We start from the raw sequence: 51,915 nt of genomic DNA, 5'->3' as shown, positions 1-51,915 counted from the left end.
AACCGAACGGTCGAAGAAGCTCCAAGAAGCCCAGGTCCACGCCACCCTCGCGCTCGTCGCCGCCACCCTCCAAGGCGGGCAGGTCAGCGACAAGGAACTCCACCAATGGAAGCTTTACGGGCGAATCAACCTCTAGCCCGCGCAGGTCTTCACCAGATATTGCTCGCAGGGTTGATGTAGGTCACCGTGGCGCGGTGCTCCCAGTGGCCAGGACCGTCCGCAGTCTCACCGGTCGGCCGGTCACAGCCGCACACCCATGAGGGCACGTCATCGCCTTCGAGCGGAGGCCAGAACCGGAACACGATCTCCGCAGTCCGAGGCGCCTCCTGGTCCGGATGCCACTGCTCGATCTGGAACTCGACCTCACGGCCCGGGACGACAACCATGCCGAGCCCCAACTCACTCCGCGACTGCCCCATCAGAGCCACAGCCCTAACCCGATAGCCACGAGGCACCACGATCTTCCCGAACAGGCTCCCGTGACCGCCGCCCAACCGCTCATTCGGACGGAACTCGGCATTGATGTTCCCTGGCAGGTCCGGCGCCAGGTCTTCGTGGCGCTGCTCTCGCTCCTGACGCCGGCGGTCCTCATCTATCGCCCTGCTCTTGGCGGCCTCCTCAGCTGACCGCTCGGCGCTCTTCGCCGATCTGTGTGAGGAGACGGCTGCCTGTACCGCCACGGCAAGCCCTGCCACAGCGACGACCAGCGCAGCGAGCGCGATCCAGTCCGACGCACCCATGCCGTTCCCCCTTGTCTACAGGAGCCGGGCGCACCCCCATGCAAGCCCCTGTAGGAGGACATCTAACCCTTGCCGGAACCCTTCCGCTAAGGGTTCCGGGAACCCTGCTCGTAACCCTGATCTGGGCTACTGCGGTGATGTCATCGCGGGCTGAGAGCGGTTCGGAGTCGGCGGCCCCGCGCCGAGACGATGAGTGAGACCACGAGCGACCGGGCAGCGGCCACGGCCGGGCCTGGCGCGTGTCCCAAACATGCAGGTCAGAACCTCGTCTAACCCTTCCCGGAACCCTTAACGCAACCCCACTCGAAACCCTGATCCGCTCCGGCGTCTGCCACCTGAGGCAGGGTCGGTGCTTCCCGCAGGTCACTGGCCCGCCCGCGTTCCATGGCACTGGCCCCACGTTCGCCTGGCGTCCAGGACCCGGCCGCGCGTCTCAGCAGGTCACAGCACAGATACTCCCTGCCGCCTAACCCTTCCGCTAAGGGTTAGCGGAACCCTTCGCCTAACCCTTCACAGGGGAAAGGGGAACGTTAAGATAGTTGTTAACGGTTCCCCTTACCCCTGTTCCCCTTAGCCCCAAGTCCCCTTCCGCGCGCTTCGCGCGCGGGGCGAGATCCCGCGTCAGCGAAACACCGCCCCCGCCAGAAGACGCCAACACATTCCAGACGGCCACAGAATCAACGACAACGGCCGGAAACCCGTTCTCCCGAGGGCGAGCCAAGCCCGGCGGAAGATCGGCGCTCAGCGGGCCACTCAGCGCCGCACCCTCAATGTGCGGTCCACGGGGCCGCGCACACGAAACGGCCCGCCCCTCGGAGGGACGGGCCGCTCGCTCCGGACGCGCGTCAGCTCGCAAGCGCCTGGGACGCCGCCACGATCAGCTCGCGTGCCTCATCGCCCGTGACGGCCTCCTCCCACAGCATCTCCAGCACCCGCTCATAGTGCGCGGCAGTCTCGCCGCGGGCGAAGTCCTCGCCGACGAACGTCTCCAGCGCCACGACCGGCTGGTCAGCGACATAGATCTGGAAGCTGTTCTGCGGAGTCGTCGCCAACTCCACCCCCATCGGGAGGATCCCGAACCGGACCCGGTCGAGACCGATCACGGTCTGAAGACGGTCGAGCTGGCTGCGCATAACCGCCGGCGGACAGATCAGCCACCGCAGCACCGGCTCGGCGAGGAGGAACTCGAAACTCTTCGACGAGTCGTACAGGAGCTGCTGTCTCTGAAGCCGTGCCGCGACAGCGGCATCAACATCGTCTATCTCCAGGCTATGCAGCGAGATCATCTCACGGAACACGCGCCGGGAATATTCTGGGACCTGCAAAAGCCCAGGCACATAGACGGTCTCGAAGTGGCAGATCAGAGTCGAGTCCGCGACCAGCTTGTTGTAGTCCTCCTGCACATTCTTCTGCCCTTGACGCATCCTGCTTCGAAAGGTGACGTGCATCGCCTGCGCTTCGTCGCGCAGGCGATGCAATTCGTCCATGACCGCCCAGCCGTCGCAGGCATCGGCCCAGGCGGAGAGGTCTTCATCGGACGGCATTTGCTTGCCGTTCTCGATGCGTGACACCTTGGACTGCTGCCAGCCCTGCGCGTCCGCGAGGTCCTTACCGGTGAGACCCGCCTGAGCGCGCATGGCACGCAGGCGGGTCGCCAGACCTTCAGGCCGGGTCAGCCAGGCTTGTAGTGGATCCACGGGTGATGTTCCTTCGTGCTAGGCGGCCACGTCCTGGCTGTTGAGCAGGACGCTGTGGTGGACTGCCAGGTCCCGCCACATGCACGCCTGAATCACGACCTCCGGGTCGGTGATGAGTTCGTTCTGGATTCGGTGCCCTTCGTCGTCGAATCGCATGGCGATCAACCGGGCCGAGTCCAGCAGCCACCAGTCGGTGTTGCCCGCGGCCGGGAGTAGTCCGATCTCGTGGGCTCGGTCTCGGGTCAGGTACCGCATCGTCTCGCCGGCCTGCCGGTTCCAGTGGTCCAGCCAGCGTTCGAAACGCTGATAGTCGGTGGGCGGGTCCTGCTGCACGCGGACCCGTTCGATGCGTTTGCCTTCCTTCACGTGCTCGTTGATCCGCCGGTACCACTCCTGCAGTTCCGGGACGGTGGTGGGCGGGTCGGGGTCTCCGCGCAGGAACGCCGCGAACAGGTCGGCCTCCTCCGCCTCGAGGTAGCTGTCCTGGAGTTCGAGGCGGAACGCGGTGTGGTCGAAGTCGTGGAGCATCTCACCGAACTCGGCCGGCGTGATGACACGGCTGTTGGTCATGCCTGGTCCTTGAGTCGGTCGAGGACGTTCGCGGGGACGAAGACGGCGTCCTCGTCGTCGGCGAGCTGACGGAGCAGGGCGCGGGTTCCCTCGCTGATCTTCTTGCCCTGCACGATGTAGCCCTCAGGGACTTGCCGGACGGAGTAGAGGGCGGGGCAGCCGCCGCCGCCTGAGCCGGTGTCCTTCCACATGAACTCGGGTTGCAGGTCGTCCACGGGGTTCCTCCTTCGGTTGCGTCACCGCTTCAATGCTCGCAACTTGCGGCATGTGACGCAATGAGCCCCGTCCGGGTTGATGTGGTGGACGGGGCTCACCTGCGGTGACGCGGAACCTGGCAAGCCCAAGCCTACAAGCTGCCGCGCATATCTGGCGCAATTGCTTGACTTATGCGCCAGACTCGCAGAGCATGGGGAGCATGCAGAGCAGATCGGAGCACGCCGAGCAGAGCCCCCCACAGGGCCGCGACCTGGACGACCGACAGTTGCTCCCGGTCCACGCCGACCGAAAGCACCTGCTCCCCGTCGCCGACGTCTCCGCCCGAACCGGCCTGTCCCGCTGGACGATCTACCGCCGCATCCGTAGCGGCGAGTGGCCCAGCGTCCGCTCCGGCCGCAAGCACCTGATCCCCCGCCCGTTCGTCGAGGGTCTCCTCGCAGCCAGCGAAGGCAGCTGCCAGGTCATCGCCAAGGGGGCGGCATGAGCGCCGAGCAGACGCCCAAGCAGCAGGACGCCGACACCGCCGCCCCACGCCCCTCCATCGAGGAGCGGGTGGAGCGGACCGCTACCTACTGGGGCCGCGCCCTGGGCGCTGCGTGGCGCACCGTCCTCCCGCCGAAGAAGGACCGCTGATGACCAACCAGCCCACCACCAAGACGCGCCAGATCGTCCGGGCGCTGCCGTCACCGACCCTGCTCGCGCTGATCGGCGGCATCGTCGCGGTGATCGTCTACCGCTCGAACCCTCTGGCGCTCTCGCTGGTGATGGCGTTCGCGATCTACAACGTCGTGTTCAACGAGGTCACCGCCGTGTTCGACCCGGACTGTGACGAACACCAGCACAACGACTGCCCCGTGTGTGGGGACCTTCCTCCGCTGGTGCAGGTCCGGTCGGCCTTCCAGCGGATCACCCGGAAGGCGACGTCCCGATGAGCACCTCCGCCGCCCCGGGCCCCGCAGTGACCGCTGTAGGGGCGGCGGAGGCCACCACCCCGAACAGCACAAAGCCCCGCCCGGTGCAGCAACACCGGAACGGGGCCGATCGGAACCGCTCAACCCTCCAAGGAAGGAACCGCTCCTATGTCGAACCGTACCAGCCGCGGCGGCGAGGCCACCGCACCCACGTCCAGCATGTGGGGCAAGAAGGGCAAGGGCCTGCCCGAGCTCGGCAAGGGCGGGAAGAAGTGACCGCCCCCGCCGAGACTGTGGACCTCGCGCAGGTCGAGCGGGACATCGCCGCCGTCCTCGTCGCGCACGGCCTCACCACCCACGACACCGTCCAGGTCGCCGCCTACCCCATCGAGCAGGCTGGCACCACCGCCGGTGTCACCGTCACCGCGTACGCCTACACCCCGCCCGCCGGCGTCCCCGCCCCGCGGCCCGCCGACGAACCGCACCCGTTCACCGCGATCATCGAGCAGCTGACGGAGGCCGCGTCGTGAACGAGTTCACCAAGTTCCGGCTGGGGAGTGCCGCCGTTTTCCTGATCCTCGCCGTCCTCGTCGTCATCCCGGCGGTGCTGTCGTGAACACCACCCGCACCCCGCACGCTCGGCCCACCGCACGCTGCCCCCGCCACGGCGTGGTCCTCGACGAGGGCCCGGTCCAGTACCGGTGCCCTCGCGGGCACCGCGTCCAGGCCGCCGACATCAGCAAGGAGGTGACGCGGTGAACGCCATCACCCCGCGCCGCCTCTGGCACCGTGTGCGTCGCACCCACCCGTTCCGGTTCGTGCCCGGCTACGAGCAGCACGGCACCGTCACCCCGTCCCTGCTGGTCTGCGACACCTGCGAAGTCGCGATCGTGGTCCAGCTCCCGGCCGGGCACCCCGAGTCCCTCACCGCTGAACTCACCGCGGAGCAGGAGTCGCTGCTCGCGCGGATCGAGGCCGCCGAGTGGCCGGAGACCGCCGACATCGACCACTGCCGCGACGTGCTCGAGCGGGTGTTCCCGCTCGACTACCTGCGGCCTGGGGAGGCGTGATGTCCCGCCAGACCCAGCAGAAGCCGCGCCCGCCGCGGCGCCCGACCCCGCCTGAGGATCGCCGGACCCCGTCCGGTCACACCCTCCCCTACTGAGGAGTAACCCGCCATGCCTGCGCCACGCCACCGCCGCATCCACGGCCACAGCCCCTGGGACAACTCGGGCCGTGTCGACCTGCGCCTTGAGGTCCCCGATTGGACCAAGGACGCGCTCTGCGCCGAGATCGGCGTCGAGGTGTTCTTCAGCAACAACGCCGGCGACCACGCCACCCGGCAGGCGAAGCAGGCATGCGCACGCTGCCCCGTCCGCATTAGGTGCCTGGAGATGGCGCTGGACTTCGACGAGTGGAACGACCAGTACGGCGTGTTCGGCGGCACCGGCCCCAAGGAACGCCGCGCCCTGCGCCGAGAGCGCGCCCAGCAGGAGGTGGCGGCGTGAAGCTCATGTGGAAGCACACCACCCAGCCCGTGGTCGAGTCCGTCCAGGACCAGACCACCAAAGCCGAGCACCTCGCCCGCATCCCCGGGCAGGACCGGCTCACCGACCCGCGCACCAACCCGGCAGTTCGTCCCCACGCCGACCGGCTCCGCGACGTCCAGCACAAGCTGCTCCTCGACGCCGAACACGGCCGCATCCGCCGCCGCTACCGCGTGGAAGACCGCCGCGCCAGCCACGCCGAGAAGGCCCTCGACGCGCTCCACGAGGCCCGCGAGGCCGCATCCCCAGCCAAGTCGGTGCGGACCTTGTACGCCCGCCGGACCCGGTACATGCACATCTCCCTCGCGACGTCGATCGTCCTAGCGTTCGGATCCGCCCGCGGCCTCGAACACCTCGCCAGTGAGTACAAGAACATCCCCGCCGGCTCCGGCTACATCGCCGAGGTCGGTCTCACCGGCCTCGCCACCATCGTGATCCTCGCCAAGTCCGACCTCGTTCAGCACGGCGGCCGGGTCAAGGGCTGGCAGAACGCCGCCCTGTGGTCCCTGATGGTCACGCCTCTGGTTGCGTCGATGGTCGCGAACATCCACGGCGGCAACGCGATCGGCGCGATCTGCGCCGCCGGCGCCGCAGCGTTCGCCTTCTTCTCCTACATCGTGGCCGACGCGTTCGCGACGTCGGCACGGGACCAAGCCGAGAAGGTCACGGGCGACGACGAGACCGACCTCCGGAAGATCGCGATCGGAGACGACCTGTTCGCTCTCTCCTCCGAACCGCGAACCGCAGAAGAGGTTCCGGAACCGGAGTTCGCGAACCGGCAGGTTCAGGTTCACGCAGAGGTTCAGGAACCGGCCGTCTCTGAGGTTCACGAACCGCGGCAGGTTCCGAACCACGCTCCCGAACTCACGAACCCCGAACCGCGAACCGCTCTCCCTGAACCAGAGGAGAACCACGAACCGGTGAACCCCGAACCGCAGGTTCACGAACCTGCCCCGGCCGACCCCGCGAACTCCGAGGTTCCGAACCACGCGCCCACCACGCCGCACAAGCCCAAGACCAAGCCCGCCACGAACCTCAACGACCGCGCCCAGCGGAAGGCCGCCGAGGTTCAGCAAGTCGTGGACCTGATCCGTGAGCGCGGCGAGGACGCCGTGACGCTGAACGTGGTTCGCGAGGAACTCAAGTTCGCGAAGACGACCGCGTACCACCGCCTCGTCGCCGCCCGCGAACTGGTGAACCAGGCGGTGGCGTCATGAACCTGAACCACACGAACCCGAACCGTGAACCTCGGAACCAGAGCACCGTCAGGTTCGTCGTCGTCTGGCTCATGGCTGGCGCGCTGCCTGTCATCACGGTGGCTGGGGCATACAAGGCGGGCTGGGTTGCGAGGGGCCGTGCCGAGCGCCTGGTCGGCCGGACCGTGCGGAGGGCTGGGTGATGCCCCGCACCGCTCAGCCCCGCAAGGTCAGCCGCGGCGTGTACTGGCGCCGCAAGCTCGACACCGCCCCGACGCTCAGCGCGCGCCTCGGTGAGGCGTGCGACTACCTGCGGGCCGAAGCGTCCCGCCACCCGGATAAGGCGACCGCCGACGCGGTCCTGGAGAACGAGATCGCGCGGCTCGTCGCGCGGGCCCGGCAACTCGCGGACCGCACGGAACAGGTGAGGAGGAAGACCCGATGAGAGTCACGCTCGGTAAGGACGGAGCGGAAGCGGCAACCGGCAATGCGGCAACCGGCCACGGGGACGATGAACACCCCGATCTTGCGCGCGCGCGCGATGGCCATCGTACCCCAGAACCGGGGGTCTTCGACGACACGTTGCCGGTTACGGAGCGTGGCCACGGCGCAGGTGTCGACGGCATCGGTGACCGGTTCTCCGACGCCTGGCAGCGGATCTGGTCGGGCGAAATCTGGGACATTCAGCCGCCCTCCCCACGAGAGCTCGCGGACCGGGCCCAAGACGGCGACTGGTGGGTGCACGAAGCGTTCGCGCTGCGGATGCTCGCCCGCGTCGGTGCCGCAGCCTGCGTGCTGTGGTCGGTCCCGCTGTACACCCTCGCGGTCCTCGGGCAACGCCCCGGCCGCGCCATCACGGCCCTGCTGGTCGCAGGGCTGATCTGGTATCTGACCTGAAAGGAAAACCGATCATGCTGACTGGACTGATCGGCACTGGTGGCGCTGTCCTCGTCGCCGGTATCGCGCTGATCATCTCGAAGTTCCGCGGGCATCTGCCCGGCCGCAACTCCGACCAGATCGTCCTCACCATCGCAGTCGTGCTGATGGTGCTCGGGGGGACGCTGGCGACCTACATCGGTATCGGACAGTGGGTCGTGAGCGTGCTGCGGAGCATCACCGGACTCTTCGGGCCCGCCGGCCCGGTGATTCTCGTGCTGCTGGGCTTCGCCGTGCTGCTCACCGTCGCGGTCGCGGTGTTCCGCACCGCCACCGACCGGGCCCTGTGGGTGGCGTTCGCGCTGCCGCTGGTCTGCGCCGCGATCAACAAGGGGATCTTCTACGACATCAACGCCCATCTGCATCCCGCCGCGAACCAGGTGGAGCTGATGCTGCGGACGAAGCTGGGGGCGTGACCCCATGGACCCGCTACTCCTGTCGATCCTGATCACGCTTGCGCTCAGGCATGCGATCGAGAACGGGAAGACCGAGTACGCCCACATCCGGGACCAGCGGGCCGCGGAGATCGCCCGCACCTACCCGCATTGGAGCCCCAGCCGGGTGAAGCGGGTCGCACGCCGTGCCGCACGCCAGTACTGGTGGGGGCAGATCCGTGGTGGGTTCCCGGAGGTCCGTGCCGCGTACGCGGAGAACAAGGAGCTCGCGGAGGCCGCCCGGATCGAGGCCGAGACCGCGGGGTTGCAGCGGCGCGCGGAGATCCGGGAACGGGTCCGCGTGGCGCTGGAGGAAGCGGAGAAGATCCGCAGCGGCGGCCGCCGCGGTGAGGGGACCAAGGAAGGCTCCGCGGAGGGCACCAGTCCCCGTCAGCCTGTGCCGGCGCCGGACGAGCCCGCTCAGGACGACGCGGCTGAGCCCGCTCCCGACCACTCCGGTGACCCTGCTGGCCCTGCTGGCCCCGCTGATGATGCGGAGCGCCCCGCCCCGGCGGCACCCGCCGAAGCGCCGTCCAGGTCCAGCGAGACCGACCAGACGCCGCAGCCGGACGGCCCCGACACGGACCCAGCCACCGAGGATCCCCCGGCCGCGCCGGCCCGCTGCGACTTCTGCGACGACGCCCCCGCCCAGCCGTACCCGACCGGCGGACACCGCTGCGCCGTCTGCTGGCAGCCGCGCACCGCCCCGCAACCCGTCCCCGTCCCCGACCTCGACGACGGCGTGAACGCCACCGTCATCCCGTTGAAACCGCCGCCGGCTCCCGCCGCGGCACCGTCCACCGAAGGAGACCCAATGACCACCGTCCCGACCGGTGAGTACACCGGCTACGAAGCGGCCGTTGCGAACTGGAACGCGATCCAGCGGCTCAGCCAGCAGCTGCTCTCGCACTACGAGGCGCTGATGGCCTCCTACCGAGGCATGAACGTCGACGACCCGACCATCGGCCGCGCCGCCGCCTGCCACGAAGCGGAGGAGCAGCACCTCATCGCGGTGCAGGCCGCCAGTGGCGACTTCCTGTCCCGGCACGGCGCCGTCAAGGAGACCAAGGAAGCGACCGCGACGACCGGCGACCAGGCCGTCTACAACTCCTGACCGCCTCGCCCCGCCGGGCCCCAAGGTCCGGCGGGGCATCCCGCCAACCGGCCACCTACCATCCCGTGGGGGAGACGTGAACGCCATCGACCTCAACGACGCTCCCGCCGTCGACACGGCTCCCACCGCAGCGCCGTACATCGCCCCGCCGCCCGCGCAGCCCGCGGCACGGCGCCCGCTCCGCAAGACCATCGACGTGCTCGCCGCACGCGCATCCGACACCAACCGTCTCGCGCGCCTCGCGCCGCTCACCGCCGCCACCACGACCGTGACCATCGGTACCTACTTCGCTGCGCAGCCCACCACTGCCGCAGGTACCGCAGCCGCCGCGGTCGGTGGCCTCGCCGCCCTGAACTGGCGGCACATCCGCTCACGGCTCGCCGCCACCTACAGCGCCGCCATCACCGTGTACGCGTCCGCCTGGGCCGCTGTGATCGCCGCGCACGGCCTGTCGTGGTCCGGGCCGGGCGACGCCGCGTTCGTCGCCGGCGCAGCCGCGCTCGCCGCGCCCTACGCCTACCGGAACCGGTGGCGGTGCCGCCCCGACATCACCGTGCTCGACCCGCTCCCCGAACCCGAGCCGGTCAGCGATCTCCGCCGCACCTGGGACCTGTACCAGCCCGCACCCGCCGAACTGACCAACGAGCGGAAGATCCCCAACGGCCACCAGGCCCACCTCGTCGCCGAACGCGGCACCCGATCCGTCGAGGACATCCTCAACGCCGCGCGGCTCATCCGCAGCGCCTACGACCCGCACACCGCGATCCTCGAACCCATCAGCGCCCGCACCGCGCTCCTCACCGTCCTCGAACGCGACGTCCTCAACGACGGGCCCCGCTGGGCCGGCCCGACCCTCGACCCGGCCACCGGGATCCTGGAGATCGGCCGCTACCCCGACGGGACGCCCGCGCACGGGCAGTTCTGGGCGGAGCGGTCCGGCGCCACCGACTTCTTCGTGGTCGGCACCAAGGGATCAGGGAAGTCCGCGTTCCTCGACAAGCTGGTGTGCGAACTGCACCGCACCCCGCTCGCGGTCGCGTGGATCAGCGACCCGCAAGAAGGGCAGTGCCTCCCGGACTGGATCGACGCCGTCGACCGGTACGCGATCGGCGGGCAGGACAACATCGACCAGAACATGCGTCTGCTTCGCGCGCTGGAGCGGATCGTGTTCCGCCGGTCCCGGTACTTCGGCCAGGAGATCGAGTGGGTCGACCACAAGGGCCGGGAACGCAAGGGCGGCAAAAAGTACTTCGACCCCAACGAACCCGACGTGCACGGGGTCCGGATCCCGCTGCTGTACGCCGTCCTCGACGAGATGCACGCCCTGGTCAAGCACCCGGTGCACGGCGCTGAGGCCCTCTACCGGCTCGGGAACATCTCCCGCCTGGACCGCAAGACCGGCATCGGGAAGGCGTACGCGGGTCACTCACCGAGCCAAAACGAGATGGGCGGCCACGACGCCGCGATCATCCGGAACCTGATCAAGGAGGGGACGATCACCGCGTTCCGGACCGGTGAGCCGCTCGCCGCGCACATGCTCGGCCTGTCGGAGGACCCCAGCAAACTGCCCGCGCGGTTCTCTGACGGCTCCAAGACCCACGGCCTCGGTCTCATCGGGGGAGGCCCTGACGGGCGCTCCACCCAGTTCCGCGCCGAGTACGTCGAGGACGTCTACGGCATCGCGTCGCAGCCCCGCGCCGGTGTCCTCGACGCGATGTCCGCGGAGGCCGCCGCGGAGCCCGACGACCCTGACCTGGCGCCCAGCACGTTCACCCCGCCCGGCTACCACGGCGCTGCCGGCGCCCAGGTCGAGACGGTCTCCATCATCCCGTCCGCGGCCCAGACCCAGACGTGGGCGCACAAGATCCTGCCGCTCCTCGCGGACGGCGAGCCCCGCATGTTCGGAGCGATCTTCAAGATGTGCCCGGACGGCACGAGCAGCCGAAGCGTCCGTCACGGCCTGAGGACCCTCGTCTCTCAGGGGCTGGTCGCCACCGACGGCGACAAGAAGCCGTACGTCATCACCGACGCCGGCCGCGCCGAGCTCCAGCGGCACGCCGCCTAACCCCCCGAAAGGCCGATCAGCATGCTCAACGACATTCTGACCGCGCTCAAGGCCATGGGAGAAGCCGAGGAGGTCACGGTCACCGTCACCACCGTGACCGTCAAGCCTCGCACCTTCCAGAAGACCACAGACGATGGGCGCCTCAACGAAGACCCCATTGGTGCCATCGATGGCCTCAGCCATTCCCACCGTGCCGTCCTCGCCGCAGTACGCGACGGCAACACCCGACCTACAGAGATCGAGGAAGTGGTCGGACTTAAGCACCGCCGGGTCGCCGAACTTCTCAGGGAACTCGTGGAGTCCGGCCACCTTGTCCAGCCCCGCTACGGCCGCTACGAGACGGCCGCCTAACCAGAAGGGAACCACCGCCATGCGCGCCAGCACCCTGTGGGACGACGTTGAGCACCTCGTCCTCTCCGCCACCCGCCAGCCCGCCACCGCCCGCCAGGTTGCCGCCCGGACCGGCCTCACTCCCGACCTCGCGCAGGCGCAGCTGGAGGTGCTGCAGCGGGACGGGTTCCTCGCCCAGTCCGTGGACGCCGGTGTCCGCTACCAGCTCACCCTCACCGGCCGGAAGCGCCTGTCCGCCCTCACCACCCGGCCCGGCCACCCGGCCGCGGCCTAACACCGAAAGGAACCGCCGTGCAGATCGAGATCGACTTCCGCCCCCAGAACGGGCCCCAGCAGACCCTCTACGCCGACCTGCCCCGCCGCGACGTCGAGCAGTTGGAGGCCGACACCGCCAACCCCGACCGCGCCGACGCCACCGTCTACATCCCCTCCCGCGTCGAGAAGAACGGCCCCACCAACGAGTGGATGTTCCGCATCGGCCGCATCACCATCCGGCGGGTGTGACGTGGGGGACCCCTGCAACCACGCCGTCGTCGGTGTCCTCGCCGAGTGGAACGGCCGCTACCTGACCGGGCTCCGCGCGAAGCCCCCCGTCGCGGTAGCGCCGTGCGCCGGCCACGTCGATGAGCTCGCCGCCCGCATCCCCACCGGATCCCGAGACGAGGAGCCCTACTTCCGCGCCGCCGGGGTCCGGGAGTTGGAGGAGGAGACCGGCATTAGCGTCAACCCCCGCGACCTGAAGCTCGTCCTGAACCGGCTCGGCGGGGACCGCTGCCACCGCGCAGCCGGGTCCATCGACGGCGACAACTGGCACTGGTGGCTGGTGTACAGCGTGGCCCTCACCGACCGGGAGGCGCAGCGTGCCCGGTCGAACGGGGAGCTGAACGACCTGTCGTGGCGGACCCCGGGCGAGCTCGCGGCGCTACCGAACCTCGAACCGATCTGGCAGGAGTTCCTCCGCCAGCTCCGCATCATCTGACCTTCGAGAGGAACCCCCAGCATGTCTCTGCTCGCCCGGCTCGAATCCGCTGTGCAGCGCCGTGACTTCGAGAAGGCCCGTGACCTGTTCGACGAGCTGCAGTTACAGCAGCCCGACATGGCTGCCGAGATCCTCGCTCGGCTCCGTCTGTCGGACGAGGACGCCGCTGCGATCGGCGCTGCCTGACCCGGTCTGGGGCTGCGTCCTGGCGGCCACTGCCCCGTGGTGGCCGCCTCACGGAACACCAGAACGGAGACCTCATGCAAGACCGGAACCGCATCGTCACCCCATACACCGACCCCGACCGGTTCACCCCCGAGGAGAAGGCCGCGTTCGACGCCGGCAAATGCTGCTGGGACGTCGGCGACTCCCACTGGGGCCAGCGCGACACCATGTGCCACCAGCCGTCCCAGCCGGGCGCACCCTTCGGGTACTGCGTCGTCCACGCCCACAGGCTGTTGGAGGACCACTGGCCGGACGGGAGCCCCCGCCGATGACCGACATACGCACCTACACACGCCAGACGGCACCGCCGTGGGCCAAGGACATCACCGACACCATCCTCGCCGGGAACCTCGGAAGAGCACGCGAGATGTGGATGCGGGCCGCTGGGAAGGTCGGCGCGGACCGTGCCATCTACGCCGTCGCCGCCGTCGTCGAGCCCGACCCCGGCCGCATCACGGTGGGCGAGGCGCCGCTGGTGTTCGGGAACCCGCTCCGTACGGGGTTCGCGTGGCGGTGCGGCGAATGCCTGGACGCCTTCCGCCGCGGCGGACCCGACCCGCACGCTGGCGTCAACTACAAGACCCTGCGCGGCGCTACGGGCGCGGCCCGCAAGCACGCCTTCGAGGGCCACCCGAAGCCCGTGCCAGTGGAGGAGGTGACCCAGTGAGTAGTACCTCGTGCTCGACCTGCGGTTCGCCCAGGAGCGTCACCAGGGTCTTGCACCCGACCACAGGCAAAGTCATTCGCAAGATCGTCAACCCGTGCCGGAGGTGCACGTGAGCCTCGGACGCATGGGCGGCGTGTACGCCGCCCTCCACTCCTCACACGTCTTCGCCGACCACGTCATCCAGTCCGGCAACGACGCCGAGGACAAGGCCGGCGACGGCTGGGCGGCGAGGGTCGCGTGCGCCCGCCACGTCGGCGAACTCACCGCGTTCCAGATCGTCGCGCTCGCCGCAGCGGTCTACGCGACCGGGGAGCGGCTCAACCCGCGCCGTGTCCTCGCTGGCCTGGCTGTGAACGCAGCCACCCACTATCTCCTCGACCGGCGGCCGTTCGCCCGCGAACTCAACTACAAGCTCGGCAAGAAGGCGTTCTACGACGACTTCAAGGTCCAGCGGGACGGGTGGGTCGACCCGTACGGGCCCGGCTCCGGACCGTACGCCCTCGACCAGGCATGGCACGTCGGCATCCTCGCCATCACCGCAACCATCATCGCCGGGAAGGACTAGCCAGATGAGTAACCCGCCCCCGATCGTGAACGCCACCATCACCTGCCACAACTGCCAGCGCACCCAGACCCGTACCTTCCGAGCGCAGCCCGGAGACACCGTCGTCCTGCGGTGCGAGAGATGCGGCGCCCGGATGACTCTCGTCCTTGAGCGCTAGTCACGACGCCCCGCAGATCATGTAGGGATTGGGAAATCGCGGCAGCGCAAAACCGGCATCTGACCTGCGAATATGGGAGAATAGAGCATGTCTCGCGACAGGTGGCGTCCCCTCAGAACGAACGCCAAAATCCGCCCCGAGAAGGGCAAGCTGATCGCCTACCGACACGCGGTGTGGCAAGTCGCAAAAGTCGAAGACGTTCCCCCTGCAGAGCTTGATGAGGCATCCCGTGATGTTTGGTTCGATCGCGGGATGCCTGAGCTGAGCACGTGGCCGGAACGTCCCTACCGGGTCATCGTGGACTGGGTGGGCGGCGCGCCGGCACCCTGGCACCGCAACGGCGACAAGCAGACACGCGGAACCGTCACCGTCCCCTCTACCGCGCACATTCTGTGGCGCGTGTATCCCAGTGACCGGTGGCCGCAGTGTTCCTGCTGCGGGGAACCGATGCCGTGCCGGGCAGAACTGGAGGACGAGCAGGTGACCGCGAGCCTGGACCGCATCGCGAAGATGGAGGCGATCCCACCGGGTGCGTGCTGGGCCTGCGCCGAGCCGATCACCACCCGCCAGAAGGCGGTCGCCTACCCCGGTGAGAACCTCGACCTGCCTGGAACGGACGCGCCAAACTTCCACACTCGCCGCAGTTGCCTCCCCGCAGCACACGCCTACGAGGAGCGGTGGGTCGCGGTCGATCCGCGTCGGGAGCGGATCCTCACGTGGCCGCTCTGCGGCGGCTCACTGATCGTCCACGGAGACGGAAGCAGCGAGTGTTTCGGCGGGGTGTTGGAATGCCGGGGCCACGCTACCCACGATCACCACCGCATTCAGGCGTGCTTTAGGCAGAGCCACGGGTGCCCCCGCGAATGCCCGCGTGAGGACCACCCTGGGACGCGTCCAGCGCCACGCCCGGCTCGTCGGGGACCGACTGCGGATGGCCTGTTCGAGCGCAGCGAAGCGGATCCGAGATGAGCGGGCGAACTGAGGACATCCTCGCCGCGCTCGATCTCACGGGCGCCGAGCACATCGAGATGCGCTTGCGGGGAACGGACGCCACCATCGTCTACACACCCGACCGCGCCGAGTTCGAGCGGCGCCAGGCAGAAGGCCATCCCTCAGTACTCAGGCTCGACTGGCTCAACCTCCTGATGGACCTGCCGCACGGCGAGCCCGTCCCGTTCTCATCGTTCCGGCCGTCCGAGCACCGAGCGTTGAACCGTATGCCGTTGGGGACCGTGGACATCACCCCGGCCGGGTTCGTCCGGCAGCTCACGCACCCGCTGCGGGTGGAACTCGCAATCGTCCACGGGCACCAGTGGAAACCCGGCCTCGTCCGCGCCAGCCGTTTCGCGCCGTACTGCCGACGCACGCTCGTCCTCGCAGGGAAGCCGAAGCGCGCGTCCCTGCAAGAGGCCGCCATCGTCGCCGACGTCTACGGCATCGGCCTCGTCGTCAACGCGGCCCGTAGCCCGCAGGTCGTTGTGCAGCCCGACGGCTTCACGAAGTACCGGCACACGCCGGCTGGGTGGAAGTTTCTCGAAGAGGTTTACACGAGCGCTGTCGGTGTACAGAAGGCCGCCGCGTGATGGGCTCCCAGAATGCCGATTCCAGGAAGGAGAGGAAGGCCGTGAGTAAGACCACCACCCGCCCGCTCTGCTGCACCCGCTGCGGGGAACAGGTCCGGATCGGTGAAGAGGCATTCGTCTGGGCAGACTGCGGCCCTGCCGTCATCGGCGACGACGGGATGGTCCGGACCCCGCAGGCCCAGACTGAGGGGTACACCTACGAACCACACGAGATCCGCGCCTACGCGGTCTGCCCGAACCCTGACTGCGGACACAGGTGGCGCCTGCGAAGGCCGATCACAGCTGACCCGTCTTGACGGCCGTCGCTAACCATAAGCTTCATTCCGAGGAGGTAGAGGGCATGAGACCCATGTTGATCGCCATCGCCGCCGTGGTCATCCTGCTGCCGGTCCTGGTCCTCGGCCTGCTCGACTACGCCCGCGGGGACGGCAGTGCCGCCGACAGCATCATCACCGGCGCTATCGGTGTGCCGCTCGCCGTTTGGCTGTTCATCGCTGCGCGCCGCTCGGCGCGCAAGGACAAGCGGTGAGACCCCGGCGAGGGTTCGCACAATGCGAAATCCCGGCGGGAGGCGGCAGCGAATCGCGATGATGGCCAGATGACCCAGCCCACTCCGCCAGCCCCGCTGACTCCCCAGTCCATGGAACGGCTCGCCTTCATCCGGATGCTCCACCAGCAGGGCAACGATCAGTCCCGACTGCCTGAGCCTCTCAACTACACCTGCGTGCTCACCTTCCACGACGCGATCGAGTTGTTCCTAATGCTCGCGGGAGAGCACCTCAGGGCCGTGATCCCGGAGCGGGGCAACTTCGTAGCTCGCTACTTCGACAATATCGACAAGTCTCTGGTCGGCACTCAGCTCACTGGCCGGAAAGCCGTGGGAAGGATCACCGACCTGCGGAACGCCTTCAAGCACGCCAACACGTGGCCCGGGCCAAGCGGCATCGAGCAGTCACGAGCCGACGCCGCCAGCTTCTTTGAGGAGAACACCCCCAAGGTGTTCGGCGTCCCGTACATCGAGATTCACATGGCTGACCTCATCCCGCAGGACGCCATCCGGCAGATGGCCAAGGACGCTCACGCTGCGGAGGCCAGCGGAGACATGATCACGGCTATGGCGCTGCTCCGCGAAGCCGTGGACGAACTGTTCCGCTCCCACATCCGGTGGGAGGACATGAGCCGCTCACCTTTCAGCATCGGCCCGGACCTGCGGCATCCGGTGTCCAAGAGGACACTCCGCGCAGCCTTGACCGACGATCGCCAGGGCAACGCACGCGATGTCGCTGAACAGCTCCACACCATGACGAAGATCGTCGATGAGGCGCAGGCGGCGCTCCGAGTGATCGCTACCGGCGTTGAATACCACGCCTACCTGCGCTTCCAGTTGCTCACGCCGCGCGTCGACTACATGTTCTCCGGGGGCAAGACCATCGGGCATCACCCGGACTACGCACCATCCCATGACGACTTCGCCTACTGCAGCGCCTTCACCGTTTCTACGGCGGTGAGGCTGGCCGAGATCGACCGCTTGGTGACGTCTCCGCCCTGGATCTCCCAGTCCCAGCAATAGCCCTCGGATTCCAGGTCGGGGAGCGCGGAGTTGATCTAGAACCATTCCGTTCGAGCAAGGTCAAAGACGTCTGGGTTCCGTTAAGATGCATTATAGGAATCCAGAATTGATGGGGGAGCCCATGAAAATCGTCACCACGCCAGCCGAACTGATGGACCGTCTCCGATGGGACGAAGCCTGCGAGATGCTCGACATCAGCCCCTGGGCCGTCAACGAAGGCCAGATGGACTCCGGTGAAGAGATCACCCTCACCGAGGAGCAGGCGACCACGCTGGGCCTACTCCCCCGGCATGAGGAGATCTGATGTGGCGCATGTACGCACACCTCCGGCACGGCATGCTGACCGACATCGGGTCACGTAACTACGTCGTCAGGCAGAGACTGCCCCACCCTGTTGTGGAGGTCGAAGTCATCATGGCGGACGAACGCCACCCAGCCACTCACTGGGGGTGGCTCCAGAAGGGCGCCACCAAGCCATCCTCCATCTGGCCAACCGAGGACCTCTACCGGACGTGCTTCTACGACACTCCAGAGTCCCAGGAGAAGGCAGGCTACGGGCGGACAGTGAGACTGGCCGTGCGCCCGATCGGAAGGTTGGCCAGCCAGTGACCGACCTCGAACCGGCCCCCCTCTCCCCCATCGTCGTCCGCCCCACCGCGCCCGCACCCGTTGCGTACAGCGACGTCGATTTCACCATCAGCGCCCGCACCGCACAGCGGCTCATCAACTCCACCGCCGAGAACACCCGCATCGCCTACGACCGGGCATGGAAAGACTTCCGCGAGTGGTGCGAAGCCGAAGGGCGCGTGCACCTACCCGCCACCGCGCAGACACTCACCGAGTACGTCGACCACATGTGCGAGTGCGGGAGCGCACCCAACACGATCGCCCAAGCGATCGCCACCGTCCGCTCAAAGCACGCCGACCACGGCCACCAAGACGAGCCCGACAGCCGACAGCCCCTCAAAGCCCTCAAGGACTACCGCAAGGAGTGGGCAGACGGAGGCAACCGGGAGAAACAGGCCACCCCCATCATGGTCGACGCGCTGCGCGCCATGGTCGCAACCTGTGACCTGAGCACCCTGCAAGGCGCACGCGACCGGGCCCTGCTCCTGCTCGGGTTCAACATGATGGCCCGCCGCTCCGAACTCGTCGGCCTCGACCAAGGCGACGTCGTGGAAAGCAGCAACGGGCTCACCGTGTACGTCAAGCGGTCCAAGACCGACCAAGAAGCCCGCGGCATCACAGTGGCCATCCCCCGCGGGAAACACCCCGAGACGTGCGCCGTGGAGGCCATCAACGCATGGAAGGCCCGACTCGCCGAGCGTGGCTTGGCTGACGGTCCCCTGTTCCGGCCGATCGACCGGCACGGCCGGGTCGGCGGGGAACCCGATGGCGCCGGCAAAGGCGGCGTGCGCCTAACCGGCAAGTCCGCATGTGACATCGTCCGACGCCGCGGCATCCTCGCTGGCCTCCCCGAGAAGTACACCTCCCACGGGCTCCGCGCTGGTTCAGCGTCAACCGCGTACGCCGCCGGTGTCCCCATCGCCGAGATAGCCAAGCAGGGGCGCTGGAACCCCAACTCCCCCGTGCTGCTGCGCTACATCCGGTTCGTGGACCAGTGGAAGAACAACCCGATGAAGGACATCGACCTATGATGCTTCTCCCCCCACGGCGACGGGAGCGAGCGTGAGCGAAAGAAGCCTCGCTAAAGAGCGCAGTACTCGACCTGCCCTCATCCTGCTCGGGCTCAGCGGCCTCGGCGCGAACACCGCCATCACCCTCTGGTACCGCGCCCGCTACAAGCGGCTCCTTCGCATAGGTGTCGAGCGCTGCCAACTGGTGGGGCGTGACCCGGAGCAGTGGCTTCTCGGTGTCATCGCGGACATACAGTCCGCACAGAAGTTCCCGGTGCGCAGCCCGCATCACCGGCTCGAAGCCCGGTGGGTGCAGCAGGAACTCGATCGGGTCACGGGTCGCCGGTCTGCGGAAATCTAGCCCTGTCTAGGGCGACCCGCGCCGCTGCCGCTGGAGGCCCGGTGGCATGATCGATCCCGTGGCTGACTTCGACTTCCCTGCCGACCTGCTCGACCTGCAACGCGCCTGGTACGCCGCCGATGCCCGCTGTGTGGAGGCCGGTGCTGCTCTGCCGCCCGGGCGGGACGTGGCCGCCGGCGTAGCGGAGCCGACCGTAGAGCAGCAGGCCGAGCTGGCGGAGGCTCGTGCGGAGCGGCTCCGGATCACTGAGGCGCTGCAGGGGCATCCGTGGTGGGCGAGCGTGGACGATAAGCGGGCGGCGAAGGCCGCGCTCAGGGCAGCCGCCCGCTCCTGACGCGACGGCTACGGGGTTATCGGGATGCGAACAGATCCCGGACGGGCTACGGTCTGCCTTAGCGCGTAGGGCCCGGTGCCCGCACGGGTCGAAGACCATCGGTTACCTTTGCAAACGGAATCTCCGGTGGTCGCCACCACATCCGTGCGAGCACCCGGCCCTACGGGCCGAGCTGGAACGTACGGGGAGGGCGGGTCGAAGTCCCGTCGGTTACCACTCTTAATGGGGAGGTCGCGGGTTCAAATCCCGCCGCCGGGTGAAAGCCCGGTGTAGCTCAGTCAGGCTAGAGCGCCATACCCCGGTGGGCATAACCACATCCGCCCTCCCCTACGCGTCCAGAACCCCACATCCGCTCTCTTGTGGCGGGTCGAACTTCTGGAGGCCCCTAATGGCCCGTGACCCTCTCGCATCTGTGTCCACCGTCCAGACGCCCCAGACCCAGCCGATCCCCGGCCGCGAGACCGAGCAGGTCCGCAACAACGCCGGCGGCTACGGCTTCGGCAAGGACCTGTGGACCCGGCTGGAGGACTTCCTCATCCTCGGCACCACCGGCGGCACCTACTACATCGGCGAGGACAAGCTCACCGCTGACAACGCCCAGGTCGTGTTCGACGCGATCCAGGCGGACGGTGCCCGGGTCGTGAAGCTGGCGACGGGAATCTCGACCGCACGTCCGCCCCGGGCGCCGAAGAACCGGCCCGCCCTGTTCGCGGTCGCCGCGGCGGCGGCCCGTGGCGACGCCGACACCCGACAGGCCGTAAAGGGGTCGCTCGCGCAGGTCGCGCGGACTACCGATCACTTCGCGACGTTCTTCGGGTACTGGAAGAACCTCGGCGGTAAGACCTCCGGAGGTGGGACCGCGCCGGTGATCGGCCGGTCGCGTCGCACCGCACTGGCTTCCTGGTTCCTGAACGACGACGTCGACCAGGTCGCGTGGCGGGTGTGCAAGGCCCGGCAGCGGAAGACCCCGGCCGGTGAAGCGTTCGCGCTGCGAGACGCGCTGCGGATCGCGCACCCCAAGGCCGACAGCCCTGCTCGGCGTGCCCTGTTCGGGTGGATCGCGGGGAACGTGTCCGACGCGGACGCCCGGACGCAGGTCCCGGCGATCGACGCGTTCCTCACCGCGCAGTCCGTCACCAGTCCGGTCGAGGCGATCGACGTGGTCCAGGACCGCGGCGTGCCGTGGGAGTTCCTCCCCGACGCTGTCCTGACCGACGCGGGCGTGTGGGACGAGCTCATCGACACGATCGGGATGATTGCGCTGATCCGGAACCTTGCGCGGACGACGCGGCTCGGAACCCTCAAGCCGATGAGCAACGCGACCCGCCGTGCCGCAGCACGCCTCACCGACGCCGCTGCGCTGGCAAGGGCGCGGATCCACCCGATGGACCTGTTCCTGGCGCTGCGCGTCTACCAGGCGGGCAGGGCGCAGCCGAACCTGCGCGCAGACGTGCAGACGTGGGTGCCGGTCCCCGCGATCGTGGACGCGCTGGAAGAGGCGTACGAGCTGTCGTTCGGTCACATCCAGCCGTCCGGGCGCCGACTTCTCATCGCGGTGGACTCGTCCGGGTCCATGACGTGGGGCAGCATCTACTCGGGCGGGTCCCCGCTCGGGTCCTGCTACGAGGTCGCGAACACGATGGCCGTCATCCTGAACCGGATCGAGGGCGGCAACGTCCACGTCATCGACGTCGACACGCATGTTCACGCTTCTCGTGTCACCGCCCGCACGAATCTGCGGGAGATCTCGACGTGGAAAGCGTCAGGTGGCGGCACGGACCTCTCGCTGCCGTTCGAGTGGGCGCAGCGCGAACGCCTCGGCGTGGACGGTGTGGTGGTGTTCACCGACAACGAGACGTGGGCGGGGCGGCAGCACCCGTCGCAGGCGCTGGCCGGGTATCGGCGTGCGGTGAACCCGGCGGCTCGTGTGGTCCTGGCGGCGATGGCTGCGAACGGGCACACGATCGGTGATCCTCGGGATGAGGGTGTGCTGAACATGGCGGGTGTGGACGCTTCGCTGCCCATGGTGGTGAACGGGTTCATCCGCGGCTGACCTACGGTCGCCGAGGGGGCTTCGGGGGCGTGCGCTCTCGGAGCCCCTCCGTGGTTTTGCGGGTGTTTGCGCAGGTGAGTTCCGACCGGGGTTTCGGTCATGTCAAAGAGTGACGGTAAGTCACCCCTTGCATCTATTGACGGCGGGTGCAATGGTGGCAACCGTGCGCACAGACCGGTGGCACCTCAGCACCGGCACTGTTTCTTGACACCTGAACACACGGCAGACCACCGCCGGGGCGAGTACCCGCTCACTCCCCCGGCGGCGGCCCCTCCGGCTCGGGCTCGCCCTCAGCAACCAGAACCACCCGGTACGCCGGCAACACCTCGACACCCTCAACCGTCTCGACCACAGCGACAGGCTCATGGACGTCCAGACCGAACCGGCGCCGCTCATCGTCATCAGCCGGACGGATCGTGACACGGGCACCGGGCGGGATCGTCATCGTCGAACGCTCCTCCCGGTCACGGACCCTCGACCCGACCCCGCGCTCAGTAACGACGAGTCGCTCGCTTCGCAGGAGCTGGAGCGCGGACCGGACAGTGTTGACGCCGACCTCATACTCCGCGGCAATGCGGGTCTCTCCGGGGAGCTCTGCCCCGGCCGCCAGGATCCCTAAACGGATCTGGTCTCTGATGTCATCGGCCACCTGCTTGTAGGCGGGCCTGTCCGCCAAGGGGTCGATGCGCCTCCGTCGCCGCATGATCGGAAACGGTAGGTGCGCCTCTTGGTATCTCCCCCTCTGGGTATATGCCAAGAAGCTCGAACACAGGTACGGGAGCCGCGCGTTTGAGGCCCAACTGTCTGATTAGGCTCTTGACGCGACTGGACCGGCCCCCGGCGGTGAGCCCCCGACCGGGGACCGCTCTGCTGCTACAGGTCGTGCTCGCCGGCCTTGACGGCGGCGACCAGGCCACGCCAGCCAGCCGACGAGACCTCGATCGGTCGAGCATCCGGGTCTTTGCTGTCCCGCACCCCTACGTGCGCGGGGAGAGCGGCGACCTCAACGCAGTTGTTGCCGTCCCCGCTGTAGCTGGACTTGCGCCAGACGGCGCGTGGGGAAGCTTCCATGGTGCTGCTCCTTGCGACTGGACTCATTCACGTGTCCGGGCAGCGAGCCACTCCGCGGACTCCTCGGCCGGCATCGCAGCCCGGCTCACGTGCTCAAACGCCACCCTAGTGCGGGCCAGGTCAGCGGCGTTCTCCGCGTACCCCTCCCCCAGCAGCCCCTCCGCATGGGCAACGTCCAGCCCGTGATCGTCGGGGAACAGGAACAGCGTGAACGCCCCCATGAGAGCGGCCGGCGGTACAGCCGCGGTGACCGGCAGCACTTGGAGACTGACGTTGCTGCGGGTCACGGCCAGCGACCACAGCTCGCTGATCTGCCCGCGCATCAGGTCCGGGTCGCCGATGCGGTGGCTGAGCGCAGCCTCATGGATCACCGCGTGCACGGTGGGCGGGGACGCCTGGTGCAGGATCTTCTTCCGCGTCATCCGCGCCTCAACGAGCCGGTCAAGGTCCGAGCCGGTCACACCCTGCCGGTTGGAGTAAACGAACCGGGCGTACTCCGGGGTCTGGAACAGGCCGGGGACCAGCGTGGTCTCGTACATGCGGATGTCAGGTGCCTGCGCTTCCAGCATCACGAAGTTGCCGGTGAACGCGTCGTCGTACAGCGTCCACCAGCCGCGCTGCCAGGAGTCTTCGAGGAGTTGGAGGATCGCGGCGTGGCGGGAGGCGTCGACCCCGTACGTCTGCAGCAGGGCGCGGACGTCGTCTTCTTCGGGTCGGATGGTGGGTTTCTCGATGCGGGAAAGGGTGGAGCGGTCGCATCCGACTCGGCGGGCCGCTTCCGCCTGGGACAGCCCGGCCTTTTCTCGCAGTTTGCGGAGCTCCAGAGCGAGCCGCCGGCCACGCAGGGTTGGCGTGGATGTGAGAGCCATACCGTCATGGTCTCACCGCCCGTACACGCCGGGTAGCCGCGTCCGGAAACGGACACTGATACCGCGCAACGTGCATTGATTTCGTGCACGTTGCGCGGCATTCTTACGTCTACAGGCCGTGCGGTTGCGGTCGGTGAGACGCTGGAGGTCACGGCATGGGCGCGACGCACGCGGACACGGACAGCCGGTGACCGCCGTCATGGACCTCGCCACCGCCCCCCTCAAGGTCACCACCCCCGCGCAGGTCCACGCCGCCCACCACCGCATCCACGCACTCGCCAAACAGGTCGTCGGCCCGGTCACCGGGTACGACGTGGCACTGATGGCGTGCGAGGCGATGAGCAACGCCGTCGTGCACGGCCGCGGCCCCGTCATCGTGACGGTGTCCTGCGCCGAGACGGGCCTGCGGGTTGAGGTCCACGACGAGGGACCCGCCCTCAAGGTCGCCGGGCGCGTGGATCACGGGCAGGGACTCAAGCTGATCGCTGAGCTCGCCGCCCGCTGGGACCTGACCGTCGGTGAGACTGGGACGGTCCTGTGGTTCGAGGTCGACCGGGAGGTCGCCTCATGAGCGTGGACGCGCCTCGTACACCGCCCCGCTCGGGCCGCGTCCATGTGGGGGGAGAGCACGGGCCGGGACACCTGGGTATGTCAGCAGGTTCCCGGTCCGTGTCCACAACTTGGGGGGCGCTTCCCTGCGCCCTTCGAGGGCCGGTGACGGCCTTCTCATCCGCCCCGGCCAGGCCGGTACACGTCCTACCGGGCGTGTGTCACGTCCCCCGTGACGGCCTGGCCGGGGCCCACATCGTCACCGTCTACCGGGGCGCCTGCAACAGGCTGACGCGATCCGGTCTTGTGCCCCGTGGTCTTAGGTCCGAGGCGCGCACCTGAGACCGCGGTCGAGTGTCGTGGTTCCGGCGGGTCGGTCGGGGTCCGTCGGAACCACGACCCCCACGCCATCAGCGGCCGGGGTGTCCGGCCCCGTGGACATGGTGTGGCTCGTACCGCACGGTGGTCCACCCCTCGTCCTCACAGTCCCGGCACTGCGTCGTCCGGTGACCTTTGTTCGCGGCCCACGCCGCCGCGCAGTTACATGGTGACCAGCCGACGAGGACACGGCCGGGGCGGAGCTGGTGGCCGTTGGGGCAGGTGCCGAGCATGACGTCACGATAGGGCAGTTGTCGGCGCAGGTCACGGCCCGGGGTTGGCGGTAATCCGGCGAGTGTGCGGGCGAGCAGGGTGAGGGGCGCGAGAGTGTCCATGGCTGGGACGGTAGGAGGGCGTGGGGTGCGGGGCGGTAGAGCGCGGTTCTGTGGATAACTCGCGATCTAGACCAGTCTGGTTATGAGGCTGGGAATCACCGCCCTGAAACGCTAGCGTTACAGACATGACGATCCGCGAGAACCTCCACCAGATGGCCACCACCCAGCCCCGCACCACCGCACCCGGCCACCCCAAACGCGGAGACGTCATCGACATCGACGGCGACCCCTGCACGGTCACCAGCTCCGCCCAGGTCGCCGGCCACCTCGTCATCTACGCCCGTGACGCCCAGTGGGCCGAGCGGACCGTGCGCATCCCGGTCCGATGACCGACCGGCACGTTTACACCGAAGACGGCCAACGGCTGTACACCACTGCCCAGCTCGCTGCGGAGCTCGGCATCACACCCGAAGCAGTCCGTGTCCGGCTACACAGGCAGCAGACGCAGCCCTATACGCGGCTCGACGGCCGCACACCCCTCTGGACACTCCCCAAGGAGAACGCCATGACCTTCACCTCTCGTGACCTGCGCGACCAGGTCGCCCGCGCCACCGACGCCAGCGACGGCGAGTACGACGTGCCCGCGATCGTCGCCGAGATCATCGAGAGGCAGGGCGGCGCGGTGCCGGTGGACGACATCGAGACCGGTGAGTTCTGGGAGATCGTCGGCAAGCACGCCACTGACTGACCCCAGGCATGACGAAGACGCCCCGCTCCCCCGGCCGCCGTAGCGGTCGAGAGAGCGGGGCGTTCGCCTGCTGCTATGCCGGTAGACCGGGTGCCACGGTTCCCACGTGGCAGAAGCAGGCCGACTCTACGGGGCGGAGCCCGCCTTCACAGCCGGGGCCGGCGACACGTTCTGCCGCAGCAGCAGAGCCAGGATGATCGACCCCACCGTCACCGACGTACCGATCTGCTCCGCCGACAGATCCAGACCGAACGCGCCCAGCGCTGTCAGCACCGTCGCCGCCCCGCCCGTGATCGCCGACACCGACACCGGCCGCGTCATCGCAGCCACCACCCCGGCGAGCACCGCCGTCACGATCGTGTTGACCGCGCCGGTCTGCGTGTCCGACAGGTCCAGACCCCAGGCGACCAGAGCCGCCACCAGGGCATTCACGGCGTACACGATGACCGCCGGCTCGTAACCGAAGATCCTCATAGGGCATACCTCCCGGCATGCTGAAAGGGCCCGCCGGCGGCAGGCCACGTTGATGGAAAGGAACGGGGAAGGTCAAAGGTCTCTGGTGGCGAGCCAGGTCTTCATCGCGTGAGCCAGCGCCACATCCGCCGCATCAGGTCGAGGAACCGGCCCAGGAGGGACGACCGGCCCCGCGGGAGGAAAGGGTTCGGGTCACCGGTGAGCGCGCTCATCGCCTCACCGAGCCCATGCAGATCCACACCCAGCGGCGACAGATCCGTGGCGTCGTTCACCCATTCCGGCAGGATCGCGATCCACGCCTCATCCACCGTCCGGCGCCACACCGTCCACGACATCCGGACGACCCGGCCCCACGTCACCACGTCCACGCCGTCCGCGTCGTACCCGACCGCGACGACCGCGTGACCACCCAGCGACCGGCCACCAGTCCGAGCCCAACCCCGGCCGGTGTTGAAGTCGGACATCATCGTCTCGGTGACGACCAACCCGACCCCGACCGCCCCGAACGTGTTGATCGCCGTCATCACCTCAGCCTGGTCAGACGGCTCAACCTCAGCGAACGCCAGCGCCCGATGCCCGGCCATGCCGGTCTTGCGCCAGTCCGCGTACACGTCCTGCAGCACCGCGCCACGATCGGTCTCCGGATGCCCCGGCCGGTACCCCGACACCCGCGAGTACGCCGCGACCACGTCCTCCTCCGCCACGGTGACGGTCTCACCGTCCCCGTACGTGGAGGTGTTCTGCAGGTTGTGGGCGACCATCGCAGCCGTGCAATCACCCAGGACATCGTTGGCGTAGAGAGGCCACCACTCGACGCGGGAATGCCAGTCCACCGACGCCGGCGGCTCAGGCGGGACAGCAAGGTACGGCCGCAGCTTCAGCCGCGGCTTCGTGCGGACCGGCGCGAGCCGACCACCCTGAAACGTGACGGGCAAACGAGCCCCCAAAAGGGAAAGCCCCCGGCACCGTGCCAGGGGCAGACAGGAAGAAGACGACCGCAGGTCAGTCGGCTGCGAGGTCGTATGCGGCGCATGCGAGCTCCGCCGCCTCAGCGAGCCGCTCGAGCGCCGCGTCCTTGGCCTTGCACTCGGGGAGGTGGATCACCCATTCCATCCCCACCGCGAGGACCGTGCCTCGGACATGCGCATGCTCGGGTGGCTGTCCCATGTCAGACAGGGCAGCGAACCGGCGCATGACGTCGTCGAGGGTGATCGGAGGGCCCTTTCCAGGCGTGGCCCGAGTGGGCGCTGGGGGGAGCGTCGAGGGGATCAACCAACGATAGCCGCCCGCACCGACAGAACAGCGGGTCTAACTGGCCTGGTCCGGAACGTCGATGCGTACCGTGATGGACTCGATCGCGGCCTCGATCCGCGCGATGAGCGCGTCCGCGTCGACCTGCTGCCCGCGGTCGGCGGCCAGCGCGGCGAGCGTCTTGGACAGCTCGCCGAGCGCGGCGTTCTGCGCGTCCAGGCGCGCCAGAATCTCCCGGAGCCGACGGCCGTGGTCGACCAAGTGGCTCTGACCCCACCAGTTCGGGTTCTTGGGGTCGGCGACCGGAGCAGGGATCTCGTCGCGGCGCCACACGGCATCGGCGATCAGCTTCGCGTCGTCCTTGGTCAGGGGCATGTCGTCGTCCTCCGATCCGGGCGCGGGCATCCCCGCCCGCACCCACTTGTAGAGCTGGTCCCCGGGGCACGACGTGCTGTAGACGTCGCGGTGGCCGAGCTTCTTCAGGCCGCCGCCCTTGCGGCGGACCGCCTCGTCATACAGCCACCGGATCGAGCGGAGCGCCGCCGGGGTCGCGTCGCCGTCCCGTCCGATCATGCAGACGCCGATGCCAATGCTGTTGTGGTCCGGGGCGTGCGCGCCGACCGTCAGCCAGCCGCGCCCCTCGTAGATGCGTCCCTTGACGTCGACCAGGAAGTTGTAACCGACGTCGGCCCAGCCCCGATCCGGCCCCATGTGGAAGTCCTGAATCGACCGCACCGTCTGCGTGGTGGGGCCCTCCGAGTAGTGCACGATGAACTCGGTGCGGGTTCCCCACGAGACCGTTGAGCGGGACCGCGGAGCGCGGGCTCCCCACCCCGCCCGGCTGATGATGTCCATACTCGCTCCTCCTGCCATCGTGACCAGCGGCATCAACCGCACCTCAACTCACGCCGCAGATCATGGATCTGCTGCTGAATCCGGGCGCCTCGCTCCGTCGACGGCGGCGTCTGCGGCTGATCCAGCGACTGAAGAAGGTCACACCATCGCTGATCCGACTCCCGTTGCACATGCCGCGTGTAGGCAGTGGACGCGACCAAGGCACCAACGAACAGGAACCCCACCAGCACCACTACTGTGATCGCGTAGATCCGCCGGAGACTCATCCGCCATTCACCCTGACCCACCATTCGACGCCGGTTGCGGTGGCGACGGCTCCTGCGGAGAGGGCGGCGATGGAGATCCGGTACCAGACTGCGCGAGCCACAGTGTCGCGAGAATGCCCGGCGCGATCATCAGGACAGCGAAAAACGCCAGCCTCCCCAGGTCTGCCTTGCCTGACAGTTCCTCGTGGATGACGCCCCAGACCCCTACTGCGAGACACACCATGTCTCGAACGACCGTCATCCATGCGGGCCCACGCCACACGCGCTCACCCCTCTATCTCTCGGAGCGGCGGCCGGACCGCTGATCAGTACATGGTCAAAGATGCGGCTCGGGCACCTCATTGGAGGTGCCCGCCGCGCAGCACGTAGAGCTGCATCGGCAGGAACACGCCGTCTCGAGCGAGCCACCACGGGCTCGCGGGCTCGTCCGCCGGGCGGGCGCCGGTCAGGTAGATCTCCGTAATCCGCGTCCGTGCCTGCGTCGTCAGCGGCCCGGTGAGCGACACGGACGCGATCCGGGTCTGGGCCTGCGACGGCGCCGCACCCGTCAGCGCCACAGCGGCGATCTGCGTGGTCGCCTGGCTCGGCGCGAGGCCGGTGAGCGAGACGGCCGCGATCTGCGTGGTCGCCATCGCCTACGCCGTGGTCTGGGTGATGCGGACGCGGAGGTCCGACCAGTCCGTGACCGCCGCCAGATCCGCAGCGGGGACCGTCACGTTCACGTTGGTCAGCGATGACCGGACCGTGTTGTCCGTGCTGCTGGAGATCACCGTGGACCCTTGCATGAGCGCGATCACCCGCGTGACGCTGGCCGCCGAGGTGTCCCTGCAGCGGACGGTCAGGGTCATGTCCTGCCCTGCCCCAGGCGGGACAACGCGGCCGAGCTTCCACTCGCCGACCAGCCCGGTCGGGCCGGTGGACGTCTCCAGATAGGAGGAGTCGCGGCCGTCGCTGAGGTGGCTGGCCTGCGGCTGCCCGGACGCGAGCGCCGGGGCCGGCGTCCATCCGGTCGTGGTGACATCGCTGACGGGGTGCACGGTCTGGGTGCCGGTCGCCGGGGCGAGAGCGATCGTGTACAGCGCGGTGTTGCTGCTGGCGACGTCGGCCGTCCAGACGTGCCCGCCGAGCGTGGCCCCGGACGCCTTGTCCGTGCCGGAGTCGCCGATGACGGCTTCGCGCTGCGACTCGCCGGACGCGGCGCCCGACATGGCGGTCTTGCGTGCGGTGAACCCGGCCGGAGGCGTCCACGACGTGATCGGGTTGCCGTTCGGCGACTTCGAGCAGACGATCTCGACCTCCCAGCACCCGGCGATCTCCGTGGTGATCGAGCCGGGGGTGGTGTGGGTCGTGGAGCTCACAGTGTCCGAGGTGGACGCGATCTGGTGGATCGGGTCGCCCGGGTCGGTACCGGAGTAGACGGCGAGCGCCGCGGACCCGCGGGACTTGGTCGCGCTCGCCAGCAGCGTCACGACCGCCCCGGCGTCGTCGGGCCCCGCGACCCGGCTGAACACGAAGGTGCCGTTGGTGCCGTCCGACGTGGTGATCTTCTTGCGGAGGGCCCAGCCGCTGCCGGGGTTCACGTCCTCGGCCATGTCCACGGCCAGGATCATCCCGTCCCCGGCCACCACGGACGCCGGGACGGTCACCGCCAGCGCCTGCCCGGCGGCGGTCACGAGCCCTACGGCGCCGTCCCTGTACGCGATGCTCACGCGAGTGCCCTCCCGGTCTCTGCGACCGCGCGCCAGGCGGCGCGGCCGGGTTCGTCGAGGGACCATGCGCCCGTGGCCGGGTCATCGGCGTCCCAGTACATGATCAGATCGAACTTGCCGGTGCCCTGCGCCCACGCGACCGACGCGGCGATCTCGCGAGGCCGCGCCGTCGGGTCGTCCGGGTTCACCACCCGCCCGAACTCGGGGATCGTCAGCGGCTTGCCGAGGCCCTGGAAGTAGGCGAACCAGCGCTGGAAGTTCTCCGCCGTCGCGAGGGTTGTCCGGCCGGTCGTGGCCTTGGCGTTGTAGGTGTCGACCCCGTAGAAGTCCGCGTGGCTCGCGGGGACGATCCAGTCGGTGGCCTCGTAGCGGACGCTGCCCGCCCCTCCGGTCACCGGCGCCCCCGACTTCCAGGCCGAGCCGAGGTGCACGGGGCCGCACCGAACCGCTGGGTTCGCGGCCTTCACGAGCTCGTAGAAGCGCTTGAACATGATCACGAACTGCTGTGCGCCGCCGGGGAACGCCGGGTTCTTCGGTGCGGGCTGGAAAGCAGGCACGTCGTTCTCCGGCTCGTGCCAGCAGGTAAGCCACCACGGCCGGTCAGTCGGCCCGGTCGCGGCGAGGTTCGTGATCTGGGAGTCCCAGTCCCCCGCGATAATCTCGGCGGGGTCGGCCTTCACGCTGAGGAAGCTCGTCCACGGCTTGCCGACGTCCGGCCCCGACGACGATGCGGCGAAGCTCGCGGGGATGTTGGCGTTGAACTGCCGCCGGATGGTCAGCGGCCCGTAGGCGTCGTTCGCGGCGGCGAAGCTGCTCGCCGAACTGTCCGGGTGTCCGACGTACGCGCCGACCAGCAGGCGGCTCGGCGGGGGGCTCGACACGCGCTCGGTGTAGGAGACGAACTGGCCGTCCTGCGCGGCGTACAGCAGGAGCGGCATCAGGCGCCTCCCCAGTACATGTCCAGCCCGTCGACCATTCCCGTTCCGCCGATCGCCGGGGGCGACGGGGCGAGCGGCAGCGTGTCCACCCAGATCACCCACCGGCCCGTCTCCGGGCGGGCAGGCCAGGCACCGGTAGCCGGGTCGCGGCGCACCCACGCCGGCGCCGAAGACAGCTCGCCGAGCTGGGCCTCCAGCGTGGCGACCTGGGCGACCAGCCCGGCGACCTCATCGCTCAGGTCAACGGCGATCATCAGCCGCCGCGGCCCGGCACCGCCGGAGGCGTCCGCCCACATGCTCCGGACGCTGGGCCCTGGGCTGCGGAGCTGCGGAATCGCGCCGTTGGCGTCGCTGGTCACCTCTGTGATCACCGCGCCGTTGAAGTCGGTCAGGCCCGTCTCGTAGCGGGTCCCGCCTGTCTGGGCGTTGTAGAACCACACCGAAGCGTCCGCGGCGAGCACCAGCGCACCGCCACTACCGGCAGCAATGACGTAGTCCGCGATGCCGCCCCCGAAAAGGTGGCCGTCAGCAGCCATGCATATCTCCTAGATCGGGAAGGTCACGCCGCAGCGGAGGGTGGCTCCGGCCGGGATGTCCCGCGAGGGGAAGATCGCGATCACGCGGCCGTCTTTGAGGCAGTCAATGCGGATGCTGTCACCCGAGCTGAACTGCCCGATCCCGTAGGCCGGGTGCTCAACGGGCCGCATCCCGATCGGAAGGGTGACCAGCTGGGACCCGTCGGGGTCGGTGCGCCCGAAGAACGTCTTGCGCGTGGCGGAGACCTTCAGCCCGACAATGCCGTTATGCAGCCTGACCGCGCACGTGTCAGCGTCGGTCTTCGACCAGACGGTGGGCCAGGCCAACTCCAAGTTGATCCACCCGGTGTCCTGGTACACGCTCGTCCACGCGCTGCCGTCAGACCGGTAGATCTGCCCCGTGTCGATCTCCACCGCGACACGGGCAGGCGCCGCCGACACCAGGGACGCCGCGCGGGCGGCGGAAGTGAACCAGCCCGGCCCGTACCGCTCATCGACCAGGCCCGTCAGCGACCCGTCCGCCTTGGACGTCCACCGGCAGATCGGAAGGTCCCACGCCCCCGTAGCCCCCCGCGTCAGCGCAGGCGGCGACCCTGAACCAGCCGTACCGGTCACCACCGTTGGGAGGATGTACGTCGCAGCGGACGCGGCGGCACGGTCGAGCCGCAGCACCAGCCTGTCCGCCCGGTCCTGCCCAGCCGCCGCCGGCACCGGCGACGCCGTGGTCGAGGTGACTGGCTTGTAGTAGCCCCGCAGGTACGCGCCACCAGCGGCGATGCTCGCGGTACGGGCACCGGACTGGATACTCGGGGCCAGCCCTGACACCACACCATCGAGCTGTGCTGCAGAGAAAAACGCCTCCCACTCGGCAGCGGTCGTGATCTGGGAGACTCCCGGGTACGGGTACCCGTCATCGGCCATGCGTCCTCCATCCGGGGTGGTGCATGCGGAAAACCCCGGGGAGCGCAACCGGGGAAGGAGATCAGGTAGTGACGGATCCGCGCAGAGCCCGCTCCAGCGCCCGCAGCCGCGCCGACAGCTTGCTGCTGATCGTCTGGTCCGCGGCATCGTCGGTGGCGGTACCGATCGTCGGGGTGACCGTCTCGGTGTAGGCGTCACCTGTGGCGTCCGCGACCAGCTGCGCCTTGGAGATCACATCGGAGTAGGTGACACCATCACGGATATCGAGGGTGCCGATGTCCCCCACCCGGTAGCCCTGCACACCTGGGGCGTCGTTCCCGAACCGGAGCCGCGGCAGGTCCACCACAGTCGCCGCGATGTTCACCCTGCCCGCGCCGGCACCGATCGCCTGGTTAGCTGCGACCGTGACGTCCGCGGCGGTGTCGGTGGACGACTGGTCAACGAACTGCTCGACTCGCCGCCACGGATTCGCAGCGAGGGCACCGTCAGTCTCGGAGAACTCTCCCGCCGTGACCTTCGACTGGACCAGGATCGCGTTGCCGCTGGGGCAGGCCACCGTCAACGTCGCCTCCGGCAGGTTCCCCAACGAGGCGGAGAACACCGCCTGGCCCGTCAGGTCCCGCGGGATGTAGCAGTCAAAGATCAGTTCACCGTCGCCGAGCGTGACCTGCACGCCGATCGGGGTTTGCTCGTCCACGGCCCGGACCATGTCCATCACGCTCTGCTGGACGGTGGTGTTCTCGGTGCCGCTGGTGGCGTCCGGGTCAGGTGTCGCCACCTTGTAGGTAGCGGACCCGCCCCGGGCCTGGTCAGTAGCGACGGTCAGCAGCGGCACTCGCCTGGACGTGTCCCCCGCCGTGACGAGGTTCGCGGCAACGATCGTCTTGATGACTGTTTCGGCTGCCGCTGGCCCGTAGGTGGTCGAGCCGACGTTCTGCGACGGCCATGCCGCCCCAGGGTTGGGATAGGCGAGCCTGTTCGCGAGCAGGCACAGGAAATCGGCGCCGGTGAAGGTGAGGGTCTCGACGATCCGGCCGTCGGTCAGGGCCCGGTTGAAAGCCCAGTCCTCAATGAGGAGCGGCACTTCGTACACGTCGCCCCACGTGACGACGAATCCGAACGGGATGAGGTCACCGTTGCCGTCGAGCTGGACCAAGCCCCAGTTCCGGGCATCGGCGGGGACCTCGATGACCGCGGAGCCGACCTGGTTGTAGGCGAGCGTGACATCGATCTTGTCGAACACCACTGGCCGGCCCCGCGACAGGTCCGTGAGGACGAGCTCCTCCAGCAGGACCGCCATGTCAGGCCCTCAACCAGCGCCGGTGATAGAGCATCGAGATCTGCGACCCCGTACCGGCCGAAGCGAGCTCCAGATTCAGAAGGTTGGCACCAGGCACCAGCGTCCACAGATCCCGGGGCGTGGACTTCACCAGGTCCCCCCACCGGTCAACGCCGTCCTGATCGATTGCGGACTGCAAGGTGGGGCGGGTGTCGACCGTGATGACCTCGCCCGCCGACAAGGTCACGCCCAGGGAGAACTCCCTGCCGGTGGTGACGTTGGTGAGGGTCGGCACACCAGGCCCGGTGATCGTCCACGTCGGGTAGGCGTCGCCGTTGCCGGTGTTGTAGACCGTGGTCTCCCCCAGCGTCGTTGACGGTGTGAGCAGCACCGGCGGCATCGGCGGCACCCCGCCACTCACCGGCGGAGCGGCGAACACCAGCGGCCCGACCGGGTCAGCATCCTGAAACAGCGAGTCCAGGCCCGACTCGAAGGTCAGGCCGTACGAGGTGTCCCGCTGGTAGGCGTCCCTCGACGCTTCCTCCTCCGTCTGCGGCGGCCCAGACGTACAGAACACCTCGATCTGCCGGGCCGTCCCGTCTGGCCGGGCGAACCGCAGCACACCCGGCGTGGGAACGCCGGCGCGGTCGTGCCACAGCGCGAACGTCAGACGGTCCAGCAGGTCCAGCAGCCCGGCCTGGGATGTGTCGTCGAAGACATGCAGCCCGATGACGATGGAGCGTTTCGCCGCGCTGAACGCCTGCGGGAGGCTGCCGCCGCCTGCTAGAGACGTGTCGGTGTAAGCGGCGGGTGGGCCACCGATGCCGGTCACCGAAAGGGCCCGGCACTGCGACCCCGGCGTGGACCAGTCCCACACATGGCCGTCCGGGTCGATGTAGGTGACCTGGAGTGCGTGACGAGACCGCGTCCCCGACGTGGGCGGCCCACCAGTACCTGGCGTGCGGGTGAGGAGCGGCATCGGCTACCTCCGTCGCCCGGTACGGTCCCGGCGGCCCTGCTCGACCTGCATCGCGGTGAACGCGGACCGGACCTGCTGCTCGTATGCGGCCTTCGTCATCCCATCCATGTGCGCGTGGTAGTGGGTGGAGCCGTCGCCGCCGCTGGTTGAGTCGGCGAGCCGTGCCCACTGCGCGTCCGTCAGCACCGGCTCCGGGGCGCCGGTGCCGTTGTAGACCATCGACACACCAGTGGGGAGGTATCCGCCGTTGTCGAACTTCCACGGCGGCAGGCCCCAGAACGGAGTGCCCCGCATCGGAACCTCGCGGACGAACCCGCCCGTGAACGGCGCCTCAATGATCTTTCCGTTGCCGGAGTACATGTAGGTGTGGCCGGGGTGCGGCTGCCCGACCGCGCCCGGTACAGGCTGGCCGATGCGCCGAAGCCACGGCCGCTGTGTGTAGGTGGTCCGCGGCATCACCTTGTGCGCCGCCTGGTACCAGCCGTACTGCATCAGCGAGGAGCAGTCGAAGCCGACGGTGTTGGCGCCTCGCCCGAACCCCCGGGACGGGCCGTGCGGGCCGCCGCCACCCCACGAGTACGGGGTGCCGATCATGGCTCGGACAGCGCGGACCGCGCCCATGCTGCCCCCGCCGCCGATCTTCTTCTCCAGCGGCCCGAAGTACGACAGGATCCGGGAGGTGAGGCCCCGGACGGCGTTGACGGCGAGGTCTCCGAAGCCGGTGCCTCCGATCGCGCGCTGCGCGGAAGCGATCAGGGGGTTGAACGCCGCTGTTGCGGTCTTCACCAGGCCCTTGGAGAACCAGCCCTTCGCGGCCTTCAGGAACCCGCCGACAATGCCGCCGAACGCGAAGTGCCCAGCGAAACCGGGTGGCATCCCCGGGTCGCCGGCCATGCCGAGGTACCGGACAACGCCTGACACACCGCCGGAGCGGGCTGCGGCGTTGGCGCCGGTGACGAACTTCTCCCCGACCGCCTTGGTGAACTCAGGCCGGAAGATCGATTCACCGGGGCTGACGGCGGCGAGGAGCCGGTCCTTGCCTGGCGCGTAGCCGGGCATCACGCCACCGGTCGCGAACCCGCGGATCGGCTCCAGCCGCTTCATCCCCGGCACGAGCTTGGCGACCGCGTCCCAGATCTTCACGATCCCGCCGTTGAAGACCGTGTTGACCACGAACGCGACGGGCTTGCGTGCCGCTTCCTTGAGCCCGTTCCATGCTCGGCTGATCGCGTCCACTCCGACGCGGAAGGCGTGGCCGAGTTTCCCGACACCCGTGGAGATCTTGTTGAACGCCGGGCTGATCCACTGATCCCACACCCAGCGGATCGCGGCGCCGACCTTGTTCCACACCGGTCTGATCACCGAGTCGTAGAACCAGCGGATCGCAGGCGCGACATAGGTGCGGAAGACCTTCACCCAGCCGTCCAGTACGGGCTTGATGAAGGACGACCACACCCACTTGAACAGGGCGCCGATCCCCTTCAGCGACGGGAGGATGATCGACTTCCACAGCCACGTCACCGTGATCGCGACCAGCTTGAAGATCGCGATGAGGGGGGCGAGCACGGCCACCGCGACGATGGAGTACAGCCATTGCGCGAGCGTCGCAATGAACCGGAATGCTGGCTGGATGGCGTTGGTCCACAGCCACATCGCGGCAGTGCCGAGCCACTGGAACGCGGTGCGGATCCAGTTCAGGGCGGTGGTGAGGATCCCCGCGACCCACGTGATCACGGTGACCATCAGCCGGAACACGGGCAGCACTAGGCTCGCGACGATCGTCACGACCCGCACCCAGATCGTGATCAGCAGACGCAGGACCGGAACCAGCAGCGTGATCAGCGCCGCGGCGAGCTGCAGCAGCGGCGGAATCAGCGGGATGATCGTTTGGAGCCACTGCCCCCACAGCGGCACCAGCGGCAGCAGCGCGGGAAGGATCGACGCGATCGCGAGCGCGATCTGCTGCACCGACGGCAGTGACTGCTGCAGGGCCTGGACGAGGGCGGTGCCGATCTGCGCGACCGTCTGCGCGATCAAGCTGATGATCGGGGTCAGGACAGGCATCAGCCCGGACACCAGGTCCGCGATGAACTGCCCCAGGATCGGAAGGACCGGTGCGAGCGCGAGGAGGATCTGCCCGATCGCGCTGACCAGCAGCCCAAGGACGGGCACGAGCGACTGGATCGCGGGCTGTAGCCCAGCTAGCAGCGCCGAGATGACCGGGGCGAGCGCGACGATGACCTGCGACAGGACCGGGACGAGGGAGATCAGGATCGGGCGGAGCCCGTTGATCAGCTGGTTCAGCAGCGGCGCGAGCGCGTTCACCAGCTGCACGACCACGGGCGCCAGCGCAACCAGCACCGCCGACAGGCCCTGCCCGAGCGTGGTCAGCACCGACTGGAACGCTGGGCCGATCTGCCGCAGCACGTTCCCCAGGACGGTCGACAGGACGGTGATGAACGCGAGCGCCGGCTGCAGCGCAGGCGCGACAGCAGCGAACAGCGACCCGATCAGCCGGCCGAGCGACAGGAACGTTTCCGCCATCAGCGGCGCGAGCTGGATGAACTGCTGCGTGAACTGCTTGAAAGCCGGATTCGACGCAAGGCCGGTCATGAACGCGGCGAACCGTTCCGCGATCATGTTCAGGACTTGAAGGAACGCGAATCCGATCGGCCCGAACGACTGGGAGAGCCCCGCAAGGCCCTTGAGCAGGTTCCCGAGCAGTGTGCCGAGACCGATGATCGCTGGTGCGGCGGCCTGCCCAGCCCACTGGCTGAACTGCGTCCAGAATGGGCTCTTGGACGCGGCGTTCGCGCGGTCCAGCAGATACCCGAGGCCGACCGCAGCACCCCGCACCACCGGTGTCAGCAGCGGCAGCGTGTTCCGCAGCAGCGTGACGCCCTTGATCAGGACGGGGATGACATCGGGCTGCAACGACTTGTTCCAGTCGGTGAACGCCTGCGTCAGGCCCTTCCACGCGTTCGCGAGCTGCTGCTCCAGCGCCGTCAACCGGACCATCGGCCCGGCCATCGCCGACGCGCCCGATGCGGCCTGCATGCTGGCCTGCGCAAGGGCACGCCGCGCAGATGCGACCTGGTCCGCGGACTGCTGGTCGACCCTCGCTACATTCGCGCGGGCAGCCGCGAGGGCCCGTTCGGCATCGGTGATCCGCTGATTCGCCTGCGCGAGGCGATCCCGCGCGGACCGGACCTGATCCGACCCCTCAACGCCGGCCTTCGCCGCCGCGGCCTCGTCCGCGCGGAGCCTCCGCAACTGGAGCTGCTGCTCCTTAAGCCGCTGCACCGCCTGCTTGTAGTTGACCTCTGCCTGCTTGGCCTCAAGCGCGGCGGCCTTCCGCTTCTCCTCCGCCGACGCCACCGCGGCCTTAGCGGCGTTCACGTTCGCCTGCGCCTGGGCCTTGGCCATGTCGGTCGCGGCCGGGTCCGCCAGCACCTGCTCCTGAGCGGCCTGCGCGGCAGCGAGTTGCTGCTGCGCGGAGGTGACCTTCGCCGCCGCAGAAGATGCAGCACGCGCGAGTTCCTGCCACCGCGTCTGCGACTCCTGGATCGCGAGCTGCTGCTCCTGCACCGCCAGCCCGGCCGACACCAGGGACATCCGCATGTCCTCTAGGGACCGGCGGGCCTCCACACGCGCCGCGGCAAGGTCACGTTCAGCTGTGACTGCGGCCGCCTGGGCTTGGCTGAGTTGCTGTTGCGCCTGCCGGACCTGGTCCAGCGCCTGCTTGTGTGCGTATCCGGCATTCCGGACTGCGGACGCGAGCTGCTGCTGTGCGGCGGCCAACGCGAATGCCCGTGACTGGGCCTGACCTGCCGCACCGGCGGCGGCGCTGGTCGCTTGGGCCTGCTGCTTCTGCGCGTCCCGGATCCGGGAGATCGCGGGAATCGCTACAGCGGCGAGGCCACCGAACCCGGCACCTGCCGCGGCTAGCGGGCCGACCAGCCCGACGATCCCGGCGCCGACGCCGGCGATCGCTGGCAGTGAGAACCCGACCAGCCCGATGAGCGCGGCCCGCAGCGAGAAGATCGACGCCAACGCCCCACCGACGTCGGCGTTGATGTTGATGGTCTTGCGGGTGTCGATCGACCGGAGCTGAGCCTGCAGCGCCGCCATCTGCGCCTGCGCGGCAGCGACCTGCATGTTGAAGTTGATGTTGATGTTGCGGCCGTCGAGGCGGTTCAGGATCTGCTGCAGCAGCCGCATCTCGGCGAGAGAGTTCGCCATGTCGAGACGGACCTGGATGTTGATCGACTTGCCGTCGAGTTCCTCCAGGAGCTTCTTCAGCCGCTCGAGCCGCGCCGGAGCCTGCCCGATGTTGACGCGGACTGTGACGGGCTTGACCTCCCGCTCGATGCCCTGCTGGATCCGCTTCCCGACCTCCCGGCCGATCTCGCTGGCCTGCGGCAGCATCTCCCGACGCATATGCGACGCAAATTCGCGGACGGACGGGACCACGTCGACGGTGACGGATCCGACAGAGATGGAGGCCACGGCACCCCCATCCCTGTCAGGTCAGGTACCGGCAGCCAGCTCCGTAGCGCCGTTCATGTGGGCGATGAGCCACTCCGCGAGCTCCGGGGGCATCGCAGGACGGCGGTGTTTCCGCTCCACGCCGGGCCGCGGTGTCGGCTCGGGCTGCTTGGGCTTCTTGTCGCCCTTCTTCAGGCGCGACACCGCCGCCTCCCAGCGGGCGAAGCGGGTCTCGTCAAGGAGCATCGCCACCAGCAGTTCAAGCTGGGACCACTGCCCCTCGGCGGGGTCCGCGTCCGGGTCACCGACCTGGTCGGGATGCAGGACGCGGAGCGCCGTCATCGTCGCCGACTCCGGTGGCAGGAACCGAACCAGGTTCCGCAGCCGGCGCCACGTCAGCCGGGAGGTGCCACCGCCGGGACGCCACAGGTCCCGAAGGTCGGTGTTGTAGTAGCGCTGTAGGTCGGCCTCTACCTGCGGCGCCGCTTCTTCGAGGAGCTCCGCGAGGCCCTGGATTCCCCCGTCGAGACTCCGTAGTGCTTCTGCGCGCCCTGCACGATCGCGTTCAACTTGCGGTTGGAGACGGTGTGCTCACAGAACCGCTCGTAGTCGTCCTCGCCGAGCAGCTCACGGATGAACGCCCGGAGCCCGCCGGGCGAGTCGGTGTCGGCGGTGGCCTGCCAGTCCGCCTCGTCCGGGGAGATCGCCGAGAACACCTCCCCACCGACCCGGAACGTGAACGTGGCGCCGGTCGCCTCGTCCTCCATCGCGTCCAGGTCGAGGTGGACGACCGGTTCACCGTCCTCGGTGATGATGCGCGCTGCTGCTGTCATGGGCTCTCCTCAGGTGGAGTGGGTTGATCGGGCAGGTCGGGCAGGTGACGCAGCAGCGTCCCCACCCGGCGTGGGGTGAGTCTGTGCGGGCCACCGCCGAGACGGAACACGTCGGCCAGGTCGAGGCCGTAGAAGCGGCGGAGCAGCACCTCTGTGGCGCCTATGCCGGCGGACGGGCGCGGCTGGGCGGTCAGGAGCCGCCTCCGGTGAGCGCCGCCGGGTCGATCTTGCTCGTGTGGTACAGCAGGTTCCCGGCCGCGTCCGGGTACACCGACACGGTGACCTCGTAGCCGGTGACCTCGTCGCCCTTGTAGACGACGTCGCCGCGCTCGGAGATCTCCGCCTCCGGCGCGAACATCCGCAGCATGGACTCGCCGTCGTACACGTCGAACACCCAGGCGCGGCGGTCCTGCTCAGGCGTGGCCGACTCCGCCCACGTCGCGAGACCGTCCACGTCCGGGGTGACGTCCGCGAGCGCGAGCCGGTACATCAGCGACTTGACGAGCGGGCGTGCCGTCTCCCACAGGGTCAGTTGGAAGGTCCGCACCGACCCGGTGACGACCTTCCGGAACGGGGACGTCTGACCCCATGCCTTGAACTCCTCGGAGTCCTCGTCGATCGCGTACGTCAGGCCGTCCTCGGAGATCATCCCGACGGGCAGCCACGGCGCCGCGAGCGCCGTAAACCCGGTGGGGGCGGTCGGTGTCGCGGCACCCATGTCGACGGTCCACGCACCGCCGTTGATACCGACCATTGCCAGGTCGTCGGACCGTTCGATCGTGGGCATCAGGGCCCCTCCCATGCGAAAGGCCCCACGGCATGCGCGGGGCCAGGGGTTTGCGGTTGCGTGGAGTGGGTTCGCTGGTGCTGCAGGTCAGGTGTGCGCGGCCAGCCGGTAGGTGGCCAGGTAGCGGCACAAATTCGGGTTCGGGTCACTGACGTGGTGCGGGGCGACATCGATTGACGCGGCCGTCACCACTCCCTGTGGAAGGGGCCGGCCGATCAGGTCCCGGGTGGTGAGATCAACGAGTTGCTGCGCGAGGGCCGAGCACGCCGACCGTTGCGTCTTCAGCGTCCACACCGACACGTCCACCAGAGGCCGGTCCAGCCGGTACCCGGCGCCGGACGGCACCCGCCCGACCTGGATCACCGGGACGATGCCCTCAACATCGGCGGGCAGGTCAGTGACGGCACGTCGACCGGTCTCAGCCTTGTAGAACGCCACGAGCAGCTGCTCAATGTCGGGGTAGGCCACCGGTCAGTCCTCGGCGGCGTCGAGCGCCCGGCGGAGCGTGTGATGCGCAGGGGTCTTCGACGTCCCGTACTCCACATAGAAGGCGTCCGGCGCGGTGTTGGTGACCCGCCCGTACGCGCGGTCCTTCTTGAAGCCGCCGCGGGCACCAGACGTCACCCGGAAACTGGTCTTGTACTCGCCGGAGTCGACCGGCGCGGTCGCCTCAGCCGCACGCTTGACCTTCTCGGCCCGGCGCCGCATCTCCGCCCGCATCTCCGGGGACCGGATCATCTTGCCGATCCCGCTGTAGGAGGCACGGAAACGGGTTCCGCGTGCTCTAGCCATGATCGCCTCCCGCCTGCACGCCGATTCCTGCGATCCCGCCGATGACGGTGAACGACACGGTCGGGAACGACCGCCGCAACTGCGCGGTGAACTCGGTGATCTCCTCACCAGGCGGGTCATCGGTCAGGGCGATCAGGACCTTGTCGCCGGGGCGGAGCACCACCATCGGCGGTGACCCCACCCAGCCCTGCACGGGCCCCGGCTGCTCCGGTTCCGGTGGCGGTTGCACAGACATCAGGAATGGCCTCCAACCAGGGGTCAGCCGGTGACGCGGGTCAGGGCGATCTGCACGCCGGCCTTCGTCCCGGTCAGCGGGGACCGCCACTCGCCCGGGTCACCGTCGACCTCGTAGATCCGGTCACCGACCTTCACCCGGTCGTGAGGCCGGATGTCGGTGCCGTAAGGTGCGACCGCGTTCAGACCCTCGGTGACCTGCGCGCGGGCCTGGTCGTCCTCTGAGGAGGTGCGGGGCCACACCGCGCAGCCGTCCACCGGGGTCGGCACGTCCGGGCCGGGCACGTCATTGCCGTACTCGTCCTGCGTCGGCGCCCCGGGCCGGAGAATCGTGATGGTCTCCCCTGCCGGGTACGGCGGCGGCACCGGTCACCACCCCGCTTCGAGGTCGACCCAGATCCCGCGGGGATCGTCGTCGAAGTCCCGGTCGATCGGCCAGGTCGCCTCCGGGTCCGCGTCAGCCGGGGTCGGGTCCACCGTGAACGCGCCACCGCGGCCAGCGAGCCGTTTCAGGGTGCGGCGCTCATCCTTGGTCATGTACAGGCCCGCCTGGGGGCGCTGCACACTGATCGGCCCGACCGTCTCGTACGCGATCCCCTGCGGGTTCGCGTACGCCCGTCCCGCCATCGCAAGGACGACCGCGGACGCGGCATCCGGGAGCGGCTTCACGACGGATTCGGCGAGCGCGATCGCCTGGGAGATCATCAGGTCGGCGCGGGCCTCGTCGATCGTGTCGAGCCCCAGGTAGATACAGAGCTCTTCGGCGGTGACAGTGACCGCCATAGCGATCACCCCCTCCGGTGGAGCGCCTCCACGGCCTCGCACCACGCAGCGAGATCCGCCGCCGGGTCCAGGCCCTTCGACCGCGCCAGGGCACGCTCGGACGCCTCCGCCCAGACAGCCGGGTCCAGCAGCCGCTCCACCGTGGACTGCCACGCGTCCAGATCAGCGCGGTCGGCGAAAATCCCCGCCTCGGCGAGGCACTCCGACAGGCCCGGGGTCGGTGCGGCCACGACCGGGATCCCGGACGCCATCGCCTCCGCGGCGACCCGGCCCCACGACTCGTGGGCGCTCGGCGTCAGCAGGACGCGGGTGCGGGCGTACACCTCGTCCCGCATCCGGTCGCCCGGCACCTGGTCGATGACCTCGACGTTCGGGAGGCCGCCGCGGCGTTCGATCTGCTGCCCGTACGCGCCCCGCACCCCGAGGAACTTCACGTGCGGCATGCGCTCGGCGAGCTGCCAGAACACCTCACCGCCCTTGTCGGCGTTGAGATTGACCAGCGTCACCCGGTCACCCGGAGCGGTGGCGTAGTCCGCGGCGACCACCGGGGGCCGAACCACAATCGACGCGGCCGGCCGCAGAGCGGTCGTGTACTCGCAGAAGAACGCCTCCGCCTCAGCCTGCATGTGCAGGCTGTTGTACACCGCCAGCGCCGTCGACCCGCGCCCGATGTTCCGGAAGATCACTGGTGCGGTGTTGTGGCAGATCACCACGAACGGGCGGCCCATCCCCCGCGCCAGCGCACCCGCGGACGGGACGTTCTCGTGATGCGACACCATCACGTCCGCGCGCCACGCCGCCGCACCGTAGTCCAGCCTCGCCGCGTACGGCACGATCCGGACCCCGTCGACCTCGTACGGTTCCCGGTCCGCCGAGTACCGCGACAGCCACACCTCCACGGTGTGGCCGCGCGCCACCAGGGCGCGCAGCAGGTTGTGGGCCATCCACTCCGACCCGGCGTTGTGCCGCGGCGGGTAGTAGCCCAGCCGCGCCACGACACGCAGCGGAACCGGAGCCCGGCCGAGGCCCTCGAAAACAGAAACCGCCGGCGTGGACTCCTGGTCCCGCACGGCGGTGGCCGTCTTCTTGGCGGTTCTCGGCCGGGTCTTGCGCTGGGGGGTCTTCCGGGGGCTCGGCTGCGCGGCGCTGTCGGGCCCGGTCACGACCCGCTCGGCGTGCCGGTGTAGGTGACGAACGCGGTCGGGTCGCCCATCACGAAGCCGTAGAAAGCCTCGGCCAAGAGCAGGACCAGGTTCTCCTGGAACGCGGAGTGGACACCGCCCTCCTCGTCCACGTACGTCGCCTCGGACGACACGCGGACGGTGATGTCCATCCCGACACCGTACGCGGCCTGGGACCAGTCGCCGCCGACCGCGCGCAGCCCCGTGTCGCTGCTGGTGGACTGGCGGCGCTGCTTCCCGGACACGCCTCGGGAGTAGGCGAGCGGCTCACCGATGAGGGTGCCGGCGGCGGCCATGTTCGTGCCGGGGGTGGTCGTGTCGACCAGGATCGGCCGGCCGGTCGTGTCGGTCGCGAGCAGCAGCTTCGGCTTCAGGCGGGGGTCGGCGACGGTGCCGGTGAAGTCCCAGTCGTCGTCCACGACCTTGTCCATCCCCTTGACCAGGTCCGCCCACAGGCCGCCCTCCGACTGCGCGGTGGTGCCGAGCGCGACGGTGTTGGGGGTGGACGCGAGGTAGTCGGTGAAGGGGCCGGCGGCGCCCTTCATCGTCTTGCCGTGGATGCACGCGTGGTCGAACGCCCGCGCGAACGCGGTCGGGAGGTCCCGCTGCAGCTGCGTCCACAGCCCCGCGGCGTTGGTCCGGACGACCTCTTCCGCGACCGGCACCAGGACGGCGATCTTCTTCGGGGTCATCTGCTTGACGTCGATCCCGCCACTGGACAGCGGCTTGCGGGCGCCCTGACCGACCCAGTCGGCGGTCGGGACGTCCAGCGGGATCGGGATGGAGGTGTTCGCGTCGATCGACAGCGGCGCACGCTGAGCCAGCGACATGACCGCCGACTGCTCCACCGACTTCTCGAAGATCGGGCCCGCGAGGGTACGCGGGAGAAGGTTGCTGTTGATGTCCGACAGCAGAATCGGGTCGGTGGTAGCCACCGGTCCCCCTTTCTCAGCGGCCCTTCAGGAGCCGCGAGTTGACGAAACCCGCGAACTCGTCCGCGGGGTCCTTGGCTCTGGTCTGGTTGGCGCCCGACGCCTGCGTCCGGTCCGGGGCAGGGCGGCGCTTCCGGTCCGCCTCCGGCTCGGCCGGCTTCGGCTTCCCGAGGTGCGGCTTGCGTTCGAGCAGATCCGCCAGGTCCGACTTGATCTGGTCGGTGTCGATCTCGCCGTCGTCGCCGACGTAGCCGTCCAGGTCGAGGTGCGCTTCCGGGTCGGTCGCGTCCGCGAAGGTCGAAGCCGCCAGGGCACGCACCTCGCTCTTGACCGTCCGCTTCCGAAGCTTGGTGATCTCCTGCTCCCGCTCGGTGAGACGGGACTGAAGACGCTCGACCTCGGTCCGCTCCGCGTCCTCGATCTGCTTGGCCTTCGCGGCGAGCGGTTCGAGTTCCTTCAGCCGCTTCCGGAGGCTCGCGGCCTCCTGGTTGACCTTGCGGATCTTCGCCTGTGCGCGTGCGGCGTCGAACGGCTCCTCGTCCGACTCGCCCTCCTGGGGCGTCACGTCACCGGTCTGGGTCTCCTCCGCCGGCTGCGTACCGGTGTCGGTGTCCTCGCTGGTGCGCGTCGGCGTGTCGTCCACGGTCGCCGTCGTGGCGGCTTCGGTGCTGCTCTGCTCGTTGTCGTCGGGCATGGGTTAAGAACCCTCCAGGGGTTGGGTCAGGGAAAGCTCCCGCTCCAGGCGGGAAGTCGAGGGCCGGTAGCGGTCCCACCACCGGTCGATCACACCCACCGTCCAGGCGGGCCAGTCATCAGCCTCGGCACGGGACTTCGCCGTGTCGGCGTCAGTCGCCAGCACCACCCGGCGGCTCATTCACCGGCCCGTAGGATGCGGTAGAAGTTCTTGAGCGTGTCACCGCGCATGGCCTTGGCCCGGTCGTACTGCTCCTGCCACTTCGCCACCTCAGGCTGCGGCTCCCACTCCTCGCCCTCGAAGAGCGGAGCCGTCCAGCACCGGCAATGGTTGTGGTACTTGAACTCGCCCGAACCTTCGGTGAACTTGGCGTTGGCGCGGCGCCCGGCGGTCTGCTCGTTCTTGTACACCGCACCGCGCAGGGTCATCGTTCGGCAGAACGCACACGCGTTCGGTGCGGCGACCCGCGCAACCCCCACCGCCTTGCGGTCCTCAGCGACAGCGTCCAGGACCGCACCGCGCCCCACATCAGTCACCAGGCGGGTCGCAACACCGTCGACCTGCGTGCGGGCCTTCGCGAGCCGGTCCGCCGCCGGCGACAAACGCTGCACGGCAGGCTCAGCGGGCTCGTCTGGCTGGTCGAGCAGGTCGTCGCCGATGTCAGCGAGGTCTTCCTCATCCAGACCGGCGAGATCCGCGGCGGCTTCCTCATCAAGGATCTGCTGCCACAGCCGGTCGAACTCCGGGTCCGGTTCAAGGACGTGGTCGTCCCACAGGCCCTTGGTCGCCCACCGCAGCGACGACTCCACCTGCGCCCGCTCCGGTGTCCGAATCTCCGGCGTCGGAGCCCTACCCGCGACCCTGGCAGCGTCCCGCTCCGCCTCGTAGTAGTCCAAGCCGAGCGCGCCCGCGGCGTCGCCGTACCGGTCGAGGATCGCCGCGACCGCCGCGATCCACTTCGGGAGTGTCTGCCCGAGGCGGCCGGGGTTCAGCGATGACCATGTACCGGCGAGGTCTTGGAGCATCAACGCGACGAGGCCGCGCTGTGCGGCCTGCTGCTCACGCGCTGATTCGAGCGCTGCCATCGTTCACCGCGCCAGCAGCACGGTCCCCCAGCGCAGCGAGAGCCGCACGTGCCTGCGAGCGTCGGCGGTCCGCGCGGACCCGCTGCCGCTGCGCCTCGGACAGTCCCACCATCTCCAGCGCGACCTCGGAGTCCGCCGGGATGATCCCAGCGGAGACGAGCTTCACCGCCGCGTCGGTCTGCGCGGCCATCGTCGGCGTGGCCGGGTTCCGCCACACCGTCTCGATCTTCCGGGCACGTTCCGGGACGTCGCCGTGCCAGATCAGCAGCGCCAGCCGCAGCACCTGCGCCCACGGCGCCGACAGCATCGACTGCTTCCTCTCGGCGCGCTTCACCAGCTGCGCCTCCGTCGACCGGATCGCATCCGCTGAGGCGGGGTTGTCGGTGGTGTAGCCGAGGTAGTGCGGCGGCAGGCCCAACTGGGTCGCCATGATCCGCGCATACAGGTCAACGATCTTCGTGTAGGCGGACGGGTCGTAGGCCGCGAACGTCCCGACCTGCGGGATCTCACCGTCCTCGTCCCGTTCGAGCGCCAGGACCCGACCGATGTAGGTCTCCCACGCCGACTTGGCGTTGCCCTCCGCGTCCTGGAACGCCGACTCCGACGCACCGAGGATGTAGCGTTGCGGCGCCCCGTAGAACTCCCGGGCGACCTCCATGCCGAGCAGCGTGCGGCACGCCGCATCGGTGATCCCCATCACCGCAGAGTTGATCTCCGACTTCCCGACCCGCTCCGCGGACCGCTGCCGGTTCGAGAACCGCACCACCGGCACCACACCGAGACCATGCATGTCCCGGTCGGTGACCTCCCAGCCGCCACTGTCGGACTGCTGCACGTAGATCGTCTGGTCCGGCAGGTACAGCACCGCAGCCTGCTCAGTGCCCTCCTTGTACAGACGCAGCGCCGACCGCACCATCCGCAGCCGAGCGTCATAGTCGACCGTCATGTCCAACGGCGACTCGATCGTGATGACCGGTGGCGCATCTGCGTCCTCAGCGGACCCGCCGGCCGCATACGACCGGCCGTAGATGAACGAATCCAGGTGCGCTAGCTGCGACTCGGTGAGGAGACCGTTCGCCTCCACGATCTCTTCAAGCTCACCGGACGCTTCCGGAGCACCCGCGTACCGCCACGCCTCAATGTCGAGGCGCTGCTCGAGCGCGTCCACACCGATCTGCGGCCACCCGATCACCGTGTGAAGGCCCTGCAACTGCGGCGGGATCGAGATCTTCAGGTCGCGGATGACCTGCTCACCGTTGTAGTAGCAGTCCCGCAGTTCCAGCGGGAACCGCGCCGACACCAGTTCGGCACGGTGCATGTCGATCAGGTCGGACTCGTCATCCGAGAGATCCAGCAGCGGCAGTTCCGGGACGGTGACCGTCATCGCAGCACAACCACCCTCCCCTTACCGGCGGACTTGCGCTTCTTCTGCCACTCGTGGCTGTTCAGCAGCATCCGGCGGACCATGCGGGCACCGACTGCGCACACCGCAAGGTCGATCTTCCGGGCGGACTCGCGGTGCTCCTTGCCGATCGTGATGCCCCACGGGTTCGTGCGGCGCCGCGCGTTCACCACGTGCTGGCGGAGCATTTTGGCGCCATCGTGGGTCAGTTGCCGCTCCACCACATCGGCGTGGACCCGCTCACACGCCGCGGTGAACAACTCCTGCCGCGAGGGGGACCTCATGTCCCACATCACCGCGTGCACGTTCGTGCCCGCCTTCGTCGCGCGCAGCAACAGCCGTTTGCCGTACCGCTCCGCCCACCCGTCGATGTAGCGGTCCCAGTACCGTTCGCCCTCGTCGTCGTTGCCCGAACCGGGATCGGCGAAGAACGCCAACACCTTGTACCGGGCGAACATGTCGTCGACCGCAGCGTCCACCGCATGCCGCGGCACATTCCACACCGCTTTGGTGTCGAGCCCTGGCGGGCGCTGCCACACGCCGATCTGGAACACGTGCCCGTCGCTGACGCGGCAGCCCACCAGGCCGGTCGCGTCATCGGACTTGGAGCCGTCGAAGAACGCGACGATCTCTTCGCCCTCGCCGACTTGAAGGTCCCCGCGTTTGCACGCGTCCCACTGGTACGGCGCCAGCCACGCGTCCTCCGCCGCGACGATCTGGTTGTACCAGAACCGACGAGACCGGCTCGGAGGGTTCTTCGGGTCAAGGATCGACCGGACGATCCGGTCGATGTCGAGCCACGTCGAATCCCCGCGGATCGCCTCCACCACCGCCGGAGCAGCCTCCTCGGACAGCGGCGCGTCCGGCGGGGCCTCCAACGAGTCGTACATGATCCGGGACGCGGAGGACTTGCCCGCCTCCATCAGTTCGTACGCTTCGCGTTCCTGCTCCGCGACCGAGTTCTCGCCGGGCTCATAGGCGTTCGTGATCGACAGGTACCGGGCCGCGCCGTCCGACGACTTGGTTGCGTTCCGGTCGATCACATCCGCCATGTCGTGGCCGGCGTTCGAGCTCGTCCAGTGGTGCGGCTCGTTCTTCAGCACGAACGTGGCACGGGCGCCCTCAAGCGTCGCCGGCGACGACGTCACCGCCTCGATCATCTGCGCGCCCTTGTGCGCGTAGATGAGCTCCTTGCCGATGTCGAGCTGGAACTCCTCCTTGGCCCGCTTGGTGAACAGGCCAGGGAACAGCCGCATCGTGTTCTTCGTCTGCGTCTGGCTGACCGCGGCGATCTGAACCCACGCATCCGGGTGCGGCTGCCCGAGAGGCTGCCCGGCCGGGATCCCCAGCGCGTTCCCCTCACGGGCGAACTCACCCGAAGGACGCGACGGCCCCACCAGTTCGATCGCCGACCACGTCGCGCCGACCGGGTCCTTCCCCCAGCCCTTCAGGCGCTGCAACACGCCCTGGTCGAACAGCCACTCCAGATTCTCGTCGACCGCGTACCACCACAGAGTCAGCCGCGCCTGCTCCGCCGTGTACCGCCACGGCCGGTCTTGACTGTGCTGCAAGTACAGCTTCGTCCACGCCAGCGCATGCCAGCCGAGCGTCAGCTTCGGCAGCAGCCAACCACCCTGCTCGTTGCGCTGCCAGGACGGGCCGATCCGGACCGGGTCGAACGAGAACGACGACTCAACCACCGAGCGCGGCGCGGTAATCGTCCAGCACCGTCACACCCTCATCAGCCTCGCCCGCGGTCGGGCGCTGCAACTCCATCCGCACCCGGCGCCGATCCCCCTCAGTGGTGAGGAGGTCGTTCATCGCCGACCAGATCGCCGTGAACAGCTGCGCGGAGAACCGCTGGCCGGCGTTCAGGTTCCGCGACATCGCCTCCGCCGCATACTGCGCAGCCGCCCAATCCGACGGCTCATAGAACCGGGATTGCCCCGACGCGGCTAGTGCCTCGTACCAGCGCTTCGCGATCGGGTGCCACAGGTCATCCGGATCCGGGACCGGCACCTCAAGCGCACCCGGCGCCTTGGTTACCGCGTCCTTCTCCTCCTTGGAACGGTGGCCCATGAGCTCCTCGGAGCGCTTACCGATGGGTCCTCGTGCGCCCATGACTGGCGACCTCCAGGGTCAAGGGCCACCACCAGGGAAGCCCGTCACGGTGAGTAGTGTCGATCTTGAGAGGGTCGTTCGTGATCATGCCTGGCGGGCCCTGAAACCCAGGCGGGACCTGGGGTGCTATACGCGGCCGGTTCCCAATTAGATGATCATGGGGATATGTCCCCTATGTCCGAATTACTCTGGGTGATGCTGATCTTGACTTGACGATCACGCTCTGACCTGCGCTAATGAACCCGATCAAGCGTCTGAGCTGTGCAAACGTTCAACCTCACTGAAAGTGCACAGTCGAACCGGATGATCACCCGAACCCAGCCGCGACCGGACGCGCAGCCATCCCCGTGTGGACGGTGGGGCGCTGCCGGTCGCCGGCCGCTGGCGTGTACCACCTTGCCCCTGCCTAACGGTGGGCTGGTCGGGTTGGCGGTCAGCGCTTACGTCGACCTGGGTTGGCTCGGCTTCCCGTGAAGACACCCGTGTTACGGCGATGCAGGAGCTGGCAGTACCCCTTGGCTCGGCTGCCGAGGTAACGACTGAGCAGGCGGTTGCACCTTGTCCAGTCCCCCGGAGTTCCCCAGCGGATCTTGGCTCCGCCTTCACCACCCTTGGACCAGTAGCGTCTAAGGGTCTCGGCGTTGCCGCGGTTCGCGCGGCCTCCGGTCGTGCGTCGTGTGGCCATCGTGTTCGCACCTCCGTTCGAAGGTCATTCCCTCGAAGCGGTGTTCGTCACTTCCTCTTGCGGTTGCCGGTGATGAGTCCTGGGTGCGGCTCGGGTGGACGCTGCCGCTTCGGCTTGCGTGCCTGTGCTGCCCGGCCGCCCTCCGCAGACGACTTGTACACGTGGCAGCGCTGCGGGGTGCGGCGGCCGTGGATCGGCCTGAGGGCCTCGATGCGGTGGTCGTCGCCTGCGATCACGTGGTCGATCTCGTCCGCGCCTGGCAGACCGCACACGTGGCAGATGTCGCCGTGGATGCGGAACACCTCGGCGCGGCGGGCCTGCCAGTCAGGTGGAAGACGGTCGGCCCGGTCCGAACTCTTCCACTGCCCGTTCGGCATGGCGGTCAGTCCAGCCGGTCCTGGATGTGGTTGCCGAGGAGGACACCAGCGGTCTCCTCCATGCACGCGGCGATGTCCTTAGCGATCGCTTCGAGCGGCGGCTTGGTGTCACCGCCCGCTGCTTCGGCGAGCTCAGCGACGATCTCCAGGGCGTCGTGCATCTGGGCGTGGGCGGTCTCGATGTCGCCAGCCTGGTAGGCGTCGGCAGCTGCCGTGAGCGCTTCGATGATGGCGCCGGCGGCGGCTTCGTCGTCCACCGTCTCGGCGACAGTGTCGGCGATGCTGTTGAGGCGTTCATCGAGCGGGAGGTCAGCCACGGGATCACCTGCCGTTTGTTACTGGCGAGTTCGAGTGCCGAGTTTGCGCAGGTCGCACTCGACGGTCGCGGGTCGGTCGCAGCCGATACGCTGTCTTCGACCGGGCTAGGCTCGGCGTGGCTAGGCGGGGCAGGGCTGGGAATGGCGAGGCTAGGTGAGCCTCGCCGCTTCTCGTTCCTGGGTCAGTGCTCGCATAGC

71 protein-coding genes (2 of these 71 cut by a window edge) are annotated in these 51,915 nt (G+C 68.7%); 35 read left to right on the top strand and 36 right to left on the bottom strand.

What is annotated here, in order from left to right; genetic code table 11:
• Positions 1-136, top strand: partial view of a hypothetical protein gene (locus AB0K34_RS14155; protein ID WP_364548479.1) — the 3' portion only. The gene continues 74 nt to the left of window position 1, outside the view; the window shows 136 of its 210 coding nt (coding positions 75-210); its start codon lies beyond the left edge, outside the window; its stop codon occupies positions 134-136.
• Between the two features lie 13 nt (positions 137-149).
• Here the strand turns inward: AB0K34_RS14155 and AB0K34_RS14150 are convergent, their stop codons facing one another.
• The 4 genes from AB0K34_RS14150 to AB0K34_RS14135 form a co-directional block, all read right to left on the bottom strand.
• Positions 150-740, bottom strand: coding sequence for a hypothetical protein (locus AB0K34_RS14150; RefSeq protein ID WP_364548477.1), 591 nt, complete (start codon positions 738-740; stop codon positions 150-152).
• A gap of 845 nt (positions 741-1,585) precedes the next feature.
• The gene (locus tag AB0K34_RS14145; protein WP_364548474.1) at positions 1,586-2,437 is read right to left on the bottom strand and encodes a helix-turn-helix transcriptional regulator; all 852 of its coding nucleotides are present in this window, start codon (positions 2,435-2,437) and stop codon (positions 1,586-1,588) included.
• An 18-nt stretch (positions 2,438-2,455) separates the two neighbouring features.
• Positions 2,456-3,007, bottom strand: a complete 552-nt coding sequence (locus AB0K34_RS14140; protein ID WP_364548471.1) for a DUF6879 family protein — start codon at positions 3,005-3,007, stop codon at positions 2,456-2,458.
• The gene (locus AB0K34_RS14135) at positions 3,004-3,222 is read right to left on the bottom strand and encodes a hypothetical protein (protein ID WP_364548468.1); all 219 of its coding nucleotides are present in this window, start codon (positions 3,220-3,222) and stop codon (positions 3,004-3,006) included. The genes AB0K34_RS14140 and AB0K34_RS14135 overlap by 4 nt, the downstream gene beginning before the upstream one ends.
• Positions 3,223-3,422: 200 nt before the next feature.
• Here AB0K34_RS14135 and AB0K34_RS14130 point away from each other — a divergent pair, with 200 nt between their 5' ends.
• From AB0K34_RS14130 to AB0K34_RS13980, 31 genes are all read left to right on the top strand, one after another.
• A complete protein-coding gene (locus tag AB0K34_RS14130; protein ID WP_364548465.1) occupies positions 3,423-3,707 on the top strand; it encodes an excisionase family DNA-binding protein in 285 nt (94 codons plus the stop codon).
• Positions 3,704-3,856 (top strand): hypothetical protein, encoded by a 153-nt coding sequence (locus AB0K34_RS14125; RefSeq protein WP_364548462.1) that lies wholly within the window; start codon positions 3,704-3,706, stop codon positions 3,854-3,856. The genes AB0K34_RS14130 and AB0K34_RS14125 overlap by 4 nt, the downstream gene beginning before the upstream one ends.
• Positions 3,856-4,155 (top strand): hypothetical protein, encoded by a 300-nt coding sequence (locus tag AB0K34_RS14120; protein WP_364548459.1) that lies wholly within the window; start codon positions 3,856-3,858, stop codon positions 4,153-4,155. The genes AB0K34_RS14125 and AB0K34_RS14120 overlap by 1 nt, the downstream gene beginning before the upstream one ends.
• 251 nt (positions 4,156-4,406) lie before the next feature.
• A complete protein-coding gene (locus AB0K34_RS14115) occupies positions 4,407-4,664 on the top strand; it encodes a hypothetical protein (protein ID WP_364548456.1) in 258 nt (85 codons plus the stop codon).
• A gap of 82 nt (positions 4,665-4,746) precedes the next feature.
• A complete protein-coding gene (locus AB0K34_RS14110) occupies positions 4,747-4,893 on the top strand; it encodes a hypothetical protein (protein WP_364548453.1) in 147 nt (48 codons plus the stop codon).
• Positions 4,890-5,204 carry a hypothetical protein gene (locus AB0K34_RS14105; protein WP_364548451.1) on the top strand — a complete coding sequence of 105 codons (315 nt, stop codon included), beginning with the start codon at positions 4,890-4,892 and terminating at the stop codon, positions 5,202-5,204. Before AB0K34_RS14110 ends, AB0K34_RS14105 begins: the two co-directional genes overlap by 4 nt.
• A 108-nt stretch (positions 5,205-5,312) precedes the next feature.
• On the top strand, positions 5,313-5,642 hold the full coding sequence (locus AB0K34_RS14100) for a WhiB family transcriptional regulator (protein ID WP_364548450.1): 330 nt from the start codon (positions 5,313-5,315) through the stop codon (positions 5,640-5,642).
• Positions 5,639-6,898, top strand: coding sequence for a hypothetical protein (locus AB0K34_RS14095; protein WP_364548448.1), 1,260 nt, complete (start codon positions 5,639-5,641; stop codon positions 6,896-6,898). Before AB0K34_RS14100 ends, AB0K34_RS14095 begins: the two co-directional genes overlap by 4 nt.
• 181 nt (positions 6,899-7,079) lie before the next feature.
• On the top strand, positions 7,080-7,322 hold the full coding sequence (locus AB0K34_RS14090; RefSeq protein ID WP_364548447.1) for a hypothetical protein: 243 nt from the start codon (positions 7,080-7,082) through the stop codon (positions 7,320-7,322).
• Positions 7,319-7,774, top strand: coding sequence for a hypothetical protein (locus AB0K34_RS14085; RefSeq protein WP_364548444.1), 456 nt, complete (start codon positions 7,319-7,321; stop codon positions 7,772-7,774). Before AB0K34_RS14090 ends, AB0K34_RS14085 begins: the two co-directional genes overlap by 4 nt.
• Positions 7,775-7,788: 14 nt before the next feature.
• On the top strand, positions 7,789-8,229 hold the full coding sequence (locus AB0K34_RS14080) for a hypothetical protein (protein ID WP_364548441.1): 441 nt from the start codon (positions 7,789-7,791) through the stop codon (positions 8,227-8,229).
• A gap of 4 nt (positions 8,230-8,233) precedes the next feature.
• Positions 8,234-9,361: a hypothetical protein gene (locus AB0K34_RS14075; protein ID WP_364548439.1), complete on the top strand. Its 1,128-nt coding sequence runs from the start codon at positions 8,234-8,236 to the stop codon at positions 9,359-9,361.
• Positions 9,362-9,437: 76 nt separating this feature from the next.
• Positions 9,438-11,426 carry a hypothetical protein gene (locus tag AB0K34_RS14070; RefSeq protein ID WP_364548437.1) on the top strand — a complete coding sequence of 663 codons (1,989 nt, stop codon included), beginning with the start codon at positions 9,438-9,440 and terminating at the stop codon, positions 11,424-11,426.
• 21 nt (positions 11,427-11,447) lie between these two features.
• Entirely contained in the window at positions 11,448-11,777 is a 330-nt protein-coding gene (locus AB0K34_RS14065; protein ID WP_364548434.1) for a hypothetical protein, read from the top strand.
• Positions 11,778-11,796: 19 nt separating this feature from the next.
• Positions 11,797-12,051, top strand: coding sequence for a hypothetical protein (locus tag AB0K34_RS14060; RefSeq protein WP_364548432.1), 255 nt, complete (start codon positions 11,797-11,799; stop codon positions 12,049-12,051).
• Between the two features lie 17 nt (positions 12,052-12,068).
• Positions 12,069-12,281: a hypothetical protein gene (locus tag AB0K34_RS14055; protein ID WP_364548429.1), complete on the top strand. Its 213-nt coding sequence runs from the start codon at positions 12,069-12,071 to the stop codon at positions 12,279-12,281.
• Position 12,282: 1 nt separating this feature from the next.
• On the top strand, positions 12,283-12,756 hold the full coding sequence (locus tag AB0K34_RS14050) for an NUDIX hydrolase (protein WP_364548427.1): 474 nt from the start codon (positions 12,283-12,285) through the stop codon (positions 12,754-12,756).
• A 21-nt stretch (positions 12,757-12,777) separates the two neighbouring features.
• The gene (locus AB0K34_RS14045; RefSeq protein ID WP_364548425.1) at positions 12,778-12,942 is read left to right on the top strand and encodes a hypothetical protein; all 165 of its coding nucleotides are present in this window, start codon (positions 12,778-12,780) and stop codon (positions 12,940-12,942) included.
• Positions 12,943-13,016: 74 nt separating this feature from the next.
• On the top strand, positions 13,017-13,253 hold the full coding sequence (locus AB0K34_RS14040) for a hypothetical protein (protein ID WP_364548422.1): 237 nt from the start codon (positions 13,017-13,019) through the stop codon (positions 13,251-13,253).
• The gene (locus AB0K34_RS14035) at positions 13,250-13,648 is read left to right on the top strand and encodes a hypothetical protein (RefSeq protein WP_364548419.1); all 399 of its coding nucleotides are present in this window, start codon (positions 13,250-13,252) and stop codon (positions 13,646-13,648) included. The genes AB0K34_RS14040 and AB0K34_RS14035 overlap by 4 nt, the downstream gene beginning before the upstream one ends.
• Before the next feature lie 94 nt (positions 13,649-13,742).
• A complete protein-coding gene (locus tag AB0K34_RS14030; RefSeq protein WP_364548416.1) occupies positions 13,743-14,213 on the top strand; it encodes a transcriptional regulator in 471 nt (156 codons plus the stop codon).
• 244 nt (positions 14,214-14,457) lie between these two features.
• The gene (locus tag AB0K34_RS14025; protein WP_364548413.1) at positions 14,458-15,339 is read left to right on the top strand and encodes a hypothetical protein; all 882 of its coding nucleotides are present in this window, start codon (positions 14,458-14,460) and stop codon (positions 15,337-15,339) included.
• Entirely contained in the window at positions 15,336-15,953 is a 618-nt protein-coding gene (locus AB0K34_RS14020; protein ID WP_364548411.1) for a hypothetical protein, read from the top strand. Before AB0K34_RS14025 ends, AB0K34_RS14020 begins: the two co-directional genes overlap by 4 nt.
• 340 nt (positions 15,954-16,293) lie before the next feature.
• Positions 16,294-16,482, top strand: coding sequence for a hypothetical protein (locus AB0K34_RS14015; RefSeq protein WP_364548408.1), 189 nt, complete (start codon positions 16,294-16,296; stop codon positions 16,480-16,482).
• A 111-nt stretch (positions 16,483-16,593) separates the two neighbouring features.
• Positions 16,594-17,523: a hypothetical protein gene (locus AB0K34_RS14010; RefSeq protein WP_364548405.1), complete on the top strand. Its 930-nt coding sequence runs from the start codon at positions 16,594-16,596 to the stop codon at positions 17,521-17,523.
• A gap of 121 nt (positions 17,524-17,644) precedes the next feature.
• Positions 17,645-17,827, top strand: a complete 183-nt coding sequence (locus tag AB0K34_RS14005) for a hypothetical protein (RefSeq protein WP_364548403.1) — start codon at positions 17,645-17,647, stop codon at positions 17,825-17,827.
• On the top strand, positions 17,827-18,132 hold the full coding sequence (locus tag AB0K34_RS14000) for a hypothetical protein (RefSeq protein ID WP_364548400.1): 306 nt from the start codon (positions 17,827-17,829) through the stop codon (positions 18,130-18,132). Before AB0K34_RS14005 ends, AB0K34_RS14000 begins: the two co-directional genes overlap by 1 nt.
• The gene (locus AB0K34_RS13995; RefSeq protein WP_364548397.1) at positions 18,129-19,181 is read left to right on the top strand and encodes a site-specific integrase; all 1,053 of its coding nucleotides are present in this window, start codon (positions 18,129-18,131) and stop codon (positions 19,179-19,181) included. The genes AB0K34_RS14000 and AB0K34_RS13995 overlap by 4 nt, the downstream gene beginning before the upstream one ends.
• Positions 19,182-19,212: 31 nt before the next feature.
• Entirely contained in the window at positions 19,213-19,521 is a 309-nt protein-coding gene (locus AB0K34_RS13990) for a hypothetical protein (RefSeq protein ID WP_364548394.1), read from the top strand.
• A 46-nt stretch (positions 19,522-19,567) separates the two neighbouring features.
• Positions 19,568-19,855, top strand: coding sequence for a hypothetical protein (locus AB0K34_RS13985; protein WP_364548391.1), 288 nt, complete (start codon positions 19,568-19,570; stop codon positions 19,853-19,855).
• Between the two features lie 412 nt (positions 19,856-20,267).
• Entirely contained in the window at positions 20,268-21,908 is a 1,641-nt protein-coding gene (locus AB0K34_RS13980) for a TROVE domain-containing protein (RefSeq protein WP_364548388.1), read from the top strand.
• Between the two features lie 250 nt (positions 21,909-22,158).
• Here AB0K34_RS13980 and AB0K34_RS13975 read toward each other — a convergent pair whose 3' ends face one another.
• From AB0K34_RS13975 to AB0K34_RS13965, 3 genes are all read right to left on the bottom strand, one after another.
• Entirely contained in the window at positions 22,159-22,611 is a 453-nt protein-coding gene (locus AB0K34_RS13975; RefSeq protein WP_364548386.1) for a winged helix-turn-helix domain-containing protein, read from the bottom strand.
• A gap of 170 nt (positions 22,612-22,781) precedes the next feature.
• Positions 22,782-22,979: a DUF397 domain-containing protein gene (locus AB0K34_RS13970; RefSeq protein WP_364548383.1), complete on the bottom strand. Its 198-nt coding sequence runs from the start codon at positions 22,977-22,979 to the stop codon at positions 22,782-22,784.
• 23 nt (positions 22,980-23,002) lie between these two features.
• Positions 23,003-23,848 (bottom strand): helix-turn-helix transcriptional regulator, encoded by an 846-nt coding sequence (locus AB0K34_RS13965; protein ID WP_364548380.1) that lies wholly within the window; start codon positions 23,846-23,848, stop codon positions 23,003-23,005.
• Between the two features lie 187 nt (positions 23,849-24,035).
• Between AB0K34_RS13965 and AB0K34_RS13960 the strand changes: the two genes are divergently transcribed.
• From AB0K34_RS13960 to AB0K34_RS13950, 3 genes are all read left to right on the top strand, one after another.
• The gene (locus tag AB0K34_RS13960; RefSeq protein ID WP_364548378.1) at positions 24,036-24,419 is read left to right on the top strand and encodes an ATP-binding protein; all 384 of its coding nucleotides are present in this window, start codon (positions 24,036-24,038) and stop codon (positions 24,417-24,419) included.
• An 816-nt stretch (positions 24,420-25,235) separates the two neighbouring features.
• A complete protein-coding gene (locus AB0K34_RS13955) occupies positions 25,236-25,439 on the top strand; it encodes a hypothetical protein (RefSeq protein WP_364548376.1) in 204 nt (67 codons plus the stop codon).
• Between the two features lie 176 nt (positions 25,440-25,615).
• Positions 25,616-25,798: a hypothetical protein gene (locus AB0K34_RS13950; protein ID WP_364548373.1), complete on the top strand. Its 183-nt coding sequence runs from the start codon at positions 25,616-25,618 to the stop codon at positions 25,796-25,798.
• 126 nt (positions 25,799-25,924) lie between these two features.
• Here AB0K34_RS13950 and AB0K34_RS13945 read toward each other — a convergent pair whose 3' ends face one another.
• The 29 genes from AB0K34_RS13945 to AB0K34_RS13805 form a co-directional block, all read right to left on the bottom strand.
• Positions 25,925-26,272 (bottom strand): hypothetical protein, encoded by a 348-nt coding sequence (locus AB0K34_RS13945; RefSeq protein WP_364548370.1) that lies wholly within the window; start codon positions 26,270-26,272, stop codon positions 25,925-25,927.
• 101 nt (positions 26,273-26,373) lie between these two features.
• The gene (locus tag AB0K34_RS13940; RefSeq protein ID WP_364548367.1) at positions 26,374-27,033 is read right to left on the bottom strand and encodes a hypothetical protein; all 660 of its coding nucleotides are present in this window, start codon (positions 27,031-27,033) and stop codon (positions 26,374-26,376) included.
• A 547-nt stretch (positions 27,034-27,580) separates the two neighbouring features.
• Positions 27,581-28,378 (bottom strand): N-acetylmuramoyl-L-alanine amidase, encoded by a 798-nt coding sequence (locus AB0K34_RS13935; RefSeq protein WP_364548364.1) that lies wholly within the window; start codon positions 28,376-28,378, stop codon positions 27,581-27,583.
• 604 nt (positions 28,379-28,982) lie between these two features.
• Positions 28,983-29,276 carry a hypothetical protein gene (locus AB0K34_RS13930; RefSeq protein ID WP_364548361.1) on the bottom strand — a complete coding sequence of 98 codons (294 nt, stop codon included), beginning with the start codon at positions 29,274-29,276 and terminating at the stop codon, positions 28,983-28,985.
• A gap of 3 nt (positions 29,277-29,279) precedes the next feature.
• Positions 29,280-30,353 (bottom strand): hypothetical protein, encoded by a 1,074-nt coding sequence (locus AB0K34_RS13925; protein WP_364548358.1) that lies wholly within the window; start codon positions 30,351-30,353, stop codon positions 29,280-29,282.
• A complete protein-coding gene (locus AB0K34_RS13920) occupies positions 30,350-31,291 on the bottom strand; it encodes a hypothetical protein (RefSeq protein WP_364548355.1) in 942 nt (313 codons plus the stop codon). Before AB0K34_RS13920 ends, AB0K34_RS13925 begins: the two co-directional genes overlap by 4 nt.
• Complete coding sequence (locus tag AB0K34_RS13915; RefSeq protein WP_364548352.1) at positions 31,291-31,827, bottom strand: hypothetical protein; 537 nt, start codon at positions 31,825-31,827, stop codon at positions 31,291-31,293. The genes AB0K34_RS13920 and AB0K34_RS13915 overlap by 1 nt, the downstream gene beginning before the upstream one ends.
• Before the next feature lie 9 nt (positions 31,828-31,836).
• Positions 31,837-32,748: a hypothetical protein gene (locus AB0K34_RS13910; protein WP_364548349.1), complete on the bottom strand. Its 912-nt coding sequence runs from the start codon at positions 32,746-32,748 to the stop codon at positions 31,837-31,839.
• 61 nt (positions 32,749-32,809) lie between these two features.
• On the bottom strand, positions 32,810-34,048 hold the full coding sequence (locus AB0K34_RS13905; RefSeq protein ID WP_364548347.1) for a hypothetical protein: 1,239 nt from the start codon (positions 34,046-34,048) through the stop codon (positions 32,810-32,812).
• Position 34,049: 1 nt separating this feature from the next.
• Entirely contained in the window at positions 34,050-35,006 is a 957-nt protein-coding gene (locus tag AB0K34_RS13900; RefSeq protein WP_364548344.1) for a hypothetical protein, read from the bottom strand.
• Between the two features lie 3 nt (positions 35,007-35,009).
• The gene (locus AB0K34_RS13895) at positions 35,010-39,434 is read right to left on the bottom strand and encodes an NlpC/P60 family protein (protein WP_364548341.1); all 4,425 of its coding nucleotides are present in this window, start codon (positions 39,432-39,434) and stop codon (positions 35,010-35,012) included.
• 102 nt (positions 39,435-39,536) lie between these two features.
• Positions 39,537-39,836: a hypothetical protein gene (locus AB0K34_RS13890; RefSeq protein WP_364548338.1), complete on the bottom strand. Its 300-nt coding sequence runs from the start codon at positions 39,834-39,836 to the stop codon at positions 39,537-39,539.
• Positions 39,837-39,964: 128 nt separating this feature from the next.
• Positions 39,965-40,327 carry a hypothetical protein gene (locus AB0K34_RS13885; protein ID WP_364548336.1) on the bottom strand — a complete coding sequence of 121 codons (363 nt, stop codon included), beginning with the start codon at positions 40,325-40,327 and terminating at the stop codon, positions 39,965-39,967.
• Positions 40,328-40,517: 190 nt separating this feature from the next.
• Positions 40,518-41,114, bottom strand: a complete 597-nt coding sequence (locus AB0K34_RS13880) for a hypothetical protein (protein ID WP_364548333.1) — start codon at positions 41,112-41,114, stop codon at positions 40,518-40,520.
• Between the two features lie 87 nt (positions 41,115-41,201).
• Positions 41,202-41,582 carry a hypothetical protein gene (locus AB0K34_RS13875; protein WP_364548330.1) on the bottom strand — a complete coding sequence of 127 codons (381 nt, stop codon included), beginning with the start codon at positions 41,580-41,582 and terminating at the stop codon, positions 41,202-41,204.
• A 3-nt stretch (positions 41,583-41,585) separates the two neighbouring features.
• Complete coding sequence (locus tag AB0K34_RS13870; RefSeq protein ID WP_364548327.1) at positions 41,586-41,906, bottom strand: HK97 gp10 family phage protein; 321 nt, start codon at positions 41,904-41,906, stop codon at positions 41,586-41,588.
• Entirely contained in the window at positions 41,899-42,141 is a 243-nt protein-coding gene (locus AB0K34_RS13865) for a hypothetical protein (protein WP_364548324.1), read from the bottom strand. Before AB0K34_RS13865 ends, AB0K34_RS13870 begins: the two co-directional genes overlap by 8 nt.
• A gap of 23 nt (positions 42,142-42,164) precedes the next feature.
• A complete protein-coding gene (locus tag AB0K34_RS13860; protein ID WP_364548321.1) occupies positions 42,165-42,506 on the bottom strand; it encodes a head-tail adaptor protein in 342 nt (113 codons plus the stop codon).
• A 3-nt stretch (positions 42,507-42,509) separates the two neighbouring features.
• Positions 42,510-42,923 carry a hypothetical protein gene (locus AB0K34_RS13855; RefSeq protein WP_364548319.1) on the bottom strand — a complete coding sequence of 138 codons (414 nt, stop codon included), beginning with the start codon at positions 42,921-42,923 and terminating at the stop codon, positions 42,510-42,512.
• Between the two features lie 5 nt (positions 42,924-42,928).
• On the bottom strand, positions 42,929-44,086 hold the full coding sequence (locus AB0K34_RS13850) for a glycosyltransferase family 4 protein (protein WP_364548316.1): 1,158 nt from the start codon (positions 44,084-44,086) through the stop codon (positions 42,929-42,931).
• Complete coding sequence (locus tag AB0K34_RS13845; protein WP_364548314.1) at positions 44,083-45,039, bottom strand: phage major capsid protein; 957 nt, start codon at positions 45,037-45,039, stop codon at positions 44,083-44,085. Before AB0K34_RS13845 ends, AB0K34_RS13850 begins: the two co-directional genes overlap by 4 nt.
• A gap of 13 nt (positions 45,040-45,052) precedes the next feature.
• A complete protein-coding gene (locus AB0K34_RS13840; RefSeq protein ID WP_364548311.1) occupies positions 45,053-45,730 on the bottom strand; it encodes a hypothetical protein in 678 nt (225 codons plus the stop codon).
• 176 nt (positions 45,731-45,906) lie between these two features.
• A complete protein-coding gene (locus tag AB0K34_RS13835; RefSeq protein WP_364548309.1) occupies positions 45,907-46,815 on the bottom strand; it encodes a hypothetical protein in 909 nt (302 codons plus the stop codon).
• Positions 46,790-48,199 carry a phage portal protein gene (locus AB0K34_RS13830; RefSeq protein ID WP_364548307.1) on the bottom strand — a complete coding sequence of 470 codons (1,410 nt, stop codon included), beginning with the start codon at positions 48,197-48,199 and terminating at the stop codon, positions 46,790-46,792. The genes AB0K34_RS13835 and AB0K34_RS13830 overlap by 26 nt, the downstream gene beginning before the upstream one ends.
• Positions 48,196-49,917 (bottom strand): hypothetical protein, encoded by a 1,722-nt coding sequence (locus tag AB0K34_RS13825; RefSeq protein ID WP_364548304.1) that lies wholly within the window; start codon positions 49,915-49,917, stop codon positions 48,196-48,198. The genes AB0K34_RS13830 and AB0K34_RS13825 overlap by 4 nt, the downstream gene beginning before the upstream one ends.
• Positions 49,910-50,296, bottom strand: a complete 387-nt coding sequence (locus tag AB0K34_RS13820) for a hypothetical protein (protein ID WP_364548302.1) — start codon at positions 50,294-50,296, stop codon at positions 49,910-49,912. The genes AB0K34_RS13825 and AB0K34_RS13820 overlap by 8 nt, the downstream gene beginning before the upstream one ends.
• Positions 50,297-51,070: 774 nt before the next feature.
• Positions 51,071-51,400 carry a hypothetical protein gene (locus tag AB0K34_RS13815; RefSeq protein WP_364548299.1) on the bottom strand — a complete coding sequence of 110 codons (330 nt, stop codon included), beginning with the start codon at positions 51,398-51,400 and terminating at the stop codon, positions 51,071-51,073.
• Positions 51,401-51,405: 5 nt separating this feature from the next.
• Positions 51,406-51,717 carry a hypothetical protein gene (locus AB0K34_RS13810; protein ID WP_364548297.1) on the bottom strand — a complete coding sequence of 104 codons (312 nt, stop codon included), beginning with the start codon at positions 51,715-51,717 and terminating at the stop codon, positions 51,406-51,408.
• 150 nt (positions 51,718-51,867) lie between these two features.
• Positions 51,868-51,915, bottom strand: partial view of a hypothetical protein gene (locus AB0K34_RS13805; RefSeq protein ID WP_364548295.1) — the 3' end only. The gene runs 639 nt beyond the window's last position; 48 of the gene's 687 nt are visible here — the last part of the coding sequence; its start codon lies beyond the right edge, outside the window; the stop codon is at positions 51,868-51,870.

This window comes from Actinomadura sp. NPDC049382 (genome assembly GCF_040677125.1).
GTDB classification, from domain to species: domain Bacteria; phylum Actinomycetota; class Actinomycetes; order Streptosporangiales; family Streptosporangiaceae; genus Spirillospora; species Spirillospora geliboluensis.
The sequence above is the reverse complement of the archived record's forward strand: the minus strand, read 5'-3'. Positions and strand labels throughout refer to the sequence as shown.

Bases quoted from the DNA above. Each gene is read 5' to 3' on its own strand.
- AB0K34_RS13885 (WP_364548336.1), bottom strand. From the start codon at position 40,327: ATGACAGCAGCAGCGCGCATCATCACCGAGGACGGTGAACCGGTCGTC.
- AB0K34_RS13975 (WP_364548386.1), bottom strand. From the start codon at position 22,611: ATGCGGCGACGGAGGCGCATCGACCCCTTGGCGGACAGGCCCGCCTAC.
- AB0K34_RS14125 (WP_364548462.1), top strand. From the start codon at position 3,704: ATGAGCGCCGAGCAGACGCCCAAGCAGCAGGACGCCGACACCGCCGCC.
- AB0K34_RS13905 (WP_364548347.1), bottom strand. From the start codon at position 34,048: ATGGCGGTCCTGCTGGAGGAGCTCGTCCTCACGGACCTGTCGCGGGGC.
- AB0K34_RS13940 (WP_364548367.1), bottom strand. From the start codon at position 27,033: ATGGTCGCCCACAACCTGCAGAACACCTCCACGTACGGGGACGGTGAG.
- AB0K34_RS13865 (WP_364548324.1), bottom strand. From the start codon at position 42,141: ATGTCTGTGCAACCGCCACCGGAACCGGAGCAGCCGGGGCCCGTGCAG.
- AB0K34_RS14000 (WP_364548400.1), top strand. From the start codon at position 17,827: ATGTGGCGCATGTACGCACACCTCCGGCACGGCATGCTGACCGACATC.
- AB0K34_RS14035 (WP_364548419.1), top strand. From the start codon at position 13,250: ATGACCGACATACGCACCTACACACGCCAGACGGCACCGCCGTGGGCC.
- AB0K34_RS13910 (WP_364548349.1), bottom strand. From the start codon at position 32,748: ATGGCCGATGACGGGTACCCGTACCCGGGAGTCTCCCAGATCACGACC.
- AB0K34_RS14120 (WP_364548459.1), top strand. From the start codon at position 3,856: ATGACCAACCAGCCCACCACCAAGACGCGCCAGATCGTCCGGGCGCTG.
- AB0K34_RS13820 (WP_364548302.1), bottom strand. From the start codon at position 50,296: ATGGGCCACCGTTCCAAGGAGGAGAAGGACGCGGTAACCAAGGCGCCG.
- AB0K34_RS13950 (WP_364548373.1), top strand. From the start codon at position 25,616: ATGACCTTCACCTCTCGTGACCTGCGCGACCAGGTCGCCCGCGCCACC.
- AB0K34_RS14130 (WP_364548465.1), top strand. From the start codon at position 3,423: ATGCAGAGCAGATCGGAGCACGCCGAGCAGAGCCCCCCACAGGGCCGC.
- AB0K34_RS13900 (WP_364548344.1), bottom strand. From the start codon at position 35,006: ATGCCGCTCCTCACCCGCACGCCAGGTACTGGTGGGCCGCCCACGTCG.
- AB0K34_RS13890 (WP_364548338.1), bottom strand. From the start codon at position 39,836: ATGACGGCGCTCCGCGTCCTGCATCCCGACCAGGTCGGTGACCCGGAC.
- AB0K34_RS14040 (WP_364548422.1), top strand. From the start codon at position 13,017: ATGCAAGACCGGAACCGCATCGTCACCCCATACACCGACCCCGACCGG.
- AB0K34_RS14020 (WP_364548411.1), top strand. From the start codon at position 15,336: ATGAGCGGGCGAACTGAGGACATCCTCGCCGCGCTCGATCTCACGGGC.
- AB0K34_RS13880 (WP_364548333.1), bottom strand. From the start codon at position 41,114: ATGCCCACGATCGAACGGTCCGACGACCTGGCAATGGTCGGTATCAAC.
- AB0K34_RS13815 (WP_364548299.1), bottom strand. From the start codon at position 51,400: ATGCCGAACGGGCAGTGGAAGAGTTCGGACCGGGCCGACCGTCTTCCA.
- AB0K34_RS14090 (WP_364548447.1), top strand. From the start codon at position 7,080: ATGCCCCGCACCGCTCAGCCCCGCAAGGTCAGCCGCGGCGTGTACTGG.
- AB0K34_RS13830 (WP_364548307.1), bottom strand. From the start codon at position 48,199: ATGACGGTCACCGTCCCGGAACTGCCGCTGCTGGATCTCTCGGATGAC.
- AB0K34_RS13840 (WP_364548311.1), bottom strand. From the start codon at position 45,730: ATGCCCGACGACAACGAGCAGAGCAGCACCGAAGCCGCCACGACGGCG.
- AB0K34_RS14140 (WP_364548471.1), bottom strand. From the start codon at position 3,007: ATGACCAACAGCCGTGTCATCACGCCGGCCGAGTTCGGTGAGATGCTC.
- AB0K34_RS13870 (WP_364548327.1), bottom strand. From the start codon at position 41,906: ATGGCTAGAGCACGCGGAACCCGTTTCCGTGCCTCCTACAGCGGGATC.
- AB0K34_RS13920 (WP_364548355.1), bottom strand. From the start codon at position 31,291: ATGCCGCTCCTGCTGTACGCCGCGCAGGACGGCCAGTTCGTCTCCTAC.
- AB0K34_RS14025 (WP_364548413.1), top strand. From the start codon at position 14,458: ATGTCTCGCGACAGGTGGCGTCCCCTCAGAACGAACGCCAAAATCCGC.
- AB0K34_RS13970 (WP_364548383.1), bottom strand. From the start codon at position 22,979: ATGGAAGCTTCCCCACGCGCCGTCTGGCGCAAGTCCAGCTACAGCGGG.
- AB0K34_RS14010 (WP_364548405.1), top strand. From the start codon at position 16,594: ATGGAACGGCTCGCCTTCATCCGGATGCTCCACCAGCAGGGCAACGAT.
- AB0K34_RS13930 (WP_364548361.1), bottom strand. From the start codon at position 29,276: ATGGCGACCACGCAGATCGCGGCCGTCTCGCTCACCGGCCTCGCGCCG.
- AB0K34_RS14085 (WP_364548444.1), top strand. From the start codon at position 7,319: ATGAGAGTCACGCTCGGTAAGGACGGAGCGGAAGCGGCAACCGGCAAT.
- AB0K34_RS13855 (WP_364548319.1), bottom strand. From the start codon at position 42,923: ATGGCGGTCACTGTCACCGCCGAAGAGCTCTGTATCTACCTGGGGCTC.
- AB0K34_RS13985 (WP_364548391.1), top strand. From the start codon at position 19,568: ATGATCGATCCCGTGGCTGACTTCGACTTCCCTGCCGACCTGCTCGAC.
- AB0K34_RS14080 (WP_364548441.1), top strand. From the start codon at position 7,789: ATGCTGACTGGACTGATCGGCACTGGTGGCGCTGTCCTCGTCGCCGGT.
- AB0K34_RS14065 (WP_364548434.1), top strand. From the start codon at position 11,448: ATGCTCAACGACATTCTGACCGCGCTCAAGGCCATGGGAGAAGCCGAG.
- AB0K34_RS13945 (WP_364548370.1), bottom strand. From the start codon at position 26,272: ATGAGGATCTTCGGTTACGAGCCGGCGGTCATCGTGTACGCCGTGAAT.
- AB0K34_RS13915 (WP_364548352.1), bottom strand. From the start codon at position 31,827: ATGGCTGCTGACGGCCACCTTTTCGGGGGCGGCATCGCGGACTACGTC.
- AB0K34_RS13835 (WP_364548309.1), bottom strand. From the start codon at position 46,815: ATGGCAGCGCTCGAATCAGCGCGTGAGCAGCAGGCCGCACAGCGCGGC.
- AB0K34_RS14045 (WP_364548425.1), top strand. From the start codon at position 12,778: ATGTCTCTGCTCGCCCGGCTCGAATCCGCTGTGCAGCGCCGTGACTTC.
- AB0K34_RS14100 (WP_364548450.1), top strand. From the start codon at position 5,313: ATGCCTGCGCCACGCCACCGCCGCATCCACGGCCACAGCCCCTGGGAC.
- AB0K34_RS14150 (WP_364548477.1), bottom strand. From the start codon at position 740: ATGGGTGCGTCGGACTGGATCGCGCTCGCTGCGCTGGTCGTCGCTGTG.
- AB0K34_RS13965 (WP_364548380.1), bottom strand. From the start codon at position 23,848: ATGGCTCTCACATCCACGCCAACCCTGCGTGGCCGGCGGCTCGCTCTG.
- AB0K34_RS14060 (WP_364548432.1), top strand. From the start codon at position 11,797: ATGCGCGCCAGCACCCTGTGGGACGACGTTGAGCACCTCGTCCTCTCC.
- AB0K34_RS13895 (WP_364548341.1), bottom strand. From the start codon at position 39,434: ATGCTGCCGCAGGCCAGCGAGATCGGCCGGGAGGTCGGGAAGCGGATC.
- AB0K34_RS13955 (WP_364548376.1), top strand. From the start codon at position 25,236: ATGACGATCCGCGAGAACCTCCACCAGATGGCCACCACCCAGCCCCGC.
- AB0K34_RS14015 (WP_364548408.1), top strand. From the start codon at position 16,294: ATGAGACCCATGTTGATCGCCATCGCCGCCGTGGTCATCCTGCTGCCG.
- AB0K34_RS14075 (WP_364548439.1), top strand. From the start codon at position 8,234: ATGGACCCGCTACTCCTGTCGATCCTGATCACGCTTGCGCTCAGGCAT.
- AB0K34_RS13935 (WP_364548364.1), bottom strand. From the start codon at position 28,378: ATGGACATCATCAGCCGGGCGGGGTGGGGAGCCCGCGCTCCGCGGTCC.
- AB0K34_RS14005 (WP_364548403.1), top strand. From the start codon at position 17,645: ATGAAAATCGTCACCACGCCAGCCGAACTGATGGACCGTCTCCGATGG.